The organism is Orbaceae bacterium lpD01 (assembly GCA_036251705.1).
Taxonomy (GTDB): domain Bacteria; phylum Pseudomonadota; class Gammaproteobacteria; order Enterobacterales; family Orbaceae; genus Utexia; species Utexia brackfieldae.
On record CP133959.1, the window covers coordinates 230,685 to 288,355 of the forward strand.

Consider the following 57,671-nt stretch of genomic DNA (forward strand, 5'->3'; position numbering starts at 1 on the left):
CGTGAACCGACCGTTTCCGCCACTTCTTTATAGGCTTTAAACTGTTCTTCTTCATTTGGATAAGCATCACGATCCATAAACAGGAATTCAGTGCGGTATAGACCCACACCTTCATAACCATTGCGGTCTGCGCCACTGATATCGCGCACGGTACCGATATTGGCACACACTTCAACCTGACGGCCATCAAGCGTCGTTGCCGGTAGATCTTTCAATTTACCCAACTCATCTTTATCGTCTAAATACTGCTGCTGTACTTTTTTCAATTTATCGATAGTCGCTTCATTAGGATTGATGTAAATTTTATTATTCACACCATCTAAAATAACGAAGTCACCTTGATGAATTTTGGTGGTCGCTTTACCTGTTCCAACAATCGCTGGTAGCTCTAAAGAGCGCGCCATAATTGAGGTATGAGATGTTCTGCCGCCGATATCGGTAATAAAGCCTTTCACTTTATCTAAGTTTAACTGCGCGGTTTCAGAAGGGGTTAAATCAACAGCGACTAAGATGCAGGCTTCAGTAATTGCGCTCAGATCGACAATTTCCAGACCTAAAATATTTTTAAGCAGACGCTTACCAATATCACGGATATCCGCCGCACGCTCTTTGAGGTACTCATCATCCAAGTTTTCTAACTCTTTGGCTTGTGCTTCAAACACATTATGACAAGCTGCATCGGCAGATTCATGTTTGGTTTTGATGCGATTGATGATTTCAGACTCAAGATCCTCATCTTCAAGCAGCATGATATGACCTTCAAAAATGGCCGCTTTCTCTTCACCGAGAGTCTCTTGTGCACGCGCCATAATCGCTTGCAGCTGTTCACCCGCTTTACTACGGGCAGTCTTAAATCGGTCAATCTCTGCATTCACTTTACTATCAGAGATAGCACGTGTATTGATAACAATCGGATCTTCTTTTAATAATAGTGCTTTAGCAAAAGCAATACCAGGTGAGACGAGAATACCTGAAACCATACAATCGTTCCTTATATAATCAGTAAGTTAAAAATAGTCGCGCAAGGCGTATTATTCCAATTCTGGAATCAATTTGACTAAATGCTCAACAGCTTGTTGTTCATCGTCTCCCTCTGCGGAGATCGTAATCACAGTGCCCTGTGCTAATCCTAACGTTTGCAGTTTAAATAAGCTTTTCGCACTTGCGCTCTTATCACCTGAAGTGACGGTGATTTCGGCATTAAAAGCTTTCGCGTCTTTGACAAACTGAGCAGCCGGACGCGTATGTAATCCATGAGGTGCTGTTATCGTGACGTCTTGTTTAAACATGGGCAACTCCTAAAGTTTATTATCAGTGCCGTTCATATCACTCAAACAATCTAACCGACTTATTAAAACTGTTTTTATCATATCAGCACGATGATCAATATTTCATCATTATCGAACAATGGTTGTGGCATATTATCGCTGCGAATGTGCTCGGATACAAGTTTTTGTTACACTGGTAAAGCTTAAATTGCTTAATTATCAAAAATTTGACTAGTGTGAATGACTATTTTTTATACGCATAAAATCTTGTCGCCGTAAAAACAAACAGTACACCATTAAAAATTAATCAGCAATAGCTAAATATGTCAAGCGATAATTTTTAGCGCTCATTGCGATCATCTCAGGATTAAAATCCCATTCATCACACTGATTGATGAATGAAAAGTGAGCCCAAAATCTCGTCAGCCGTTAATTTTTAAGCAAAAAACTAATAAGTTGCTGAGAATATAAGCAAAAAATCATTTTTACATAAAATATACTGGACAAAAAGGCAATTAATGCGTACTATTCTGCCCACTTTGATAAAAGATTTTTATCGATGGTGGCTATAGCTCAGTTGGTAGAGCCCTGGATTGTGATTCCAGTTGTCGTGGGTTCGAACCCCATTAGTCACCCCATTTTCGGCGAGTAGCGCAGCTTGGTAGCGCAACTGGTTTGGGACCAGTGGGTCGGAGGTTCGAATCCTCTCTCGCCGACCACTTCTCTTTTTTAGTACTTTAATCTGTTTTTCAATTCTTAATATAATCATCTCTTTTAAATTAATATCTATAAACTATTCCATTATCTTTTTTGTCCAATCAAAAAATATTAAAAACGATTTATGTATTAAATCAAACAATTTTTATCAAGTTTAAGCGTTTTTTAGACTATTGCTTCATATGATCTGGATCTAAAGGTAAAAGATACTTTAGAACCTGCTAGCATTGATTGAAGACCATATATCAGGCAAAATAAATTATTAGTTCTGTACTTCAGGTAAACTTAAATATGAATATAGATCTTTGTAAACCCTTGGAGCTTCCTGGTGAATTTGTTGCCCGGCTTAGAGCAATAGAAAGCTCATGCCTTTCTCAAGCATGCTCAGAATCATTAGTAGAACAACGAAATATTTCTACTCTGGTTAGAGACATTGATCAGTATTGTAAAAACAATCGAATTATCGGTATTCACTACACAAGGGCTTTACCTGAGAGTATTCGCTCGAAAGGGCTATTGATTCAAACTGGTAAGGAAATAAGAGAAACGTTTTTGAATGAGCACGGACGCCTATTTTCACAAGAAGAAATACTTGCTATCAAAGAGAAATGGGATAGTTATTTTGACCATTGCCAAAGCTCCGCTAGAGATGATCGTATTTCTTTCAATTTTACAGAGACTAAACTTGGAGGCAGTGGGACTAAATATTTACTGGGATTATAGGGAGGCGAGCAAGTCAGTATGTGTTTTGAACTAGACGATCCTCTTGGCGTTAAATTGGGAGCAATTGGTGAGCCAATGGTAATTCGATGTCCACTTGATCCTAACAAAGTAAAAACCTACATTGAATATCCTTGGGGAAAAATATTGGTTTCCTCTTTTCACGCATTAATCAATCCCAAGGCTAATCGAATCGATCAAGATAGACATCAGTCGGTACCGGCCAAACCTGAGCATATCGTATCGTTAAACGTTCTAAAAAGCGAAAGCTGAGCCCATTTTTGAAATGCATTGAGTTATTCACTATTGATAAGTTATCAAGTTTTATCTTTTTTAAACAGAGTAGTCTTTCTAGGTTTAAGATATTGAAAACACAATTTTAAATATATATCACATATCAAGCAGATAAAACTTGAACCCTACCACATGACACATTAGCATAGTTTTATTCATAGCGATAAGTCCGGTTTAAAGATGAAAAGATATAAACTGATGACCCGTCAAGCGTGGCAAAAAGCACAAGCCGATGAAGCGCTGCGGCAAAGTGACAGCAATCGCCAACCTTTCGCAATAAAAACCCTATTGGATAATCGTTCGATATCACAATATCAGCGTGTTAAACACTTTTATGACGATGAGTATGATGAGATAATTCACTATTGCGTTAACCACGTTGAGCAAGTGTGTCGATCTATTTATCACACTGGAAAAACTGGGTCTATATCATGGCCGTGACTTATACAACAAACATCCTGCCCATATCGCTCGGGCGCTCAAAGAGACCATCACGTCTGAACGCGCGGTTTTAGTTGAGTTACCACCAGTTTATCATAGTGTTTTTTACCGCCCTCACGTTAAAATCATCCGTCAATAGTCACCACAGAAGCGAAAAAAACTGGCTACTATGATCCACAAGACTTCATTGAGCAGCCGAGTGCCGAGGAGGAGAACTGGATTGAGCTAGAGGTTAAGAATTTACCTTACCAGCCTTTCACCCTGTTTAATAGCAGCACCGATAATCTCATTTTTATCGGAAAATTGGATGAGAATGGCTACGTTTATGTCAAGCTCCCTTATGGTGTAAAATATGTCGATGTGCTGTTTGATCATCAAAAAGAGAAACGGGCCTGGTATTACGATGTGCCTTTACAAATACTCGGAGGCGCCCGCGATGCAGTCAAATCAAATTTAGATTTAGCCTTTGAACTCTTACAAACACGTCTGCTAATCGATCGTTTCGACGATTATATCAATCCTAATCAGATTGCGCTCGGGTGGTTAACCAGTGATAAAAGCCTCGCCGAGACGATATCAGGTCAGTACCGCTTTATTTATACTAATCTGGATAAGTTTAACAATCCAATTGAATTGCCGGCTATCGCATCAGCAGAGACCAAAACCGGAGCAATGGCTCGCGGCGTTTCACAGTTTCTGACTGATTTTATTCCCGCTTTTAAGTCGCTGAAATTTCTAAAACCGCTAGGAAGATTTAGCAAATATGGACAAGGTGTAGCAGCGGACATGATTGCCGGTGCTTTAGCCGATGTACTATTAAAATCCTTAAGAGTATTTAAATACGCACACTTTAAATCTCTATATACTGAGATCAGAACAAAAAATAAATATCGGTTAGAAGCGGTAAGCCACGAAAATCATAATGCTTATAATTACCAAAAACTAAAAGAAGCACTTCACGACCAAAATACCAATAATATGGCATGAGAAAATCCAATTCTAGCCCGAGTCATTAAAGGTGATAATGGTCAATTAAATTATGGTGTTGGTCACGCAACAATCAAAGAGGCAAATGAGTTAGGTAAAATTTGGGTTGGTGATGGTTATAGTATGACTAGTGCTGGCGGTTTGATTAGTGCGGATAAAACAAGAGGGTATAGACCTCCAATACAAAAAAGTAATACACCAACAAAATTTAATCCAACAGGAATACAAGCTAATTTTGAAACGTATAAATTTGATATCTATGGACAAAAAATCAAACTAGGTAATGGTCATTTAATAATCAATGAATAATTGGAGTATTTATGCAAGCAGAACTAAAACAAATAGATTCTTTTGATGTTGATATTAACAACTATTGTCCTGATGAAGATAGTTTTAGAATTTTAGTCACGCTATTTATCGGTCCCAAAGAGAGCAATTCAATCAACTATTTTGATTTAACTATTTGTTCCACTCAGTATTTAGACAAGCAAATATATAAACCAGAAATCTTACGTCATATGCTGGTTGTGAGGAAATTTAATTTAGATGAAATAAAAAATGAAATTAATGCATGCATTGAAAAATGTAATAGTAATACTTGGGAGGAGACTGCTCAAAAGCTATCACGATATTTTGCGTGGGAATTTGAAGACTATCAACCTTGATACACAATTCGATAAGATAAAAAGAATATGGACATATGAGACGTTTTCTTAACAAAATAAAATCTAATAGCAGAATGCGCAATAATATCCTAATAATAATCCAAACCAACCAGTAATCAGTTTTATTTTGAATCAACAATCATGCGCGGGTTGTTGATAATAGACAATCTGGTTTATTCATTCTAACACTTATAGCAGCGCTATTTAAGTCTTATGTATGATGATTATTTTAATACATTTCAATAAGATATGATTAATCTCTGACCACTAAGATAAATAGCGAATCCTATCTATACCATGGCACAAAACGCGAGGCGTTACCTGTTGATATCCGTTAAGATAGCGCCCGGTAACTGATATTAAACAGCCCATCGCTCTTTATGGCGCCAGTATCCTGAATCGCCGTTACAGCCTGTACCTAATCAAAAATTATTCATGGGATGGTTTACGCCTATCCCTTAAATAGCGCGTCTTTTGATAGCGTGATGGCCAAATCTCTTCTGGCGTCACACCCAATTTATTGGCAATGATTAATTCGCCGCGCGTCCATGAGCGCAGTAACACATTACCTAATGTGCAGGCCGCGTAACCAGACTGACGTGATAAAGCGGAAAGGGAGGTGCCCTTCTTTTTGAGTCCGGCAATGATGTCGGCTGGATGCCAATCTTCTTGATTCATATTTGTTACCTCATGATGTTCGATAACCAATACTACGATAAACGTAGTATGCAAAGCAACAAAAAATTACGACTATCGTAGCATTTCTTTATGGATCCGATTTAACCGACTTATGACGTTACAGAATAAATACCAACATCTCTTTTGCCGACGTTTAAAACAGGCCAGACTGCGCAAAGACCTGTCGCAAAAACAGCTGGGTATTGCCGCTGGGATTGATGAGTTTGTGGCCAGTACTCGTATCAATCGCTATGAAAAGGGTATTCATGAAGTAAATCTTGAAACTGCCGGCAAACTGGCAGAAGTACTAGGTGTGCCACTGGCCTATTTTTATGCCGAGAGCGATGGCCTGGCGCAGCTGATTCTTGACTATGCACACAGCCAGATAGATAAGTAGATAAGTAGATAAGTAGATAAGTAGATAAGTAGATAAGTAGATAAGTAGATAAGTAGATAAGTAGATAAGTAGCAGTTTATTCTTGCTTGACGATAAGGCAAGCAGAATCATTCAAGCGCAGACGATCGCCTTACCCACTCATCGTAGAATTTGTCTCGATTGAGAAAATAGAACGCGAAACTGCCGCGTTCCATCACACTAGTTAAGCCATTGTATCAAACAGGTCTTTGATTCCATAAACGGCACTGCCAGCTATACTGATTTTTTTCAAATATCGACAGACTGCCGGTTTTCACTTTTAATGACGCGCTACCGATAAACTGCTGATAATCCGCGGCATCTAAAATATGCGGCGCAAACCGAATAATACCGTTAGAGGTGACCACTAGCACCGTTTCATTATCCGCGATCTGGTCAGCAAAATTTTGCCAGGTCGTGATAATACTGCCGACATCCACCTGCCAGCCATCGGGCACCGTGGCGTCACGATTCCAGCGTTCGATGACCGCACTACCGGCATCGATAATTGCAGTTGGCGTGGGCTGCCTATCGCCTTGTCGCGCCAGCGCATGACGACCTAATCGTTCAATCACCTGCGCCTCAGGTTTATCTTCATCAGGACCGTAATCAATTTCCAGAAAGTCCGCCAAAGGCTCAACCGGTAATGCTTGCCCAGCTTCAGCCAGAATTAACTGTGCTGTTTGCAGAGTTCTTTTTAACGGTGCTGCATAGACTTTACTCAGTATGATCTGCTGCTGACGCAAATACTGGCCAATCTGCCGGCCCAGAGCCTCTTCCACTAGCGGTAAGTCAGTATGGCAACCGACACGAGTTGGGGTCTGATCAGCAGTAAAGGTGTTGCCATGCCGGGCAATAATCAGTCGTTTCATCTTGCGTTAACACCCTTAATTAAGATCAAGCTCACCAAATTCAGCCAGAATTTGCTCAACGCGAGCCACGTCATCCGGTGAATCAACGCCACTGGTGGTCTTACGGCCACGATAGTCGACTTCAACCATCTTCACTTTTAGGCCATTTTCCAGAAAGCGCATCTGCTCAAGCCCTTCAATATAGCTTTTTTCACACAGCGATTCAGGCAGCGAAAAATAAGCCTGTAACGCCGCATAAGTATAGCCATACAGGCCAACATGCCGTTTAACCGGACTCATACTGAGCTGTTTTTTCGCTTCGCTAAGCTGACGAATCGCCGGCAAAATATTTTTTGAAAAGGCCATGGCAAAGTGATCTTTATTAACCAGCACGCTGGTGCCGGAATAAGGGGTGATTTTTTTATGCTGGACAAAGCGGTCATACTCATCCCAGCTTAATTGAATATAGGGGGTAAAAATATCGGCAGCCACCGTACGCCACTGATCAATCAGCGCTTGAATCACATGGGGTGGGCATAACGGGTTGTCACCTTGCAGATTGATCACAAACTGCGGTTTTATCGCTGACTGGCTCACCACATCCCATGCGCGTTCAGTGCCACTTTGACAAGATGCCGCGGTCATGTTAACCGGCAGATCATACTGCTGACAAAAAGCCATAATACGCTCATCATCCGTGGCCACCACATAACCACAATCGGCATTTTTCAGACAAATGCTGCGCGCAATATCGGCAACCCGTCGTAACATCTCAATGCCCGCTATCTTAACCAGCGGTTTACCCGGAAAGCGAGAAGAGCTATATCTGGCCGGGATAACAATCATAATATCTTTCATGCTATTTCTCTTGTTCTAAAATGCAGTACATTCAATTCAGTTAATCGCCGACTATTTTGAACTAACAATACCGTAATGCCTAGTAAATTTTTGCAGAGTACAAAGCCGAATCAAGAGACTCAGCCCTTGATCTATTTATCCAGCATAATCTTTAAGATCTCTTTATCGGTGGTCTGCATGCCCTGATTGGCTAATCGGCCGACCATCTGAATAGTTTTAGCCAAATCATATTTGATAATACCGTCACCGGCCGACAGCACATTATCCAGCATGGCCATCTCATGACAGGTGATTGCGGTATCCACACAGGTCGCAATTTTAGAAGCACAAGACGCTTTAGCGCCATCGCAAATCATGCCCGATAGCGTGCCGAGCGTATTGATAACGGCCGCTTCAATCTGGCTGTCCGTACCGCCTTTAAGCAAGGTGATGCCGGCCGCGCTACCACTGGCGGCGCATACTACGCCACAATAAGCGGACAGTTTACCAATATAGGATTTTTCATATAGCGCAATCAGGTTACTTAAAATTAAGGCACGATAAAGCTGCTCCTGCGAACAGTCCAGCGCACGGGCATAAGTAATAATCGGCAGTGATACAGTTAAGCCTTGATTACCACTTCCGGAATTAATCATCACCGGCAAATCGCAGCCACTCATACGCGCATCCGAGGCGGCTGCGGTCACCGCTTTGGCGCGATTTTTTAGACTATCCTCAGAAGTCATCATAATGACTTTGCCGACATTGACGCCATAAGGATTTTTTAGCCCCTCTGCGGAAATCTGCGTATTACAAGCAATCGCTTTATCCAGTAAATCCACAATTGGACTGTAATCAGCCTGACGCGCAAAGGCAATAATCTCATCAATCGCAATATTATCAAGTAAACTGGCCTCGACTAACTGCGCAGGGGCAGCGGTTTGCGTCTGCAGTACTTCACCATTTTTTATCACCTTCACCACCTGAGTATGGTTATCACGAATCTCGACACTGACGCTGTTTTCTTGTGCATAACCGGTAATGATAATATGTAAAGTTGAGGTGCTTTCTAGGAGCTTAACCTCACAAAGGTGCTTTTCCAGCAGTGATTGACAGGTTTTTGCCTGAGACGGCGAAACCGCTGAAAGCACCTCGAGTTTTTTATCTGCATCACCAAAATAGGCGCCGACTAAACAAGCTGCTTCAATCCCCTTCATGCCGCCTGAGTTAGGCACAATCACGCTTTTCACGTTTTTGATCATATTGGCACTGCATTGTGCCAATAGCCGTTCCGGTACCTGCCCTAAATGCTGGGTCACTAACGCCGCAGCATACGCAATCGCAATGGGTTCGGTGCAGCCCAAGGCTAATACCATTTCATCACGTAATAATTTGATTAATTTTAATTCGCAGGTCATATCAATACTCATATTGGGTTGGGTTCGATGCTATTCAGGTTCAAGAGATTGCAAGTTGTGTGCCAATCTACGCTTATTCAGTCAATAAAACAGTAAAACACGCTATTTAACCGCTCAATACCGGTGTAGATGAGCTAAAAACACGCGAGTAAATCGGCAACTTTTCTCAAGCTGACTACTGTAACAGATTTAATTTCTTATTTTTAAGAAATTAAAGCTAAATAAAAGATGAAAAAGGGCAATCAGCCGAGTTCAAAGGCGATTTATCGGATCATGTCAGCCGGTAAAAAGTAGGTTAGATACAGTATAAAAAGAGGGCGCAGGGAGGAATTCCGATAAACAGGAATAATTTTCTTATATTTAGGAAATTGAGTTAAGCGTCATTACATGGAAACCGCGCTCACTTAATCGAGATGATATTGTGCCATTTTACGATAAAGCGAGGAGAGCGAAATACCTAATTTTTGGGCAAGCTGGCGTTTATCTTCGGTGGTCGGCGCATCAACGAGCATCACTTTGAGTAACTGACGCTCCTGCTCAAGCATTAAATCTTTCAGGGACAAGTCTGTGCCAAGCTCAATAAAGTTTTTCGAGACTAAATGTGCCGGTAGATCGCTTAAATGAACGGCGCCCTGTTCTTTGATATTCACCAGATACTCAACCATATTTTTTAATTCACGCACATTACCCGGCCAGTCGTAAGCGATTAAAGTTTGCAGCACTTTTTCATCTTGCAGGGTGATCGATTTTTTTAAGGCCTGATTGAAATAGGCCAAAAATTGGCTAATCAGTAAGGGAATATCTGATTTTCTTTCGCGTAACGGCGGGATCGTCACCGGAATGACATTAATCCGATAGAACAGATCCATACGAAACTTTTTCTCTTCTACCAGTTTAAGTAAATTTTGATTGGTGGCACAAATCACCCGCACATCGACCGGAATATCTTTTTTACCGCCAATACGCTGAATCACTCGCTCTTGTAGTACCCGTAATAACTTGGTCTGTGCTGAGAGAGACATTTCGCCGATCTCATCAAGAAATAGCGTTCCGCCATTGGCCAGTTCAAATTTGCCCATATGACCTTGTTTACTTGCCCCGGTAAACGCTCCCGCCTCATAGCCAAAGAGCTCACTTTCAATCAAACTCTCAGCAATGGCGCCACAATTCACCGAGACCATCATATGCTTAGCACGGTGACTACGCCGATGAATGGTTTTCGCCAGCACATCTTTGCCGGTACCACTTTCACCAGTAATTAAAATCGTCGATGCCGAATCACACACCCGATTAACCAGCGACATCATGGCTTCAATACAGGGATCATGGCCAATAAACCGCGGTAGATCTTGCTGCTGACGCGTGATAGCCATCACCTCATCGAGCTGCTCACCTAATTGAATGTTCTGTTTCAGCGTCAAGAGCTTGCTCTCAAGTAGGGAGCTCATGTGCTTAAGAAAGATTTCAAAATTGGTGTTATTGGCCAGTAAATTATGTTTTGATTCTTCAGAAAAGGCAATCAAGCCAATTACGCCGGCGACCTCATTTTCATAGAAAATAGGGTAGGCAATATCGGCCAGTTCGGTACATTCCTGGCAAAAAGCACACTGAGCACATAGCACATTGTGCTGAGATTTGGTCATAATGCCGGGCTGGCCGGTTTCAATTACCTTACGATAAAAAGCGCCATGATTAATCACTTTACCAATCTGCTCGGAGTAGAGATTGGTGCCGCCAATCCGCACCAAATCCTTATCCACGACAGTCACACCAACATTTAAAATAGCCGAAATGGCATCGACATAAGATTGGATAAAATCCTGAATCTGAATCAAGGGAATGGACATGTGATATAACGCTCGTTATGCTTGCGAGGTTACTTCACTAAACCAGTGATCAAGCTTGGCTTTCAGCTGTTCGACACCCTGTTTTTTTAACGATGAAAAGGTTTCAACTGTGATATCACCCTGGAAAGGTAATATCGCCTCGCGCACCATATTCAGCTGTTTTTTCTGCGCACTACTCGATAGCTTATCGGATTTAGTCAGTAACAGTAATACCGGTAAACCCACCGATACCGCCCAATCAATCATCTGCTGATCGAGGTCTTTAAGGGGATGCCGGATATCCATCAACACCACTAAACCTTTTAAGCTTTCTCTTTTCTGCAGATATTCGCCTAATGATTTTTGCCATTTCTGTTTTACCGCTTCAGGCACTTCGGCATAACCATAACCGGGTAAATCGACAATACGACAATGGTCTTCGACTTCAAACAGGTTAATCAGCTGAGTTCGCCCTGGCATTTTACTGGTTCTGGCTAAACTTTTTTGGTGGGTTAAGGTATTTAAGGCACTGGATTTACCGGCATTTGAACGACCAGCAAAAGCAATTTCAACACCGCTATCAACCGGTAAATGTGAAATATCGGGTGCACTGGTTACAAAATGAGTTTTTGCATAATTTAAACTACGGACTGTCGCCACAAGTTGGCTCCTATGTTTGATTATTGGCTTTGTCTGATCTTATTCACTCAGGCGACACAATCTATCACCTGCCATCGGTTATTTATCCCGATAGCCATGCTGATTCACACATTGAAAGCAGCCTATTTTAAGGCTGAATACCTTGATGGATATGATGACAGCGCGAAGATCCCACTCATCATCAAAAACCAACGATATTGCGTCACTATGGGCGGTAATTTAACATAGTTGCCGACACATCGCTATCAATCGTCAGCAAAGTGATCGTAAAAACCGGCAAATCACGCTTCCTGAGCGTTCGCTCATCAGCATATAATCAGCGCATGGCTCCTGACACAACCAGCACAAGTTAGACCTGTCAAGAGGCGGGATTGGCAAACCGTGTAAACTAAGCCTGGACAATCTTGGCGACGGCTTTGGCAAAACGATTCATGCCATCTTTAATCTCTTCATCAGTAATCACTAACGAGGGAGTAAAGCGTAAAATATTCGGGCCCGCATTAAGGATGAGCACCTTAAATTCAGCCGCCACTGCTAAGAAATGGCTCGATTTATCATGATATTGAGGACTCAGTTCCGCGCCAAGCAATAGGCCTTTACCACGATACCCGGTAAATACCTTAAATTGTTGATTAATGGTCTCGAGCTGCTCAATAAAAGCATTGCGACGGGCAGCAACCCCTTTAAGCACTTCTGGCGTATTGATGACATCAAAAACCGCCAGTCCCACCGCACAGGCTAATAAATTGCCACCATAAGTGGTACCATGCACACCCGGGTGCATCACCTGGGCCACTTTATGGGTGGTTAACATGGCACTAATCGGAAAACCGCCGCCGAGTGCTTTAGCGGAGGTTAAAATGTCTGGTACCACCCCATAGTCCATATAAGCAAATAACGATCCGATTCGTCCCATCCCACACTGCACTTCATCAAACACCAGCAGGGCATTAAATTGGTCACATAGCTGCCGCAATCCTTGCAAAAATTCCGGTGTCGCTGGTGTGACGCCACCTTCACCTTGAATCGGTTCAATCACCACTGCGCAGGTATGGTCATCCATCACCGCTTTGACGGCCGCAAGATCATTAAACGGCACATGGATGATATCGGCCGGCTTAGGTCCAAAACCGTCAGAATATTTGGCTTGTCCGCCTACGGATACGGTGAATAGCGTTCGACCGTGAAAGGCTTGATAAAAGGCAATGATTTTGGTTTTATAGGGACTATAGGTCTCAATCGCATAGCGGCGCGCGAGCTTAAAAGCGGCTTCATTAGCCTCGGCACCTGAATTAGCAAAAAAGACCCGATCGGCGAACGTATTCTCCGTCAAACGCTGAGCGAGCTTTAATGCTGGTTCATTGGTAAACACATTACTGACATGCCATAGTTTATGACTCTGCGCTTTTAAAGCACTGACCAATTTGGGATGACAGTGACCAAGTGCATTGACCGCAATACCACCAGCAAAATCAATATACTCATTATGCTGCTGATCCCAAACCCGACTACCTTCACCTTTCACCGGAATAAAAGGTGCAGGTGCATAAACAGGTAAAATGACTTTATCAAACAGCGCTCGATTTACAGATTGGTCAATTGACTGAGGCATAATCTTCTTCCACTTAAAATGATTAAAGATGTGATGATCTTATTGTAGAGAGAAGGATAAAAAATACAATATATTTATTCACTATTAATGAATGAAAATTCAATTAATATTTTCAATGACGCGCTAATATTTACTTTATAACTACTCGATTATTGCTATAATTATTTTTTATTTTGGATCAATATACGATGAACAGCTCAGCAACAGGACTATCTCCATGGCTTATGATATTAATGGCATTTGCAACGGGTATCACTGTTGCTTCTAATTATTATGCTCAGCCACTGTTACACTCCATCACCAGCGATCTTAGTGTCTCAATGGAACATGCGGGTATTATTATCACCATAGCACAATTTAGTTACGCATTAGGACTCCTATTTATCACGCCATTAGGTGACAAATTTGAGCGGAAATCACTGATTCTGGCACTGATGCTATTATCTACTTTGGGATTGGCTATCAGCGCAAATGCAACTTCGATAGAGATGCTACTCGTTGGCACAGCGATTGCGGGCCTATTTTCAGCGGTTGCTCAGGTACTCATCCCGTTTGCTGCCACGATCGCCACACCCGCTTCACGAGGCCGGATTGTCGGGGTGTTGATGGCCGGACTATTATTAGGTATCTTACTGGCCAGAACCTTTGCAGGCACGGTTTCAAGCTTTGGTCAGTGGCGAACCGTCTATGCTGTTGCAGCACTCATTATGGCACTGGTCACGATCTGCCTGGCAATATCCCTGCCACGCTTTAGTCACAAAATAAATATTAATTACTGGCGATTGATTGGTTCTATTGGTTCACTATTTATTCAAGAACCGATACTACGTATTCGGGCTTTAATGGGTGGTATTGCCTTTTGTCTGTTCTCGTTACTGTGGACACCGTTAGCCTTTTTACTCAGTGCTGAGCCTTATCACTATTCTGATTTTATCATCGGTTTATTCGGTATCGCGGGCGCTGCAGGTGCACTGGCCTCACCAATTGTCGGTCGCTTATCCGATAAAGGCAGGGGTATCTTAGTGACCACCGTTGGGCTCGTTGCGCTACTCATTGCCTGGCTGCCGCTCTCATTCGCGCAATCCTCGTTATGCTTATTAATTTTAGGTATCGTGGTGATTGATTTTGCTGTACAAGTGACCCATGTCTCGTGCATGAACGCGATTTATCAAATTCGTCCGGAAGCACGCAGTCGCATGAACTCTGGTTATATGGTGAGTTATTTTATTGGGGGTATGATCGGTTCAATCAGTTCAACCTATCTATTTAGCTTGTATGGCTGGCTAGCAATTGTCTACGCCGGTTCTGGGCTAGCCATTTTAGCGCTCATGATATGGGTTGGGTATGTAAAAGCAGTCAACCGATGCCAAAAATAGTGATAAAAACAGATAACGCGCTATTTTTATTAGATATTTATCAATTATTGTGATTTTTTCTTAACGCGTTATCGCTTTTCTCAGCCGCCAGTCGATGGCCTTTTTAATTGCATGTCGAGCAAAATAGATAAGCGATAGCAACAAGCAACAAGCAACAAGCAACAAGCAACAAGCAACAAGCAACAAAATAATTCAATAAAATGAGGCTAAACGCTAGATCCTTTGAATAGAAAGGTTACAATAGATGCCGACCTTAACTGATGAATGGATAAGCCCATGGCACAATATGTTTTTACCATGAACCGCGTCGGCAAGATTGTTCCGCCGAAACGCTATATCTTGAAAGATATTTCTCTAAGTTTTTTCCCTGGGGCAAAAATTGGTGTACTTGGCCTGAATGGTTCAGGTAAATCAACCCTGTTACGCATTATGGCCGGTGTCGACACTGAAATTGAAGGTGAAGCACGCCCACAACCGGGTTTAAAAATCGGCTACTTACCACAAGAGCCAAAACTGAATCCTCAGCAAACCGTGCGAGAAGCGGTTGAAGAGGCGATGAGTGAAGCGAAAAATGCCTTAGCCAGACTTGATGAAGTTTATGCCGCTTATGCCGATCCCGATGCCGACTTTGATAAACTTGCTCAGGAACAAGCTCAGCTTGAAGCCATCATCCAAACCCATGATGCCCATAATCTCAACAATCAACTTGAGCGAGCCGCTGATGCCTTGCGCTTGCCAGATTGGGAGACCAAAATTGAATTCTTGTCCGGGGGTGAAAAACGCCGCGTTGCATTGTGTCGTTTGTTATTAGAAAAACCGGATATGCTGCTGCTCGATGAGCCAACCAACCACTTAGATGCCGAATCTGTAGCCTGGTTAGAGCGTTTCTTACATGATTATGAAGGTACTGTAGTTGCCGTCACCCATGACCGTTACTTCCTGGATAATGTCGCGGGCTGGATTTTAGAGCTCGATCGTGGTGAAGGGATTCCTTGGGAAGGAAACTACTCTTCCTGGTTAGAGCAGAAAGATCAACGTTTAGCACAAGAAGCCTCAGCTGAAGCGGCGCGTCGTAAATCGATCGAGAAAGAGCTTGAGTGGGTACGTCAAAACCCTAAAGGTCGTCAGGCAAAAAGTAAAGCTCGCTTAGCCCGCTTTGATGAACTCAATAGTACTGATTATCAAAAACGCAATGAAACCAATGAGTTATTTATTCCACCTGGGGCACGTTTAGGGGATAAAGTCATCGAGGTCTCCCATCTGACTAAATCTTATGGTGATCGGGTATTAATTGATGATCTCTCCTTTACCATTCCTAAAGGGGCTATCGTTGGGATTATTGGCCCCAATGGTGCGGGTAAATCAACCCTATTCCGTCTGCTATCCGGTAAAGAGCAAGCCGATTCAGGTTCTATTACGTTAGGGGATACGGTTCAGCTCGCCGCAGTGGATCAGTTCCGTGATAGCATGGATGATAAGAAAACCGTTTGGGAGGAGATCTCTCATGGTCAGGATATCATGCGTATCGGTAATTTCGAGCTGCCAAGCCGCGCCTACGTCGGTCGATTTAACTTTAAAGGTATCGATCAGCAAAAACGCGTCGGTGAATTATCGGGCGGTGAGCGTGGCCGCGTCCATCTGGCGAAACTGCTACAGGTTGGTGGTAACGTATTACTACTCGATGAGCCAACCAATGATCTTGATGTGGAAACATTACGGGCACTGGAAAATGCACTACTCGAATTTCCGGGCTGTGCATTAGTGATCTCACATGACCGCTGGTTCTTGGACCGTATTGCCACCCATATTCTTGATTATCAGGATGAGGGACATATTGAGTTCTTTGAAGGTAACTTTACCGAATATGAAGAGTGGAAAAAACGCACGCTAGGTGCGGAATCGGTCGAACCCAAACGTGCCAAATATAAGCGCATGGTAAAATAGTTGAATACTCAGCTAACAATTAAAAACGCTGTCCCAATAAAAAGGCCTGTAAAAACAGGCCTTTTTTATCCGAAACCGAAGTCATTATGGTTTAAAATCAAACATATTTTTACCATAATCCATTGGCGACAGACCAAAATAGTGAGCAATCGTCTGACCAATGTCGGCAAACGTATCACGCTGACCTAAATCCGTGACCGGTAAAGCCGGACTATAGACTAACACCGGAATAAACTCTCTGGTGTGATCAGTACCGTGCCAGGTTGGATCACAGCCATGATCAGCCGTAAAAATCAGCATATCATCCGCTTGGATCAGGGCGAGTAACTCAGGTAATCGGCGATCAAATAACTCCAAAGCCGCGGCGTAACCACCGATATCTCGTCGATGACCGAAATCTGAATCAAAATTGACAAAATTGGTAAAGACAATCGTATTATTCTGCGCTTTTTTAACTTCATTGAGCGTTTCGTTAAATAGGGCGTCAATACCAGTCGCTTTGATTTTATGCGTAATCCCCACATGCGCATAAATATCGGCAATCTTACCAATAGACACGACTCGGCCCTGTTTCTCCTCAACTAATTTTTGCAAGACCGTCATCGCAGGTGGCTCTACCGCATAGTCATGTCGATTACCGGTACGACTAAAATGGCCCTTTTTATCACCAATAAAAGGACGCGCAATCACACGACCAATATTATAATCGCCCTCATTGAGCGCTTGACGAACCAGTTCGCACAACGCGTATAAACGTTCCAGACCAAAGATTTCTTCGTGAGCGGCGATTTGAAATACCGAATCTGCTGAAGTGTAAAAAATAGGCTTGCCAGTGCGCATATGCTCTTCACCTAACTCATCGAGTACCACCGTACCTGATGAGTGGCAATTGCCCAAATAGCCACTCAAATTGGCTTTAGTGACAATAGTGTCTAGCAAAGGCTGTGGAAAGCTATTTTGTGTATCACTAAAATAGCCCCAGTCAAACAGTACCGGTACACCGGCGATCTCCCAGTGCCCTGAAGGCGTATCTTTACCTGATGAGATTTCGGCGGCATAGCCATAGGAACCGATCAAATTGGCCCGTTCATCCAAGCCAATCGGGAACCTACCACAGGCACCCAGAGCCGCTTTACCTAAGCCTAACTGACTTAAATTGGGTAAGGTCAGCGGAAAGGGCGTGCCATCAGGATGCTGACGATGCTGGGCACACCATTTTGCGATATGTCCCAGCGTGTTAGCGCCATGATCACCAAATTTTTCAGCATCGGGTGCATGACCAATACCAAATGAGTCGAGCACCATAATAAAAACACGTTTCATTTCACTTCCTCCGCTGAAATAAGCCATCGCCGGTTTAGATCGCGCTATTTTTGAAGATTTCATCTATGCAATGTCACATAAGCCAGTCATGTGAAAACGACGGCTAACAGGTACTATTTTTATATTACCACCGTTACATAATGATTGCGGCAATAAGTACGATAGCTATCCGGTATCGCATCCGAAATTAAGATGTCAAAATCATCAAGTTGGCCGAAATAAGCCGGTCGCTGCTCATCAAACTTACTAGAATCGGCGATTAAAATATTTTGCTGTGATCGCTCGATCGCTTTCATTTTCCAGTTCGCCTCATGAAAATTAAAACAGGTCACACCTCTGGTTGAAATACCGGCGGCTGAGATAAATGATTTGGTTGGACAAATAAGATCTAAAGGAGAGTGTGCATTAATTGGTACAAAGATCGCATTATCTGCAGAGAACTCGCCGCCACATAAAATCACTTTACAATTCTCCTTTTGCTGCAGCGCCAAAAATACATTCAGTGAATAGCAGACTGCTGTAAAAGGGAGCGTATTAGGAATACGCTCAATAATAAATGGCATAGTGGTACCGCAGTCAAAAAAGATCACATCATTCTCCGCCACTAAACTCACTGCCAGCTCACCGATGTAACGCTTCTCATCAATATGGCGCTGCTGCTGATCAGAAAGAAAATAGTTGGTCGATCGCTTTTGATCTCCCGCTAAAATGATATATCCCCCTAACAAATTGAGTGGCGAGGGATCGAGTAAACTAATGTCACGTCGAAGCGTCATCTCAGAGACCGCCAGTCGCTTAGCCGCCTCTTTTAAATGTATCTTTTCGGTCTGTTCAAGTAACTCGACGAGTTTTTGAATTCGATCTTCACGCTTTTTCACGGTATTATCTCAGCTCAATATCCTGTTAATAGTGACTATGACCAGCCTGCTGGTTTGCAACAATCGCGACGCCAGAACTCGTGCCTAAACGGGTTGCACCGGCCGCAATCATCGCCTTGGCTGTCTCTTGCGAACGAACGCCACCTGACGCTTTTACGCCCATCGTTGGCCCGACGGTTTCACGCATCAGCTTAATATCTTCAACCGTTGCGCCACCGCTACTAAAACCGGTTGAGGTTTTAACAAAGTCGACATTGAGCTGCTGACAAATTTCACATACTTGTTTGATTTGCGCTTGACTTAATAAGCACGTCTCTAAAATCACTTTCAATATCACCTCACCGGTCGCCATTTTCACCTGACGAATATCATCGATGAACGCGCTAATATCACCACTTTTTAACCAGCCAACGTTAATCACCATATCAATTTCATTGGCCCCAGCCGCGATGGCTGCTTGGGTTTCAAACACTTTAACGCTGGTTAAACTGGCCCCTAATGGAAAACCGATCACACTACAGGTTTTTACCTCAGAACCCGCTAAGGTTTTCGCCACTAACGGCACATAACCCGAGTTGACACAGACAGAATAGAAGTGATGTTCAATCGCTTCCTGACAAATCTTGATAATCTCAGCCTCAGTGGCATCCATCTTTAATAAGGTGTGATCAATATAACGCGCATAATCAATAGCTTGAACACTCATGCTGCTTCTCCTGTATCGGTATCATTGATGAATATATTATCACAAAATGATACCATCACAACAAAACTGAATGATTGTGTGACTCAAATCTCATTTAATGGAGAAAGCAGTAACATTTATAAGCTTTTCGTCCTAAAATAGCGTAATTAAATAATATTTTATTCATGAGGACGACGATGCATTACTTTATTGGCTTAATCAGTATTCTGGTTGTTTTACTGCTGGCTTGGTTAGCTTGCTTTGACAGGAAGGCTATCCGCTATCGTTATATCACCATCATGATTCTGGTTCAATTTATGCTCGCCTTTATCCTATTAAACACCTCGATTGGTAATATGATTATTGGCTCGATTAATCGCGGTTTTAATTACTTATTGGGCTATGCCAGCGAAGGGGTCAATTTTGTGTTCGGCGGGCTTGTCAATCAAGGCGAATTCAACTTCTTTATTAATGTCCTGTTACCGATTGTCTTTATATCCGCATTGATTGGTATTTTGCAATATTGTCGAATCTTGACCTTAATTATTAAAGGCTTGGGTTGGCTATTAAGTAAAGTCAATGGGATGGGCAAACTCGAGTCTTATAATGCGATTGCAGCGCTCATTTTAGGTCAGCAAGAGGTATTTATCTCGATTAAAAAACAGCTTGATCATCTGCCCGAACGCCGTTTATACACGTTATGTACTTCAGCGATGTCAACGGTATCGATGGCCATTGTGGGCGCTTATATGACTATCCTTAAACCTGAATATGTGGTGATTGCAATTATCCTTAATCTGTTTGGTGGTTTTATTATTGCTTCCATGATTAATCCTTATGTCGTTGATGAAAAAGAGGAACAGATCGAGATGCAGGATGAAGCCGGCAAACAGACATTCTTCCAAATGTTAGGCGAATATATTATTGATGGCTTTAAAGTCGCTATCGTGGTGGGTGCCATGTTAATCGGTTTTATCGCCTTAATCGCTATGATAAATGGTGTGTTTGCCGCTATCTTTAATATTACGTTTGTACAGGTGCTGGGTTATCTATTTTCACCTTTTGCTTTCTTAATCGGTGTTCCTTTACATGAATGTATTGATGCAGCAGAAATTATGGCAACGAAATTATTAGCCAATGAGTTCGCTGCGATGACCCTGTTTAAAGAACATATTGCCCTGTTTAGTGGACGTTCGCAGGCGGTTATTTCGGTATTCTTAGTCTCTTTTGCTAATTTTTCCTCGATCGGCATCATCTCCGGCGCGCTCAAAGCGCTCAATGAAAGACAAGGCCAGTCGATTGCCAAACATGGACTAAGGCTCTTATTTGGCGCTTCTTTAGTGAGTTTACTCAGCGCAACCATCGTCAGTGTCGTTTTCGATCTGCAATTTTAATCGGTAAATATCATGAAAAAAAGAGTACTGTCCTTTATCATCGGGCTATCAATGACTCAAGTGCAAGCAGTCACCGTTGATCTGCGAATCATGGAGACCTCTGACATCCATGCGAATATGATGGATTATGATTTTTATAAAGAGGCCACGACTCCCCGCTATGGTTTTACCCGAACTGCGGCATTAATTCGTCAGGCACAAACAGAAAAGCATAATTTTGTGTTAGTGGATAATGGTGATTTGATTCAAGGTAGCCCAATGGGTGATTGGGCATTTAGTCAGCCTAGCTGGGATAAGTTAACCCATCCGGCGATTAAAGCCTTAAATAGCCTGCAATATACCGTGGGTGGTTTGGGTAATCATGAATTTAATTATGGTCTGCCATTTCTCGATAGCGTGATAAAAGGCGCACAGTACCCTTACATTAATGCGAATGTTTTTGACCTAAACACTAAGCAGCCTTACTTTACGCCCTATGTGATTTTAGATAAGCCAGTGACAGACAGAGCGGGTCAGACTCATTCACTCAAAATCGGTTATATCAGCTTTGTCCCGCCGCAAATCATGCAGTGGGATAAAAATAATCTGAGTGATAAAGTGTATACGAACGATATCACCGAGACTGCCAGACAATTTGTTCCGCAGATGAAAGCGGCCGGGGCCGATATTATTATCGCGATTGCTCATTCTGGTTTATCCACCGATCCCTATAAACTGATGGCAGAAAATTCGGTTTATTATCTAAGCACGGTGAAAGATATCGATGCGATTTTATTTGGCCATACCCATAGTCTTTTTCCGGGGCCAAGCTTTGCTCATTTAACCGGCATCGATAATCAAAAAGGCCATGTTAATGGTATTCCTGCGGTGATGCCAGGTCAGTGGGGTGATCATTTAGGGATGATTGATTTAACCCTGACAAAAACAGATCAGGGGTGGCAAGTTATCGATTCGGTTGCTCAGACCAGAGCCATCTTTGATACAGTCAATAGTCGGGCGCTGGTTGATGCAGACCCGCAGGTCAGCCAAATCTTAGCGGACGACTTTAAGCAAACTCGCCAGTATATGAATACCGTGATTGGTAAAACGGCTAGCCCTTTATTTAGCGATCTGGCGCTGGTCCAAGACGATGCCACCATCAAACTCATCAATCTCGCACAAATCGATTATATTCAGTCCTTTATTCAAGGCGATCCTGATTTAGCCGATTTGCCGGTTATCTCAGCAGTCGCTCCCTTTAAAGCCGGCTCGCGTAAAAATGATCCTAGCGCTTATATCGAAATTCCCGCCGGTGAACTCACGGTCAAAAGTGCCAATGATCTTTATGTTTATGCCAATACCTTAGCGGCCATTACTCTGACTGGGCGAGATCTAAAAGCCTGGCTGGAGTGTAGTGCCGGGGTTTTTAATCAAATTGATATAGAGAATACTGCGCCACAATACTTAATTAACTGGGCGCACTTCCGGCTGTTTAATTTTGATATTATCGAGGGCGGCATTACCTATGAAATTGATGTAACCAAACCACCTCGTTATAATAGTGATTGTCAGTTAATCAATGATAAGACGCAGCGTATTGAGCAGTTAACTTATCAGGGTAAACCCCTTGATGAGGATCAAAAATTTATCATGGCAATGAATAATTATCGTGCTTTTACCGGCATTTTTCCGGGATCCGGCGAGCAGCATGTGGTGATCAACTCACCCGATCCTGTGAAAGAGATCTTAGCCCGTTACATTGCCAAACAAACCGCTGACAATGGCGCAATAAGCGTGCCACTAAATCATCATTGGCAAATCAGTGAAATTCACAGTCCATTGAAATTGGATATTCGCGTCGAGACCTCGCCAACTGAAGCTGCAAAAATCTTTATTCAGGAGCAGGCACAATATCCAATGACATTCATCAGCAATGATAGTACTGGTTATGCCGTCTATCGTTTAGATCTACAAAATAGAAAATAATCTTACAGAGGACAATCCCATGAGAATGGTTGACATTATTGCCAAAAAACGTGATGGACATGCATTAACGACACAAGAAATTGAATTCTTTGTGCAAGGGTATACCAAAGGAACGATTCCCGATTATCAGGCCAGTGCCTTTTTAATGGCCATCTATTTTCAAAATATGAATGAGCAAGAGCGAGCTGATTTAACCATGGCAATGGTCAATTCTGGTGAAACCATTGATCTTTCAGCTATCGCAGGTATCAAAGTCGATAAACACTCAACCGGTGGCGTGGGTGATACCACCACCTTAGTCTTAGCTCCGCTGGTTGCCGCATTGGATATTCCTGTAGCCAAAATGAGTGGCCGAGGCTTAGGCCATACCGGGGGCACCTTAGATAAATTTGAGACGATTCCCGGGTTTAAAATCGAAATGAGTACCAAAGATTTTATCAATCAGGTCAATCAGCATAAAGTGGCGGTCATTGGCCAGAGCGGTGACTTAGCGCCAGCAGATAAAAAGTTATACGCGCTACGCGATGTCACAGCAACAGTGAATTCAATTCCACTGATCGCCAGCTCGATTATGAGTAAAAAAATTGCCGCTGGGGCAGATGCGATTGTTTTAGATGTAAAAACCGGTGCAGGCGCCTTTATGAAAACCGATGCGCAAGCCGAAGAGCTCGCGCATGCGATGGTAAAAATCGGCAATAATGTCGGTCGCCGAACCATGGCGATTATTTCTGATATGTCACAGCCGCTGGGTTTCGCTATCGGTAATGCACTCGAAGTTAAAGAGGCAATTGAGACCTTAAAAGGACAAGGCCCAGCCGATCTACATGAGCTAGTGCTGACACTCGGTAGCCAAATGGTGGTTTTAGCCGGTAAAACCGACTCTTTAGCCGAGGCTCGTCATCAGCTCGAAGCGGTAATGAAAAACGGTCAAGCCATCGCCAAGTTTAAACAGTTAATTAGCGATCAAGGCGGCGATAGTGCCGTGATTGATCATCCAGAGCGTCTACCGGAAGCGCAATATAAAATTGAACTGCCCGCGAAAACGAGTGGCTTTATCTCGTCAATGATTGCCGATGAAATTGGCATTGCGGCGATGCAGCTTGGGGCTGGACGCGCAACCAAAGACGATAAGGTTGATTTTGCTGTTGGTATTGTCTTGCATAAGAAGGTTGGGGATGCCATTAAAGTCGGCCAATCACTGCTAACGATTCATAGCAATCGTGCGGATATTGAGGCAATTAAGCAAAAAATTTATAACAGCATAACGATTGCCGATACCGCAAAACCGCAACAATTAATCCATACCGTTATCACACATTAGTAATGATCGTTATCTGCGCTCTTATTGAGCGCAGATACATCATGACGATATCAAATAGATCTTCATCATCAATCAATTAGTGCCAGGCACCTCTGATTGGTCGAGAAAAATGGGCTAACACCGCAATCATACAGATTTCAATAGACACGGCCCAATAGATATGGCCCAGTATCTCACTCCATAATTCATAGCCATTGAGATTCCACAACCAACCTCTGGCACCTTGATCATAAACTGGAAATCGGAAACCTAATAACGGGATCAGGAAACCATGCATGACAACTGTAATAATGATACCATATAACGCACCGTACCAGAGTCTAATTCTATTGCAGTAGTAAGCAAGCGCGACATAAACAAAGGCAAAAGCAAAACTAAATAACCAGTGGTAAAGTGTGACAGCACCAGGGACAATTGCCGTTTGATAGACATAGTCTAGCGAATGTGAGTTAAATCCTAACCATCCAAACCACGCATCAATATGCGCCGCTGGCGGTGAAATCTCACCCGGAACACGTGGCGGCATATTGACTTCTGACCCCCACTTTACCAATGAACTCATAAAACCACCAATAATGGTGGTCCAGATAATAATCTGTCGATTCACTTTATTTCCAAACATCATGTTCTCCTTAGTTATCGTGTTATTGTATTGTCCTAAACTCATCATCAAAGTTATTTTTTTATGTAAATCATTGCTGATATTAACGATATTTAGCAAAAGTGCAAACCGGATTTTCACTTGCTCAGCAAGACTCATTAAACCGGCTATTAACAGTCAAGATGAGTAAAAGGCACCTAATACCCTCAGGTAGTACAATGATTATTTATATCTTTTTATCAAACTTAGTTTTTAAACGTTTCAAAATTTTTGCATGAATACCAGCAAAGCCACCATTACTCATCACTAAAATCACATCATTCGGTTTAACTGAGTTGACTATCATATCAACCAACAGATCGATATCGCCAGACCAATAGGCTGGTTGAATACAATGATCAGCAACCTCTGACACTAACCAAGGGAGCGACTCCGGCTGAAACAGATAAACCTCATCTGCACGACCTAGTGAAGGGGCTAAGTCATCTTTACTCACGCCCAGTTTCATCGTATTGGAACGAGGTTCTAATACCGCTAAAACCCGGCGATTAGCGTCTACTTTACTGCATAAGGCTTCTAATGTGGCAAAAATGGCTGTCGGATGATGCGCAAAATCATCGTAGATTTCCACACCATTGACTTCGCCATACAGTTCTAAACGCCGCTTAGCATTAATAAACTGGCCCAGTGCAGCACAAGCATCTTGTGGCTCAATACCGACATTTCTGGCAGCTGCTATCGCCATGAGCGCATTGTGCATATTGTGTTCGCCGACTAAATTATAGTTAACTTCGCCCACACTGCGCCCATTAAAAAGCACTTTAAAATGGCTCGCATCGCCACTAATTCGCTCGGCAAGCCAGCCCTCGGTCGACTCGGTATACTCAAGTTCGCTCCAACAACCTCGCGCTAACACCTGCTTGAGATTATTATCATCTTTAGGCACAATAATTTTACCTTTACTCGGTACTAAGCGAACTAAATACTGAAACTGCTTCTGGATAGCTGCCAGATCATCAAAAATATCCGCATGATCAAATTCAAGATTATTTAAGATTAGCGTTTTCGGCGAATAATGCATGAACTTTGAACGTTTATCGAAAAAAGCACTATCATATTCATCGGCTTCAATAACAAAGAAATTACTGTTACCCAAGCGCGCTGACACATCAAAATTACCCGGTACACCGCCGATTGCAAAACCAGGTTGATAGCCACACTGCTCTAAAATCCAGCTGACCATACCGGCGGTGGTCGTTTTACCATGTGTACCCGCAACGGCAATAACCCAGCGTTCACGCAGCACGTGATCATGTAGCCATTGAGGCGCGGAGATATAAGGCAAATTATTATCTAAAATATATTCAATACAAGGATTACCCCGAGACATCGCATTACCAATAATAATCAGATCGGGTTGCGGTTGTAATTGGCTGGGATCGTAGCCTTGAATAATCTCAACATGTTCGTTGGCCAGTAATTCACTCATGGGCGGATAAACATTCTGATCCGAACCGGTCACTTTATGGCCTAATGAACGGGCAATTAAAGCGATGCCACCCATAAAGGTGCCACAAATCCCCAGAATATGAATATGCATAAAATAATTCCTACAAACGATAAATAGTTATAATGGCCACAGATGTCTGATCAGCAGCTGTAATGTTTGTTTGCCGCGAAACTCATTAATATCAAGATGGTAAGCGAGTTTAACTGTTTTAACCGATTGATCAGGCCACTGCTGGATATCAATATTAAATGCAATCCCCTCAATCAGTGGGCCACCTTGTATGGGTTCAACGACCACTTTTAAATGTTTTTCACCGACAATGCGCTGTTGGTGCAATCGAAACCCACCATCAAATAAAGGTTCAGGAAAACCTTGTCCCCACGGGCCGCCATCTTGAATGAGACGGGCGGTGTCACAGGTAAACAGTTCACCTGCCAGTTCACCATCAGATAAAACAACATGATTTAATAAGTTTTCATCAATCATCTGATGAGCAATTTGCTCAAAACAGTGTTTGAAGTCACTGAATTTATCTTCAGAAATGGTTAAGCCTGCTGCCATCGCATGACCACCAAAACAGTCGATTAAACCAGGATTAAGCGAGTCAATTCGCTCTAAGGCATCACGAAGATGAAAGCCATTAATTGAACGTCCAGACCCTTTCAATACTCCATCACCGGCCTGCGCAAATGAGATGACCGGACGATAGTAACGATCTTTGATTCGAGCCGATAAAATACCAATAACGCCTTGATGCCACTCAGGATGATAAATCACAATGCCTTGGGGAATATCTGGTAAACTCTGTTCAATAAGCTCAACATACGCCACCGCTTCAGTCTGCATTGACTGTTCAACATCCCGGCGCTCGTTATTGAGTAAATCTAATTCTTGCGCCATCTGTTTGGCACGGATTGGATCGTCACATAATAGCAACTCAATCCCTAAAGACATGGTCTCCATGCGTCCAGCCGCATTTAAGCGAGGCGCTAAAATATAACTTAAGTCCATAGCAGAGAGTTTACGACAATCTTTTTTGGCGATATCGATTAACGCCTTGATGCCTACGCAGCCATAACCACTGCGAATTCGGCTAATCCCCTGATGCACTAAAATACGATTATTTTTATCCAGCGTGACCACATCAGCCACCGTACCTAATGCGACCAAATCCAGCAGATTCGCCATATTGATTTCAGCCAGACCTTGCTGGGAAAACCAATTTAACTGTCTTAAATAAGCGCGTAAAGCCAGAATAAAATAAAAGGCGACACCGACACCGGCTAATGACTTAGATGGAAATGCACAATCAGTTAAGTTGGGATTAATAATCGCATCGGCCTCGGGTAACTGGGCCGGCGGCAGATGGTGATCAGTAATAATCACTTTAATGCCTAACTGGTGCGCTAAAGCGACACCGGCATGGGATGAAACACCATTATCGACCGTGATAATCAGCGCGGCTTGTTGCGCCGCTGCGCGCCTGACCACGTTCTCGCCCAGTCCATAGCCATCCATAAAACGGTCCGGTACAATATAATTGACGTGATTAAGACCTAAACTTCGCAACGCTTTTATCATTAATGCGGTGCTGGTTGCACCGTCAGTATCAAAATCGCCAACAATGATAATGTTCGCGTCAGTGGTGATGGCTTGATATAAAATGGCGATGCCTTGCTCAATACCGGTAAGCAATTGGTAGGTGAGTAACCCTTTCGCGCTACGAACTAATTCTTCATCTGAGTCGATACCTCGCAGCAGGTAAAGGCGCTGTAATAACGGATGGGTATCATCAGAAAATTGCGGATTAACGGCTGATAATTCGCGTTGTTTTAATGTTATATTCATTAATAATATGAAGTTAGCGGCTATTTTGTTTTGTGTTGTGTTGTGTTGTGTTGTGTTTATCACAAAACAAAATAGCGTTTGTCGGCTGATTAGTGTTTTTGATCTAAAATTTCTTTTAATTTATCTGCAGAAACATAACCGGCAATCACTTGTCCATCAGGTAAAACAATTGTTGGCGTACCGCTAATACCGATCTCACGACCCACTTGATACTGTTGTTTCACATAAGGCACCACGCTGTTTGCTTCTGGCACTTTATTACCTTTATAGCCATTATCAAAAGCGGCTTTACGATCAGCTGAGCTCCAGATAGACTGCATATCTTTACCCGCTTGAGAATCTGGTCCTTGGCGCGGGAAAGCTAAATAGTGAACAGTGATACCGGCTTTATTGATGTCAGCCATCTCTTGATGAAGTTTTTTACAGTAACCACAAGTCACATCAGAGAACACATAAATATTGTATTTTTCATTATCGGCTTTATAAACGATAGCATCGTTTGCAACCGTTTTAACCAGATTTAACACAGTCGAGGCAGAAATATCTTGTGGTGTGCCGCTGCTGATATCAAAAATCGGTCCTTGCGTGATATATTTACCATCATCAGAGACATAAAAGATCCCTTGTGATGTGGTGACGATATTCATGCCTTTAATCGGAGATGGGGCAATTTTTACATCTGTTGTGGGTAATTTGATAGCGGTTAATGAGGCGAGAATCTCTTTTTCGCCCGCTTGTGAATAACCCGCTAAAAGCGTTCCAATTAATCCTAATGATACAATGACTTTTTTCATTTAAATTACCTATCCTTATATTGTCGAAAAATCTTTATTCTTATTGTCATACTTATACTAAGCGCGAGGATGATGTTGTTGATGTAGTTTTTTCAGCCGCTCAGTCGCAACATGGGTATAAATTTGCGTTGTCGATAAGCTACTGTGACCCAACAACATCTGCACCACACGAAGATCAGCACCATGATTAAGCAAATGCGTTGCAAACGCGTGTCGCAAAACATGAGGTGATAGCATCTCAATGTTAATCCCTGCTAGTATGGCATAATATTTTATTCGATGCCAGAAAGTCTGGCGAGTCATTTTCTTGCCCAATCGGCTCGGAAACAGCACATCTATCGGACCGCTTTTTAATAGATCATCGCGTCCATATTGGAAAAAATATTCGATCCAATATATCGCCTCTTCTCCTAATGGGACGAGTCGCTCTTTATTTCCTTTACCAATAATACGTACCACACCTTGCCTTAAACTAATATCATTAATCTCAAGGCTCACCAGCTCAGTGACCCGAAGTCCTGTCGCATATAAAACCTCCAGCATCGCTTTATCGCGTAATTCAATCGGATCATCATGCCGGGGGACTTGCAGCAGTTTTTCAACCTGTTTCTCGGTCAAATCTTTCGGTAAGTTTTTGGGTAACTTGGGTGAAGAGAGAATGGCAGCGGGATCATCAGTACGATATTTTTCACGATATAAATACTGGAATAAACGCCGAATCGCACTTAATAAGCGCGCAGAGCTGGTTGCCTTATAACCCGACTCAACACGCTCAAGTAATAAGTCTTGTAGATGCATCGTTTGCGCTGAAAGTAACGTCACCTCTTGCCGTGTTAATGCAAAGAGTAATATTTTCAGATCTAAGCGATACGATTCGAGGGTATTTTGCGCCAAACTACGCTCAAGCCAGAGTGAATCTAAAAACTGTTCGATGAGCTGCTCATCTTGTATCACAATTACATTCCTATCATCTATTCTCAGCCTAACATCGCCATTGACTTAAAAACATGCGGCTGCATAAATTTTATTTGCGGATAAGATACGAGTATGAATCTGATAAACCAGACCCGTCAAGACCCATATATCATTTTATTGATATAAAAAAAGCTGCCATAAGCAGCTTATTCAAATCTCATCGCATCACTATTTTACACGTGAAACATATTCACCTGAACGAGTATCGACTTTAACAACTTCACCAATCTGCACAAACAGTGGTACACGCACCACTGCGCCCGTCGTTAATGTAGCAGGTTTACCACCCGTACCGGCTGTATCACCTTTTAAGCCAGGATCAGTTTCGGTAATTTCTAATTCAACAAAATTAGGTGGTGTGACCACAATCGGCTGACCATTCCATAAAGTTAAAATACATTCGGCTTGTTCAACTAGCCATTTTGCACTATCACCAACGGCTTTCGCATCGGCGGATAACTGCTCAAATGTTTCATTATTCATAAAGTGCCAGAATTCACCATCGGTATAAAGATAAGTTAAGTTCATATCCATGACATCTGCGCTTTCGACGCTATCACCAGATTTAAACGTTTTCTCTACCATTTTGCCTGATAATAGTTTACGAATTTTAACACGGTTTATCGCTTGGCCTTTTCCCGGTTTATAAAATTCATTTTCAACAATAACGCATGGCTCACCATCTTGCATTATTTTTAGGCCAGCTTTAAACTCATTAGTACTAAAAGTTGCCATGAGAAGTCCTCAAAAAAATCACATTGATCAAAAATGAGTAATATTATACAACAAATCGAACAAGTTCCAAATAATAAAGAAGCGTGGCTTCTACAGTTAGCCGATGTGGTCACCGATCCGCAAGCGTTATTTTCATTATTAGCGCTGGATCCCAATACCATTCCGGCACCGGCTTATTTGGCTAAAAAACAGTTTCCACTTCGCGTGCCAAAAGCGTTTATACAGCGAATGCAAAAAGGGGATATTGCCGATCCGCTGTTAAGGCAAGTGATGATCGATGCAAAAGAGCTGACGTTAACTGACGGTTTTAGCCAGGATCCGCTTGCTGAGCAAGCTAATCCCATACCCGGTTTGCTGCATAAATACCAAAACCGAGCACTCTTTATTACTAAAACCAACTGTGCAATCAACTGCCGATACTGTTTTCGTCGTCACTTCCCTTATCAGCAAAATCAGGGGAATAAACAGAACTGGCAAAAAGCGCTGGCCTATATTAAGGCGCATCCAGAATTAGATGAGATCATTCTGTCTGGCGGCGATCCGCTGATGGCCAAAGATCATGAAATTCAGTGGTTGATCAAACAGCTAGAACAGATCCCTCACATTAAACGACTGCGTATTCATACCCGATTAGCGGTCGTCATACCGGCAAGAATTACCGACAGATTATGTCAACATTTGGCCGAGAGCCATTTACAAATCATTGTTGTCACCCATATCAATCATGCCAATGAGATCGATGGTGATGTTGCTGCTGCGATGGATAAATTAAAGCAACAACAAGTCACCCTGCTTAACCAGAGTGTCTTGTTAAAAGGGGTCAATGATAATGCCAAAACGCTGGCCGATTTAAGTAATCGACTGTTTGATTGCGGTATATTACCTTACTACTTACATGTGCTCGATAAGGTTCAGGGCGCAGCGCATTTTTTAGTCGAAGACGAGCAAGCATTTGCGATTATGCGCATACTGGCAACCCAAGTATCAGGCTATTTATTACCGAAACTCACGCGAGAAATCGGCGGTGAAAAAAATAAAACACAACTTAATTATTAATCAGCTGCGATAGCTGCACTCAATATGAACAGAATATCGTTCAGCCATTAAGTGAAATAAGTCACATCAATATGATCATTGATGATAATCATATTCTCTGTGATTACTTTTATGAATATGTCCCACTCAAAACAGGATTTTAGTTCATCAATAGATTCATTAAAAGCGGTAAATCAGCTTGCCGGTAAAAAAGTTAAAAATGAATAAAACATGACTAAAATAACAAAAAACTACATATTTATGCATTATTAGTAAAAAAATATTAGGATAATCTCAAAAATAAGATTATATTTAGCGTCATAATAAGAGAATTATTCTCAATAAAGACGAATATGATGACAGAGAGAATATCAATGCAAAGACCGACAATTAACGCAGTGAGTGTATTAAGTGATAAAGAGTTAGATCAATATCTTGAAAAAATCTCCGTTTTAGTCATTATGGAGCAAACCTTCACAGCCCTCAGTCAAGGTCAAGTTGCCCAGCCGGCGCAAAGTTTGACGCTCTTTCCTCAAAATCGTGGCGATGTTATCACTTATCAGGGGGTATTAAGTCATGTTGATGTGTTCGGCGCCAAATTATCACCTTATATTGCCACTGATAGTGCACCCATTATAACGGCCTGGACCATATTAATGTCGATGAAAACAGGTCAGCCGCTATTAATTTGTGATTCAGGCCGGCTAACACGCGAAAGAACCGCCGCAACGACGGCGTTGGCGATAGATAAACTGGCACGAAAAGAGAGTAAAATTCTCGCGCTCATCGGCACAGGTGCGATTGGCCTTGCCCATTTAAAACATGTTTTAGCCTTAAGAGACTGGCAAGAAATCCGTATTTACTCACCGGATCTGGCACTCAATCAGTCCAAACAAACTCAATTTAAAGCGCTCGATGATCGCATCAGCCTTTGTGACAGTAATCAGGCCTGCATTGATGATGCTGATGTCATCATGCTATGCACCTCATCAGGCAAACCGGTTATCGACGTTAAGCAGTTACGCAAACCCGCACTCATTACCTCAATTAGTACCAATATTGCGCAGGCACATGAAATAGATCCGGCCCTCTTATCAACACTCGATGTGTATTGCGACGATAAAAAAACTACCCCACACAGTGCCGGAGAAATGGTCTTAGCTGCGCAGCAGCATCAATGGTCAGCGGATAAGATTGTCGGGGATTTAGCGGATTTATGTTGTCATCAATGTCCTGAGCCAAGCTATCAAAAATCGGTTTTCTTCCGTTCGATTGGTTTAGGGATTGAAGATATCGCGATTGCTTATGCTATCTATCAGCAAATATAAACTCAATAACTAGGTTAAGATCGCTCTAATTAAGCAATAAAATAGCGAGATAAAAAATGGCCTTAAGCCATTTATTTTTGGGCATAAAGAACAAGAGAATAAGATTATGAAAATTGATGTATTTGGTGTTGAACGTTGGATGGATATCTATGAGAACCACTGTCAGTACAACTTGGCAGAAACCTGTGTCGAATCCTTAACCATCACACAATTAATGGCCTTAACCAACAAAACCGAGCAGCAGCTCTTAGCCGATTTAATGCCACTAAAACTCACTTACGGCGCGATTACTGGTTCGGTGCGCTTAAGAACCAATGTCGCTAAATTATATGAGAAACAAGATAAAGACAATGTGCTCATTACACATGGTGCGATTGGTGCTAATGCACTGATCTATGAAACACTGGTTGAACCGGGCGATCATGTTATCGCCGTGCTACCGACTTATCAACAGCATCAGTCGATACCCAAAAGCTATGGCGCCAAAGTTGATTTGTTGAGACTTCGTCCAGAGAATCAATTTTTACCTGATCTCAACGAGCTCAAACAACTGATCACACCAAAAACGAAATTGATCGCACTAAACAATCCCAATAATCCCTCCGGATCATTGATGGATAAAGCCTTTCTCAACCAAATTATTGAGATTGCCAAAAGTATTGACGCCTACATTTTATGCGATGAAGTCTATCGTGGCTTAGATGAAGAAGGTAATGGTTTTACCGCTTCAATCGTTGACTTATATGAAAAAGGTATCAGCACGGGTAGTATGTCAAAAGCCTACTCACTAGCGGGACTACGCTTAGGTTGGATTGTCTCTAATATTCCCTCACTGATCGAGGCCGTGATTACCCATCGTGACTATAATACGATTAGTGTCGGTATGCTCGATGACTATTTTGCCGCCTTAGCACTGGAAGCCATCGATAAGCTGCTCGAACGTAATCACCACATTACCCGTAGTAATCGCCAAATCTTAGATGAATGGGTTAACAATGAACCGGCGATCTCTTATGTTAAACCCAAATCCGGCACAACAGCTTTACTAAAATACGCCTTCGATATGCCATCATGGGATTTTTGTGTCCAGCTATTAGAACAAACCGGCGTCATGTTATGCCCGGGCAGTGTACTTGAGATGGAAGGATTTGTTCGTATCGGTTATGCTAATAATCCACAAGTTCTCAAACAGGGTTTGCGTAAAATGTCTGAATTTTTAAGAACATTAAGTGAGAAGCAGCTTTAATACGCTCACATGATTGAATAAAAGAGGTTAAGTTTGGAAAATCGACAAAACAATATCGTGTTGACGGCAACCGATATCCATAAAAAATTTGGTGACCAGGAAGTCCTTAAAGGTATCAACATGGTTGCCCATAGTCATGATGTCGTCAGTATTATTGGTTCGAGTGGTTCGGGTAAAAGTACCTTTTTACGTTGTTTGAATTTATTAGAAACTCCAGATCAAGGCCGCCTTAAAATCTATGATCAAGAGGTGGTGTTTAATGGCCAGAAATCGGTTCAGCATAGTAAACAGCTAATTGATATTCGCAAACAAGTCAGCATGGTGTTTCAAAGTTTTAACCTTTGGAATCATATGTCCATTTTAGATAATGTGATAATTGCACCAATGAAGGTATTGGGTATCTCGAAAAAAGAAGCGATTGACCGCGCTGAGTTATATCTCAATAAAGTCGGCATCTATCACAAGCGCGATGCTTATCCTGCCATGTTATCTGGCGGCCAACAGCAGCGCTGCGCGATTGCCAGAGCGCTGGCGATGGAGCCACAGATATTACTCTTTGATGAACCCACCTCGGCACTGGATCCAGAGCTGGTTGGTGAAGTATTAAAAATTATTCAGTTACTGGCTGAAGAGGGACGCACAATGGTGCTTGTCACGCATGAAATCGCCTTTGCGCGTGAAATATCTAGTCAGGTGATGTTTATCCACCAAGGGCTCGTGGAAGAACGCGGCACCTCAGAACAGGTCTTTGGCAATCCACAATCAGCGCGTTGCCAACAATTTTTACACAGCGTTTTATAACTTATAATTATTAAAAGGGAAATGGATGAAAAAGTTATTTTATTGTTACTGCGCAGTGCTCATTTCAACATTATCATTTAATGTTCTGGCGGTGAATAAACCCTTACGTATCGGCACGGAGTGTACCTATCAACCCTTTACTTATCGTGATGCGCAAGGCAATATACAAGGCTTTGATGTCGATATCGCCAAAGAAGTGGCCAACCGGATTGGTCGTACGCCGGAATTTATCTGTAACCCATTCGCCAGTTCGATTCCCGCATTACAAGCGAGAAAATTTGATGTGTTATTTACCGCATTATCAGTCACTGATGAGCGCTTAAAAACCGTTAATTTTAGTGTACCTTATCGCTCCTCCACCGCCCGTTTTGTTGGCCCGACATCACTAAAAATTGCGCTATTTGATAAAGAGGGTCAACCCAATCCTACTGCCTTAAAAGGGAAAGTGGTCGGTTTACAGCGCTCTTCAACCTATGATCGCTATGTAAAAGAGAATTTCCCTGGTGTTGAAGTGCGTCGTTACGATACCGTGAATAATATGATTTTAGATCTCAAAGCCGAGCGGGTTGATCTTGTCATTGGTGGGCCGGTTAATTTATGGTCGACGCTATTAGAAAATGATAAAGATAAAGCGTATCAATTTATGGGACCTGAGATCGATAAACCTGAGTATTTCGGCATTGGTATTGCCGCTGCAATGCGTAAAAATGATACCGAGCTCCTCGATCAGGTTAATACAGCTTTAAATTCGATGTATCAAGATGGCACCTTTAAAGCCATTAATCAAAAATATTGGTCATTCACCGTATTACCCTCAGTTTGGCAATAATTATTTAGCCCTTATTGCCAGTCAGCCTTAAGGGATTAAACTCGATTTGCGGAGTATCACATGTCATTATTTTTGGGATGGGAAAGCCAGCTTGCTAAAGGTGTTGTCATGACACTGACAGCTGCCCTTATTTCACTATTTTTTGGGTTATTTATTGGTGTTGGCGTGGCCAGTGCCAAACAATCAAAATCTACCCTGCTTAAATTTATAGGTAACAGTTACACCACCATTATTCGTGGTACACCAGAACTGCTGATTATCTTTTTTATCTATTTCGGTAGTACACAGCTGATCAGTTTACTGGCCAGCGAAAATGACTATATCGAAATTCCAACGCTCGTGACCTGTGTATTTGCCCTCAGTATTATTTTTGGTGGTTATGCGGCAGAATCGATTCGTGGTGCAATGCTGGCTTTACCGAAAGGGCAAATTGAAGCGGCGTACGCCTTTGGTTTTTCACGGCTAAACTGTTTCTTATTTATCAAATTACCCCTTATTTGGCGATATGCATTGCCGGCACTGGGTAATAACTGGCTCTCACTCATCAAATCGACCTCATTAATTTCCCTGGTCGGATTAGAAGAGCTGATGCGCGTCAGCTATATTGCCGCCAGCGATACTGGCCACTATTTCCGATTTTATATTATTGCAGCAGCCACTTATTTGATTTTAACGCTCATTAATGTGTTGATTCTGGAACATTTAGAACGCCGTACGCGTCGTAGTGAAAAGGTGGCTTTATAATGGATTTTCAACTTATTTTAGACAGTTTTCCCGATTTACTTAAAGGGCTGGTCGTCACCTTAGAGTTACTACTTTGCTCACTAATTATCGGACTGATGATTGCGATCCCCGTGGCGATTGCCTGGGTCGAAGGTAATAAACCGGTTAGATTTTTTGCCCATTTTTATGTGACTTTTTTTCGAGGAACACCATTACTGGTGCAAATATTTCTGATCTATTACGGACTCGGGCAATTAGAGAGTATTCGTGAAAGTTTTTTATGGCCGCTCTTTAAAGAGCCGTTTTTTTGCGCAGTATTAGCTTTAAGTTTAAATACTTCATCTTATACGGCGAATATTATCCGGGGTGCGATAAAAGCGGTACCTCACGGCGAGATTGAGGCCGGTTATGCTTTTGGTATGACAAAGTTCCAGCGTTATCAAACGATTATCTTGCCACAGGCTTTTAAGTTAGTGCTGCCGGCTTATAGTAATGAGATCATTATTATTCTCAAAGCCACCTCACTGGCCAGTACGATTACCATTATGGATCTTACTGGTGTCGCCAGTGATATTGTTTCCAATACCTATCGTCCCTACGAGATATTTATTTCTGCCGCTATTCTCTATATCGCGATGACGTTTATTTTAACGCGCCTGTTTCGCATTCTAGAAATAAAAATGAACAAACAAATAATTGAATGGTAATTTCAGACATCATCATGAGGTGTAAATTGAGCTCACTTTTTTTATCCAATGATCAGAAAAATCAGCTGCTGGCTTTTGCCAATCAGCTAGCCGATCACAGCCGTAAAATCATTCTGGACGCACTCGCCAATCCGATTAATTTTGAAACAAAAACTGACCTAAGCCCGGTCACGATTATCGATCAAAATGTTGAATATGCCCTGCGTGAACTGATCCATGCCCATTATCCTGAACACGGCATTTTAGGTGAGGAGTATGCCAGTGAAAAACTCGATGCTGATTATGTATGGGTTATCGATCCTATCGATGGCACAAAAGCCTTTATCACCGGTATGCCAATCTACGGCACTTTAATTTCACTGACCTATCAAGGCACCCCTTTCTTAGGAATTATTGATCATCCGGTGACCAATGAACGTTGGGTTGGTTTTGAAGGTCAGCAAACCACCTATAACGGTAAACCGATTCAGGTGCGTCAATGCTTAGCACTGGCGCAAGCGATTGTGTCGATCGGTAATCCAGAGTCTCTGAGTGAAGGGGAATCAGCTGCTTTTAAACAACTGCGCAAAGAGACCAAATGGGGAATTTATGGCGGTAACTGTTATATCTATGGTCGCTTAGCGATGGGACAAGCAGATATTAGTGTTGATAGTGGTCTTGATCCCTTTGATTACTGCGCATTAGATGTGGTTGTCCGCAACGCCGGTGGGTTTATGAGTGACTGGGAGGGTCAGCGCCTGACGATTCATTCTGGCCATCGTGTGGTTGCTTGTGGTGATAAAGCCATACATGCCCAAGCCGTCAAAATACTGACTAATGCTTAATCAGAAAAAATAAAAAAGCAGTGATAATTCACTGCTTTTTTTATCTTTTTATGTCGAAACTAATGCCGTATTATGCGTGGCACTTTTGCTTAAGCATCGCAATGATTTCATCAATATTAATCAAGGTTTTTTCGCTATCGCTACGGTATTTATATTCCACCATATTATTATCTAAGTTACGATCACCAATGACAATTGTATGTGGAATACCAATCAATTCCGCGTCAGCAAACATCACGCCTGGACGCTCTTTACGATCATCAAATAAGACATCAATCCCGGCAGCTTGCAGTGCGGCATAAATTTTTTCAGCCGTATCTTGCACGCGATAAGATTTATGCATATTCATCGGTACAATCACCACGCTAAACGGCGCAATCGCTTCTGGCCAGATAATGCCGTACTCATCGTAATTCTGCTCAATTGACGCAGCGACAATACGACTCACACCAATACCGTAACAGCCCATCTGCATCACGTGATTTTGACCATCTTCACCTTGTACGGTCGCTTTCATCGCTTCTGAGTATTTAGAACCTAGCTGGAAGATATGGCCAACTTCAATACCGCGTTTAATCTGTAAAGTACCTTTTCCGTCTGGACTGATATCACCTTCAACGACATTACGAATGTCCGCAATCGCCGGTAATGCTACGTCACGTTCCCAGTTAATATTAAAATAGTGCTTACCGTCGATATTGGCGCCAGCGCCAAAATCACTCATCACAGAGACGGCGCGATCAATCACAAGTGGTAATGATAAATTAACCGGACCTAATGAACCCGGACCCGCACCAATTGCAGCCCGGATATCCTCTTCTGAAGCAAACTCAAATGGCGAAGCAACGATATCAATTTTTTCCGCTTTCACTTCATTCAACGTGTGATCACCACGAATTAACAGCGCAACCAGTTTATGACCACTCCCTTCCGCCGCTTTCACTATCAGTGTTTTAACGGTTTTTTCAATCGGTAGCTGAAACTGCTCAACCAGTTCATGAATTGTTTTGGCTTGTGGTGTATCGATTAAAACCATCTCTTTAGTAGCTGCAGGGCGAATCATCGATGGCATTACGGCTTCAGCTAATTCGATATTAGCCGCATAATCGGTATCTGTTGAAAAAACGATATCATCTTCACCACTTTCTGCTAAAACCTGAAATTCGTGTGAAGAGCTGCCGCCAATCGATCCGGTATCCGCTTGCACCGCACGGAAATTTAAACCAATACGCGTGAAGATATTACTGTAAGCTTGAAACATATCATCATAGGTTTTTTGCAGTGATTCACGTGTTGAATGGAAAGAGTAGGCATCTTTCATAATGAATTCACGCGCGCGCATCACACCGAAACGCGGTCTGACTTCATCACGGAATTTGGTTTGAATTTGATATAAATTAAGCGGTAGCTGCTTATATGAGCTCACTTCATTACGCACTAAATCAGTTATCACTTCCTCGTGCGTCGGTCCTAAAACAAAAGCGCGATCGCCACGATCTTTAATCCGCAGTAATTCTGGGCCATACTGTTCCCAACGACCACTTTCCAGCCAGATATCAGCAGGTTGAACAACCGGCATCAATACTTCTAAAGCACCGGCTTTATTCATCTCATCGCGCACAATATGTTCGACTTTTTTCAGTACGCGTAATCCCGTCGGTAACCAGGTATATAAACCTGAAGCAAGTTTGCGAATTAATCCCGCTCTAAGCATGAGTTTATGGCTAATGACTTCAGCGTCGGCTGGTGTCTCTTTTAAGGTTGAGAGAAGATATTGACTTGTACGCATAATCTATTCCAATGTTATATTTTTGAATTCAAAAAATAGTCATTAGTTTAGCAGGCAAAAGGCTAACTCAAAAGGGATTTTAATCAAGAATTTTCATCGGTATCACCGGGCTTGTTTATAATAGCTCACCGATAAAATTCATCGTGATCAATAAATTTTCATGATAAAACAAGCTATTTTACCGCTATTGAAAATAGCTGCATTCGTCCTCATTTACTAAAATAAGTGTTTCAACCAGAGATAAATAGTGACATGGAACAATCTGCTGAGCAAACCCGATTAGATAAATGGCTATGGGCGGCGCGTTTTTATAAAACCCGATCGCTAGCCAGACAAATGATCGAAGGCGGTAAAGTACATTATAATGGCCAACGCAGTAAACCCAGTAAAATAGTCGAGGTTGGCGCATTAATTAAATTACATCAGGGAAGTGATGAAAAAGAGCTGGTGGTACTGGGTCTGTTATCACAAAGAAGAGGTGCCGATGAAGCACAAAATCTCTACCAAGAGACACCTGAGAGTATGGCTAAACGAGAAAAAATTGCTGAATCTCGAAAACTCGGTGCACTGACGATGCCACATCCGGATCGTCGCCCTGATAAAAAAGAACGCAGACATTTAATTAAATTTAAATATGGTGAGTAATCGATTCGCCAGGAGAATATATGAATACCCAATTAGTCTCTCAACACGATAAATTAAGCCGTTTCTTATTTGAAGAGGTTTCAGTGCGGGGTGAGTTAGTGAGTTTGAATAAAACCTATCAAGCTATTTTAGACAATCATGACTACCCACAACCGATTAAAATGTTGCTGGGTGAATTATTAGTGGCAACCAGCTTATTAACCGCCACCCTGAAATTTGAAGGTGATATCACTATCCAGTTACAGGGTGATGGCCCCTTAAATCTAGCGGTTATCAATGGCAATAACCATCAGCAGATGCGCGGAGTCGCTCGCGTTAACGGAGAAATCGCTGAAAATAGCAGTCTGAAAGAGATGATCGGTAATGGCTATATAGTGATTACCATCTCGCCGAAACAGGGTGAACGTTATCAAGGTATTGTTGGCCTAGAGAGCGAGACGCTAACCGGTTGTATCGAAAATTATTTCATGCAATCAGAGCAGCTACCGACAAAATTATTTATTCATGTGGGAGAGCAGCAAGGCAGTATGATGGCAGCAGGTATGCTATTACAAGTTCTGCCAGCTGAAGATAGGCAAGAAGACGCTTTTGAGCATCTCATCACCTTAACTGAAACGGTTAAGTCTGAAGAACTGTTTACGCTATCGGCAGAAGAGGTGCTTTACCGACTCTATCATCAAGAACACGTCCGACTCTTTGATGATCAACCTGTCGAATTTAAATGTAGCTGTTCACGTGAACGCTGTGAAGCGTCATTAATGACACTGCCCGCGGCGGAAATTGATCAGATCTTAGCTGAAGATGGCAACATTGATATGCATTGTGACTACTGTAACAATCACTATATCTTTGATCAGATGGATATTGCAGAGCTGCGCCAGACAAGTCATTCAGAGACAGTACATTAATCACAATAGGATGGCGTTATTATCCATATCGCCATCCTGTTTGTTTTAACAAAAAACAGATTAAACAAAATAGCCTATCGCGACAATCACGATAACCGAAAAAATACCGGCGATAATATCATCAAGCATGATACCAACCCCGCCTTTAATTTTTTGGTCAAACCAACCAATCGGCCACGGCTTTAAAATATCAAAAAATCGGAAGATCACAAATACCGCTAAGACCCATAGCCAGGAAACGACGGGCATAAAAAATAGCGCAATCCACATACCGACAAATTCATCCCAAACCACACTACCCGGATCTGCTTTACCGATATGATCGGCGGTTTTTTGGCAAATCCAGCATCCAAAGATAGTGGCAACAATCACAATCAACCAATAATAAAGTGGTGCGATATCATGAAAAAGCCACCAAATAGGGATTGCGGCAATCGACCCCATAGTACCCGGCATCACCGGTGATAACCCGCTACCAAAACCCACTGCTAATAAGTGGACTGGATTGGTTAATTTAACTTTTTTATATTCTTGAGTTTTCATAACAATTTACAATAAAATTGAGACAGTGTTGATAGGAGTTGCTAATCAAATAGACTCGCAATAGTTTTGATTAGCATAATCGATCTAAGCAAGAAAAGCACGTAGAATAAATAGACTGCTTAAGCTCAAACGCTCATAATAAAACAGAGATATAACAACAAAAATAAACCACGCAGAGTCAACCAAATAGTAGCTATTTATGCTTACTATACAATTAGGCCTTAGGTAATTTTAGTATAACATCAGTTAGCACCCGCAACGGCTTCTTTGGCTAGCGCTGTGATACCAGCGAAATCTTTTTTCTTGATTAAATCAGTTGGCACAAACCAGGACCCCCCCACACAAAGGACATTGTTTAAGGCTAAGTAATCACGATAATTGTTAAGATTAATACCGCCAGTTGGGCAGAATTTGGCATCAGGAATCGGTCCAGCAAAAACTTTCAGTGCTGCAACACCACCATTGACTTCGGCCGGAAAAAATTTAAACGCGCTTAATCCCGCCTCTCTGGCTGTCATCAGTTCGCTGATAGTGGCTATACCGGGGATCACAGGGATAGATCCGGCAACAGCTGCGGTTAATATTGCCGGCGTCAATCCTGGGGTTATAATGAATTCAACCCCCGCCTCAGTCACCGCTTTAAGCTGATCGACCGACGTCACCGTTCCGGCGCCGACTACCGCATCAGGCACTTCAGCAATGATTTTTTTAATGGCTTCAAGGGCGCAGGCTGTGCGTAAAGTCACTTCCAAAACCCTGACGCCACCAGCAATTAATGCTTTGGCTAACGGCACTGCATCGTCAATATTTTCAATTACAATCACCGGAATGACTGGGCCAAGAGAGAGAATCTCTTCTGCTGATTTTTTCCAATTTTTCATACCATATCACCTTTATAATCAATAAAAATATTTTATCTCATTTACCTATGATACGTAGAGAAACCGATCCTCAGAACAATCCTTTGAATGATTAACGCACGCACCATCAACAACATGTTTCATTACATTTAAATCAACATACAGATAACTTTTTATTTCATCGGCTTATTTAAGCGATAAAAGGAGTACTTAAATTAAATTGGCTCTTTTTAACCCTTTCGCAATACCATCATTATTATTATCATCAGTAATAAATGTCGCCAATGCTTTAATCGGATCAACACTATTTTTCATCGCAATAGGATGATCGACCACTTTAAACATCTCAATATCGTTCAAACCATCACCAAAAGCATAAGTGGGTATGCCTTGGAAACCTTGAGTCTGGATTAATTGCGTAATACCATATCCTTTAGAGCCACCCTGATTAAACACATCCACGCAATAAGGTGTGTTACGAATAAAATTTAACTCAGGAAAAGCGGCTCGATAAATATCTTCACCCTGTTGGCAAAAAAGCAATAACATCTGAATCGCCGAGGTTTGATGAATATAATTATCAATAGCCGGTATTGGCTGTTTTAAATAATCATATAAATGCTGTGTAGATAAACTATGATCGGAAACCCGCATAACCGCTTCATTATAATAAGCTAAAGGAATATTCTGCTGAGCAGAAAATAGCTTTACGCGTTCAATCAAGGCGCTATCGATATCATTGGAGAAAATCTTTTCACCCTGATAGACGACATACTGACCATTCATTGCAATAATAGAATCTATGCCTGTTTGCTGCATAATTGATTCAACTTCGCACACAGTTCTGCCAGTCGATAGCATCGGGATAATGTTATTTTTATGTAATTGATTAATGGCATCAATCGAGCTTTTTAAAACTTCTACCTGGCTATTGAGTAAGGTTCCATCTAAATCAAAAAAAACAATTGCCTCAGGTTTTTGCATGTGATTACCTAAATTAGTATTATTATCAATGAGCTTATCTGAAAAATATCATTATAAACTCAGTACTTCTTTTACAAATGGAATCGTCAATTTTCTTTTTTCAGTGATCGTGGCAATATCTAATTTTTCTAAGGCCATACAGAGCGATCGCATGTCACGATTGAGGCGTTTTAACAGAAAAATGGCCACTTCATCTGACATTTCAAAGCCCCTTAATCGTGCTCTAAGCTGTAAAGCTAATAGTTTATCTTCATCACTTAATTCAATTACTTGATAAACTTGTCCCCAAGCTAATCGAGAAACGAGATCGGCCAGAGAAAATCCTATTTGCATCGGTGCAGAGTGACTGGTGATTAATAGACAAGTCTGCTGCTTTTCATATAATCGGTTAAAGAGATCAAAAATGGCTTCTTCCCATAATTGATTACCTTCAATGGCATCAATGTTATCTAAACAGACGAGATCATAGTACTCTAAACCATCTAATACTTCATGAGAAAAACTCTCATACTGTTCAAGTGGAATATAACAGACGGTTTTAGACTGATTAGCCAGCTCACTACAGGAAGCATGTAACAGATGGGTTTTTCCGGCAAAAGGGTTAGACCAAAAATAGATCAATTGAAAACCCTCGCCACTCAAAGCAATATTTAAAGCTTCTACCAATAATTGATTTTTACCAGTATAGAAACTAGCAAAGGTCTCATCATCAGGTAAAGAAACAGGCAGTGGAAGTTGCCGAGAATAATTCAGAATAGCCTCATTATTTTTGTCAGATAAATATTTATAACTCAGTATAAATTCTGTTTGTTAAAAATCAACAAGTATAGTTATTCTATCGATAGATTATTGAGACAAAAAAAGCGTTAATCCGCTCATTTTTAGCAGGATAGCGATGGTTATTTAATGAGTTTATAACGATTAAAGATGAAAAGAAGACGATGATATACTTTTTCATCGTCTTCATCTTCAGATGATAATCACTGTTTAAATGATTTTATGCCTGTGCTTTCGGTTGTGGTAGGATCAGATTTAAGATAATCGCCAGTATGCCGCATAAACTGATGCCTTCAAGAACATAAGAGCCAAAATTAAATACCATGCCGCCAATACCAAATACCAGTACTAATGACACAATACACATATTACGTGAAACCGATAAATCAACTTTATGTTTGATTAAAATATTAATACCCACAGAGGCGATTGAGCCAAATAGTAATACCATAATACCGCCCATAACCACTGATGGAATAGAGGCTAAAAAGGCCCCAACTTTACCGATAAATGACATTAAGATAGCCCACACTGCGGCCCAAGTCATCACGCGAGTTTTAAAGTTACGCGTTAAAGTTACCGCACCAATCACTTCCGCATAAGTAATACACGGTGGTCCACCTAAAAACCCTGCCGCTGAAGTGGCAAGACCATCACCCAGCAACGTTCTTTGTAAACCCGGGTTTTTAGTATAGTCCTTACCGGTTACAGAACTGATCGCCATAATATCACCAACATGTTCAATAGTTGGCGCAATAACAATCGGAATCATATAGAGTACAGCTTGCCACTTAAATTCAGGGAAAGTAAAATCAGGCACGGTAAACCAAGGTGCATTAATCACGGATTGAAAATCAACAATACCGAACAGGCAAGATAAAATATAACCCACGGCAATACCGGCAATAATAGGAATCAGTTTAAAAAACCCCTTCGCCCAAATCGCAAAGATTAAAGTTGTGACTAACGATGACATTGAAATAATCAATAATTTATAGTTCACGATGGGTAACTGAAGATCACTACCCATGGCCATTCCTACTGCAACAGGGGCTAATGATAAGCCAATAACCATAATGATTGGACCTGTTACTACTGGCGGTAAAATTCGTGCAATGACATGATTGCCATTGATTTTGACCAGTAAAGCAAACAACATAAACACAAAACCAGCAGCCACAATGCCACCTAATGTGGCGGGTATTCCCCATTGAGCAACACCATAAGAAATGGGTGCGATAAAGGCAAATGAAGAGGCTAAGAAAACGGGTACTTTACCTTTAGTGGTTAATTGAAAAATAAGTGTGCCTAAACCAGCGGTAAACAGAGCAACATTAGGATTAAGACCGGTTAATAAGGGGACTAATACTAAAGCGCCAAAGGCCACAAATAACATTTGTGCCCCTGTGAAAATATCTTGCCAGGCATGATGATTAGTTGGAACTGCAATATGACCATTAGAACTCATCGCTATACTCTCTTCTTTATTCTATTATTAATAATGTAAACATCAAGCATAAAAAAACCGGCTTATTTGCCGGTCTAAAAATTGAGATTATTTGGTACCGAAAATCTTATCCCCGGCATCGCCTAAACCGGGTATTATATACCCTTGCGCATTGAGCCGCTCATCTATTGAGGCAGTATATAACTCAACGTCTGGATGTGCTTTTTCTAAAGCAGCAATCCCTTCTGGCGCAGCAACTAAAACCAGTAATTTAATGTGCTTACAGCCCGCATTTTTAAGTAAATCGATCGTTGCTATCATCGATCCGCCAGTTGCCAGCATAGGATCAACCACTAAAGCCATACGATCTTCAATATCTGAAGTCAGTTTTTGAAAATATGGAACCGGTTCAAGCGTTTCTTCGTCACGATAGAAACCAACAACGCTGATGCGTGCACTTGGAATATGTTCTAAAACACCATCCATCATGCCTAGTCCAGCGCGTAATATAGGGACTACCGTAATTTTTTTACCTTTGATTCTTTCTACTTCAACTTCACCGCACCAGCCATTAATCATGACTTTTTCGGTAGGTAAATCAGCCGTAGCTTCATAGGTCAGGAGGCTGCCAACTTCGCTAGCCAGTACGCGGAAATCTTTAGTACTAATATCATTCTCACGCATTAAGCCAATTTTATGGCGTACAAGGGGATGTTTGACTTCAACAATTTTCATTAAAAGGCCTCAGCGTTTTTTTAATCCATCTAGGGTTAGCTTAAAAATAACCACTGAGGAAAAATTTTAGCATGGTTTTAATTAATCAAAAAATAGATTATTGATTATTTTACAGTTGATTAAGTAGCGATAGCACGAATACAGAAAGCATCGCTTAACTTTACAGCTAAACCAACTCAGATACTTAATTTGAAAGCGGTTTTATAATGATCAAATGACGCTCTGCTGATATTTCTGGAATATCAAAACGAACAGTTTCTTGCACGGTAAAATGCTTCGGTAATAGTGTAATTTCATCTTGTGGATAAACCCCTTTTAAGGCATAAAACAGTCCGGTTTGATTAGGTAAATGTTCACACCAATTCAGCATATCTTGTAATGAAGCGAAAGCACGACTGATAATACCATCATATTTTTTATCGGTAAGGGCTTCAATTCGACTCTGAATGGCTTCCACATTGGTTAAATTAAGCTCAAAGATCACTTGTTTTAAAAATCGAATTCGTTTGCCTAAGCTATCCACTAATGTGAAGTGTTTATCTGGATTAATAATGGCCAGCGGAATTCCCGGCAGTCCAGGGCCAGTCCCGACATCAATAAAATCATCGCCGACCAAATGAGGTGATATCACCAAACTGTCGATAATATGTTTAACCAGCATCTCTTCTGGATTACGTACAGAAGTTAAATTATAGGCTTTATTCCATTTATCCAGTAACTTCACATAACTGATCAACAAACTGATTTGTTGATCAGTTATTGATATATGGTTTTGTTTAAGCAGGGTGACTAATTTATTTTTTAACATATTCATTTCATTATTTAATTATTTATCTTTTTTCAGATAGTTTTTCTTCTTCAGATAGACTAACAACATAGAAATAGCCGCTGGCGTAATACCAGAAATGCGTGTAGCTTGACCAATAGTCATCGGTTTGTGCTCATTGAGTTTAGCTACAACTTCATTGGATAAACCAGAAATATCGCTATAGTTAATATCACCAGGAATTAAGGTCTCTTCATTACGATTTTGACGGGCAATTTCCTCTTTTTGTCTATCGATATAACCATCATATTTAATCTGAATCTCAACTTGTTCAGCAGCCTGAGGTTCGGTTAAGCCCGGTTTAAAGATAGACAGAGAAGCCAATGTCGCATAATTCATTTCTGGTCTTTTCAGTAAATCTTCACCATTTGCCTCTTTGGTTAACGGTGATTTAAGTACTGCATTGACTTCATCAATACTTTCAATATGCGGATGCACCCAGATTTCACGTAATCTTTGTCGCTCTAACTCAACAGACTCCATCTTTTGATTAAAAATCTGCCAACGATGATCATCAACTAAACCCAGTTTACGGCCTATCTCGGTTAATCTCGCATCGGCGTTATCTTCACGCAACATTAATCGATATTCAGCACGCGATGTAAACATGCGGTAAGGTTCTTTGGTACCTAAAGTACATAAATCGTCAACCAGAACTCCTAAATAGGCCTGATCACGTGTTGGATACCATGAATCTTCTTCATAAGCAAACAGCGCGGCATTCAAGCCAGCAAGTAAACCTTGAGCGGCGGCTTCTTCATAACCCGTGGTACCATTAACTTGACCCGCGAAGAATAGACCTTTTACCAATTTACTCTCCAGCGTCTGTTTAAGATCGCGTGGATCAAAATAGTCATACTCAATCGCATAGCCAGGTCTGACAATGCGGACATTCTCAAGCCCCTTCATGGTGCGAACAAAGTTAAGCTGCGTATCAAAAGGTAAACTGGTTGAAATACCATTTGGATAGATCTCGTTATTATCCAGACCTTCTGGCTCTAAATAAATTTGGTGTGAATTACGATCAGCAAAACGCATGATCTTATCTTCGATCGAAGGACAATAACGAGGGCCGATCCCTTCGATTACACCGGTATACATTGGGCTACGATCTAAATTGCCGCGAATGATCTCATGGGTTTTTTCATTGGTGCTGGTGATAAAACACGGGATCTGTCTTGGATGATCCTCAGCGCGACCCAAGAAAGAGAAAACCGGTACCGGGGTATCACCATGCTGCGTATCTAATATAGAAAAATCGATCGTTCTTGCATCAAGACGAGGTGGTGTACCTGTTTTAAGTCGACCAATTCTAAATGGATAACGATGAAAAGCTTTAGACAAACCAATTGAAGCTGAGTCGCCGGTTCGTCCACCGCTATAATTGTTTAAACCAATGTGAATTTTACCATCTAAAAAAGTACCAGCCGTTATAACTACCGCTTTCCCTTTAAAGATCATTCCCATGGCTGTGATCACACCAGTAATTTGATCATTTTCGATGATCACATCTTCAACGGCTTGTTGAAATAACATCAGATTATCTTGATTTTCTAATGCTGTTCTGACAACGTGGCTATACAGTGCTCTATCTGCTTGTGCTCTGGTTGCTCTTACGGCAGGCCCTTTGCTGGCGTTGAGAATCCTAAATTGGATCCCCGCTTTATCTGCCGCATGTGCCATTAATCCGCCTAGTGCATCGATCTCTTTGACCAAATGTCCTTTACCAATCCCGCCAATAGCAGGATTACATGACATTTGTCCAAGCGTATTGATATTATGGGTCAGTAAAAGTGTTTTTCGCCCCATTCTTGCTGATGCCAGGGCTGCTTCTGTTCCTGCATGTCCACCACCAACAACGATAACGTCAAAAAGATCTGGGTACAGCATAAAAAAACCTCTATAACTTAAAATGGGTTAGATGATCATATCATTTTGAGAGTGAGATTCTACTCGTCTTTTTAAGATCGTCAAATGATCTTATCAGTGGATCTTTTAAAATAAAAAGATCTATTTAAATGATCTTTCTATTATTCTTATTATAAGATCTGATTGGTTTTGTGTATAAGGATTATTTTTCTTTAAAAATCAGATCATTAATTGATCTTTAAAGCTGTGAATTTAAAGAAGGATCGCTGTTTATTAGTTGTTGGTAAATATCTATTTTATCCACAGGACTTTTCATTTGTATAGTTATTATGTGTGTATTAACAGCTTTTATAGCCAAGTAATCACAAAGTTATACACAAAAATAAATTTTGATTGCGGTATTTTAATACAAAAAAAGCTGATAATTTAAGATATTTTTAGCTTATGAGTAAGATCTTCATTAAAAAAATGACGTGATTGTTGGTAGAAAAGCGTGATCATTTATAGCGTATAGCGATATAGTTTTGTTTAGATGACCAGAAAAGGATCGTTATTAAACAGAGAAAAAAGACGCAATCATCAAAAATAAAGGATCTTTGTTTAAGGGTCATGGTGATCTTTATGAGACTTTTTTTGATAGATCCTTTTAATGATCTGATCATCATAGTGCTCGTTATAAACAGATCCCAATATCTGCTTATAACGAGCTACTCATTGAATGAAAATGATCGGATCAACGTGATTAGATGAATAGATCAACTTGCGTTATTAACTCTATAAATACATGCTTAATGGGCTTCATCCCAGTTATTGCCGACACCAATATCGACCTTTAAAGGTACCGATAATTGATAACAGTTCTCCATGATCTGCTTAATTTGCTGTTTAATCGCGTCAACTTTATCTTCTTTAACTTCAAACACCAATTCATCGTGTACTTGCATGAGCATTCTGATCTCATCATTTTGTGTGGAATCAATCCATTTGGCAATCTTGATCATCGCTGTTTTAATGATATCTGCTGCCGTACCTTGCATCGGTGCATTGATTGCCGCGCGTTCTGCTCCTTTACGTTCTAAAGCTCTGCTTGATTTGATACTCGGTAGATAGAGACGGCGGCCTGAGACGGTTTCAACATAACCTTTTTCAATAGCTTGCTGCCGGGTCTCTTCCATATAGATACCTACGCCAGGGTAGCGTTTAAAGTAGCGATCAATATAGTTTTGCGCATTTTGTCTTGGTATGGCTAACTGTTTTGCTAAACCAAAAGCACTCATGCCATAAATCAGTCCGAAGTTAACTGCTTTGGCATTTCTTCGTTGTTCTGAGGTTACGCTATCTTCACTAATATCAAGGGTTTCGGCAGCGGTAAAACGGTGAATATCTTTATCTTGGGAAAAAGCGTCGAGTAAGGCTTTATCTCTGGATAAATGCGCCATAATACGCAATTCTATTTGAGAATAGTCAGCCGATATTATTTTATAACCTTTGGGTGCAATAAAAGCCTGGCGAATTTTACGGCCCTCTTCATTACGTACTGGGATATTCTGTAGATTAGGATCATTAGATGATAGTCTACCGGTCACGGTACCTGTTTGGTTATAATTAGTGTGAATGCGTTGATCTTTTGGGTCAACCATTAAAGGGAGTTTATCGGTATAGGTATTTTTTAATTTGGCCAGACCCCGATATTCGAGGATTAACTGTGGTAATTCAAACTCATGGGCAAGTTCAATTAAGACTTCTTCACTGGTTGAGGCATCCCCTTTTGGTGTTTTCTTCAAAACGGGTAAATTATTTTCTTCAAACAATATTTTTTGTAACTGCTTGGGTGAATTAGGGTTAAACTCTTTCCCGGCTGAAATAAACATCGCTTGCTCGAGTTTTTGTAGCGCAATAGCTAATTCATTCGAGTGGTTGTTTAACAGCGGCACATCAATTAAAACACCGGTTCTTTCCATCTTGACTAATACTGGCACCAGTGGCATTTCAATTTTGGTAAAAACTTGTTGTAGTCGTTTGTCCTGTTCTATTTTAGGCCATAGTGTTTGGTGTAGTTGTAGTGTGACATCGGCATCTTCTGCCGCATACTGGGTTGTGGATTCCACATCAATTTGACTGATCGGTAACTTTTTTGTGCCCAATTTGGTTAATTGATCATAAGTAATGGTTTTATGATTGAGATGTTTTTCTGCCATAATATCCATATTATGGCGACCATTACTATCAAGGATATAAGATTCAAGCATGGTATCAAACGCAATAGCTTTAACGTCTATACCATAGTTAGCCATGACGCTACAGTCATATTTAAGATTCTGACCAATTTTTAAGATATTTTCATTTTCTAATAATGGTTTTAGCTTACTAATAACCTCATTCAGGGGTAATTGATCCGGAACATCAATATAATCGTGTCCAACCGGGATATAAGCTGCTTTACCTGGTTCAATACAAAATGACAAGCCAACTAGCTGGGCATTATTATGATCAAGACTGGTTGTTTCAGTATCAAAAGCAAACTGTTGGCAACGTGATAATTGCGTTAACCACTCATCTAATGCTGACTCAGTTAAAATTGTTTGATAACCATTTGCTATTTTGGTTAATCCGGTTGCAACTTGCTTAACTTCTATTTGTTGCTGAACTGAACTATTTTCATTATCTGTTTGGCTTGGGATAAATTTTTTATGTTCAAGTTCTATTAGCCAGCGTTTAAAGCCATTATATTCAAACAACCGGTTAATTTCGGCCATGTCTATGGGTTGAATATCAAGTTTATCTGCTTTGATATCAAGATTAAGATCAGTTTTAATGGTGGCTAGTTGGTAAGATAACTCCGCATCCGCTCTATTATTAAATAGCTTCTCTTTTAACGATTTTGCGCCGCGAATCGAAAGTTCAGCCACTTCATCGATGCGCGCATAAATATCACTAATGCCACTAAAATGATTGAGTAAGGCGACGGCTGTTTTTTCACCCACACCAGGTACACCAGGAATATTATCCGATTTATCTCCCATTAAGGCTAAATAATCTATAATTTGTGCGGGTGGAATACCAAACTTTTCAATGACAGCATTCGGATCAAGAATCTGATTATTCATGGTATTAATTAAGGTAATATGCTCATTAACTAATTGAGCCATATCTTTATCACCTGTACTGATTAATACCGACTCACCCTTGCTAGCTGCTTCAATAGCCAGTGTACCGATAACATCATCTGCTTCTACGCCTTCCACACAAAGCAACGGTAATCCCATCGCTTTAATGATGGTATGGATGGGTTCTATCTGTTTGACGAGATCATCAGGCATCGCTTCACGGGTGGCTTTATATTCACTATAAAGTTGATGACGAAAAGAGCCTCCTTTGGCATCAAAGACCACCGCAATATGACTGGGATTGTATTGATTAAGCAAACTTTTTAGCATGTTAATGACACCAAATGTTGCGCCAGTCGGTTCATTAGCTGCGTTAGTTAATGGTGGGCAGGCGAAGAAGGCTCGGTAAAGATAGGATGAACCGTCAACAAGAATAATCGGAGCGTTACTTTTCATAATATTGTTCACTGAAAATTAAGGTTTAGTCTGGATAAAAAAAACGCGCATTTCGCGCGTTTACTATAATGATTTTACTGATTGAGATTAAGCAGATAGTTGGCCACTCTAGCGTAATCTTTAATAATGGCTTGTTCTGATGATTGATCTAAATGAGTACCATCAATTTGATATTTTCCATTCACATAGAATGAGGGCACTGAATTTGGTTTTAACAGATTAAATGCAGCCGTTTGCTGGGCTAAAAAAGCCTGAACCTGGAAATTGGTTTTCATCGCATCATACTCTTCAGATGAAACCCCTAAATTGGCGAAGACTTTTTTAATATCGTCTGGCGTTTTGATATTTCTATCTTTGTGAATACCATTGAAAAGTGCTTCTGAAACTTGTGTATTGATACCTAGCACATTGGCGATAGCCCATGCTTCTGATAACTCTTTAGATAAACCACCAAAACTGTTGACATGATATTTTTTAAACACAGCACCTGCAGGTAAATCTTTTACAATCGCATCTGAAATATGGTATTTGGTTTCGACTAAAAAGCACGCACCACAATAAAAAGAGAAAAACTCAATCACCTCTTTTTCTGGTGCGGCTGGTTTACCTAAATTAATATACTGTTTACCCTCTTCTATTTTTGCGGCTGGCACACCGCTGCTGTCCGCTGCAATACTAGCAAAACTGATTAACATTGCGGTAATTAACAATATAATTTTTTTCATTTATAGTCCTTATTTTATCCATATAGAAAATATTTATCGGTTTATTTTAATTAATCTTTTATGATTCCGCGAGCTTTTAATAACGCTGTTTTGAAATCATCTTCATAATCTTTAAGTAAGCCTGGAATCGCTTTTGTTTTTTCACTATCACGCATTTTTAAGTGATAAATCAGCACTTCATCTGATAGCTGCTCAAGTTCACCAGTAAAACCGGCCTCTTCACCCAATTGTTTTAAAAATGCTAATAAATTGAGATCAGATTCTTTCTGCCAGGCCGGTAGTAATAGCTCAATTAGTTCGTTAACGCGATGACACTTCATGATAATAATTTCCTTGTATTCTAATAAATAGCCATATCATTTGATTACTTTAAGCTATTTTTAAAACAGCACAAACTAATTTATGCTTCATTTAAGTAAAATAGCGATTTATTTATAGGTATGTTAAATAATTTAGGTATAGTAAATTGATTTCTATTTTAATCAATCTGTATGGATATATTTCAATGATAAAAAAACCAATTACTGCAATTATTATGGCAGGTGGTCAAAGTCTTAGAATGGCAGGGAAAGACAAAGGTTTATTAATGTTAAAAGATAAACCCATGTTTAGATATCTGATTGAACGTTTAATCTCACAAGTTGATGAATTAATGCTCAATGCTAATCGTCATCAGGATGATTATGCACAAGCGGGCTATCGTGTTTTTACTGATCTTATTGCTGGTTATCAAGGACCTTTGGCTGGTATTTATAGTGGATTATTTTATGCTAAATATGATTGGGTTATTTTTGTTAGTTGTGATACCCCTTTTATTCCAAATGATTTAGTCCAGAAGCTAATGCAAGGATTAGGTAACCATAAAGCGGCTTATGTTAATGATGGTCAAAGAGATCATCCAACGTTATTATTAATCAATAAACAGTTACAACCAGTATTAAAGCAGTATTTAGATGAGGGTAATCGTAAATTACAGTTTTTTTTAGATACTGTTGATGCGGTCGCGGTAGATTTTAGCGATGATAATGACTGTTTCATTAATATTAACACGCCAGAAGAACTTATTTATTGGAATCAGCGATGAAAGTCTTAGCAGTATGTGGCTATAGTGGTTCAGGCAAAACAACATTATTAACAAGATTGCTACCACAGCTAAAAGCACACCAAATACGGATCGGGGTTATTAAGCATGCCCATCATGAAATAGAGATCGATAAACCTGGTAAAGATAGTTATCAGTTACGTCAAGCTGGTGCAGAACAAACCATTTTAGCTAGCGATAAGCGCTGGGCATTGATGGTTGAGACGCCGAATCAATCTTCTATCGATATTAAGCAGTTAATCGCGCAATTTACCGATATTGATTTAGTTTTTATTGAGGGGTTTAAAGATGAATCTATTGATAAACTGATTGTTCATCGCCAAGCTAATCAAAAACCCTTATTTATGGATGATCATACTTTAGCGGTTATTGCTGATTGTGCCATTAACACTGAATTACCGGTTTTTGCTCTGAATGATATCGTGTCTATTAAACAGTTTATTCTTAGCTGGCTGACAAACAGTTAACTATTTTAAGTAGTTATGTTATACAATGCGGTAACAGAGATTAAATCGTTACGCTGCTATTTTATCTTTAATGTCATGGCGAATGCTGTTTTTCAATTTAATATTTAACCTAAATCACCTATTATGAAAACGATCTCAACTCAAGTTCCTGCTGTCGATAAAGCAGTGCGCATTTTACATTTTTTAGCCCAGCATGATGGTGCGACATATAGTCAAATTTATCAGGGGCTCAGCTTACCGCAAAGTTCAACCTCTACGCTCTTGGCCAGTTTAGTTGCCAATGGATTATTGCGTCAGCATGAAGGGAAATACTTTTTGGGATTAATGTTATATGAGTTTGGTAGTAAATCAGTTGAGCAGTTTAATCTTCGTGAACTGGCTGCTGAATCGTTAATTTATTTACGCGATAAAACTCACTTAGCTTGTCATTTGGGTGTTTTAGATGGTAATTCAGCTATCTATTTAGCTAAATTAGAAAGTCCTAATGCTATCATGGTTAAAAGCTGGTTAGGAAAGCGTTTATCATTACACTGTTCTGGACTCGGTAAAGTGTTATTAGCCTGGCTCCCTGAAGATAAAATCGATGAACTGCTGCCCGATGAACAGTTACCTCGCCATACCAATCATACGATTACAACTAAAACCGCGTTTAAAAAAGCTTTAGCCGAAGTGAGAAAAAATGGCTGGGCATTTGATGATGGCGAAGATTTAGAAGGCATTACCTGTATTGCGGTACCTGTTTTTGATCACAGTGGCAACGTTGTTGCAGCGATTAGTTCTTCAGGTGTGGCTTTTCAAATGCCGGCCGATAAGGTCAAAAGCTTCGCTCAATACGCTATTGAAGCGGCTACCCTGTTAACGCAAAAAATAAAATAGTTACTTCCATTTAGTCCCTTTTTGTGACTGATAGCAAAATCGGATTCAATCGATCCCTTATTTTCTGATTATAAAGACTGATCAATAGATTATTTTAACTTATTGATTTTTTTATATGATCAATCTCACAGATTTAAGTTTTATCTACTTTCCTTGATTGTTTAATTTTTTTTATCTCCTAGAATGATATCTATATATGGAAATTAATATCAGTATATTGGTGTTATTTTGCGAGATTTGTTTTATAAAATTAAAAATGATTAATTTAAAAAGGGGAAGTGTTATGTCTGTTAAAGATTGTTTTGCCGATCCAGTATTAAATTCAGCAATCAAAAAGACTTGGCGAAGGCTCATGCCATTTATGTTTATTATGTACTTTGTCGCTTTTATCGATCGCGTCAATATCGGTTTTGCTAAACAAGCATTTGCAGCCGATATTAATCTTAGTGATAGCGCCTATGCACTTGGCGCTGGCATTTTCTTCGCCTCATATGCAATATGTGGAGTGCCTGCCAATTTAATGATGAATAAATTAGGTGCAAAACGTTGGCTTGGTGCAACGACTATTGTTTGGGGGGCACTTTCGGCATTAACTGGCTTTGTCAGTAATGAAATCGAATTTATTATCTTACGCTTTTTACTGGGTATGGCAGAAGCCTGTTTCTATCCTGGTATCTTATTATTGGCGGCTATTTTCTTTCCAAATAAAATTCGTGGCGCGGCGATCGGTATTTTTGTATTAGGGGTACCACTGGCTCTCACATTGGGTTCACCTCTTTCTGGCGCATTATTAGAGTTACATGGTTTATTCGGAAAACCTGGTTGGTTTTGGATGTTTGTCATTGAAGGAATACCGGCGGTTATTTTAGGCTTAATCTGTTTCTTTTATTTAGATGATACGCCGGCTCAAGCGCGTTTTCTCACACAACAAGAAAGAGCGGCATTAGTCAATCAACTGGTCTCTGAGCAAAAAAAAGTAGAGACCAGCAGTGTTTCTAGCGCACTAAAAAATCTTAAAGTTTGGCATCTTGCTTTAATCTATGGCACGATTCAAATCGGTGTTTATGGTCTTATTTTTTTCTTACCCTCACAAGTTGCCGGCATTATGGGTACCACCGTTGGATTTAAAGCTTCTTTAGTTTCTGCTATTCCTTGGGCTATTTCTGCCTTGGGTGTCTATTTTATTCCTCGTTATACGGATAAGCATACCAATAAAAGAGTCAGTATCTCTATTTTATGTATGGTTGCTGCCGCTTTCGGTTTAGCGCTCTCAGCTTATGCTAGCCCAGTGATTGCCATCATTGCTTTATGTCTTTGCGCAACG

General features: G+C 41.0%; 56 protein-coding genes and 2 tRNA genes (2 of these 58 cut by a window edge). 28 read left to right on the top strand and 30 right to left on the bottom strand.

Going from position 1 to position 57,671, the window contains the following annotated elements; genetic code table 11:
* Together ptsI and ptsH are read right to left on the bottom strand one after the other, a co-directional pair.
* On the bottom strand, positions 1-980 hold the 5' portion of the coding sequence (gene ptsI / locus RHO15_00965) for a phosphoenolpyruvate-protein phosphotransferase PtsI (GenBank protein ID WVD64116.1). 748 nt of this gene lie to the left of the window's left edge; the window shows 980 of its 1,728 coding nt (coding positions 1-980); its start codon is at positions 978-980; its stop codon lies beyond the left edge, outside the window.
* A 51-nt stretch (positions 981-1,031) separates the two neighbouring features.
* Positions 1,032-1,289, bottom strand: a complete 258-nt coding sequence (ptsH, locus tag RHO15_00970) for a phosphocarrier protein Hpr (protein WVD64117.1) — start codon at positions 1,287-1,289, stop codon at positions 1,032-1,034.
* 541 nt (positions 1,290-1,830) lie between these two features.
* Here ptsH and RHO15_00975 point away from each other — a divergent pair.
* From RHO15_00975 to RHO15_01010, 8 genes are all read left to right on the top strand, one after another.
* Positions 1,831-1,906 (top strand) — tRNA-His (locus RHO15_00975).
* Positions 1,907-1,910: 4 nt separating this feature from the next.
* Positions 1,911-1,987, top strand: a tRNA-Pro gene (locus RHO15_00980).
* A 289-nt stretch (positions 1,988-2,276) separates the two neighbouring features.
* Complete coding sequence (locus RHO15_00985; protein ID WVD64118.1) at positions 2,277-2,708, top strand: hypothetical protein; 432 nt, start codon at positions 2,277-2,279, stop codon at positions 2,706-2,708.
* Positions 2,709-2,726: 18 nt separating this feature from the next.
* Positions 2,727-2,978: a hypothetical protein gene (locus RHO15_00990; protein ID WVD64119.1), complete on the top strand. Its 252-nt coding sequence runs from the start codon at positions 2,727-2,729 to the stop codon at positions 2,976-2,978.
* A gap of 201 nt (positions 2,979-3,179) precedes the next feature.
* Positions 3,180-3,440 carry a hypothetical protein gene (locus RHO15_00995; GenBank protein ID WVD64120.1) on the top strand — a complete coding sequence of 87 codons (261 nt, stop codon included), beginning with the start codon at positions 3,180-3,182 and terminating at the stop codon, positions 3,438-3,440.
* Positions 3,441-3,743: 303 nt separating this feature from the next.
* Positions 3,744-4,427: a hypothetical protein gene (locus RHO15_01000; GenBank protein ID WVD64121.1), complete on the top strand. Its 684-nt coding sequence runs from the start codon at positions 3,744-3,746 to the stop codon at positions 4,425-4,427.
* Positions 4,428-4,550: 123 nt separating this feature from the next.
* Positions 4,551-4,736 carry a hypothetical protein gene (locus tag RHO15_01005; protein WVD64122.1) on the top strand — a complete coding sequence of 62 codons (186 nt, stop codon included), beginning with the start codon at positions 4,551-4,553 and terminating at the stop codon, positions 4,734-4,736.
* 11 nt (positions 4,737-4,747) lie between these two features.
* A complete protein-coding gene (locus RHO15_01010; protein ID WVD64123.1) occupies positions 4,748-5,092 on the top strand; it encodes an immunity 8 family protein in 345 nt (114 codons plus the stop codon).
* Between the two features lie 429 nt (positions 5,093-5,521).
* On the opposite strand, the gene RHO15_01015 is transcribed toward RHO15_01010, so the two are convergent.
* Positions 5,522-5,770: a helix-turn-helix transcriptional regulator gene (locus RHO15_01015; GenBank protein ID WVD64124.1), complete on the bottom strand. Its 249-nt coding sequence runs from the start codon at positions 5,768-5,770 to the stop codon at positions 5,522-5,524.
* Positions 5,771-5,882: 112 nt separating this feature from the next.
* On the opposite strand from RHO15_01015, the gene RHO15_01020 reads away from it, so the two are divergent.
* A complete protein-coding gene (locus RHO15_01020; GenBank protein WVD64125.1) occupies positions 5,883-6,167 on the top strand; it encodes a helix-turn-helix transcriptional regulator in 285 nt (94 codons plus the stop codon).
* 215 nt (positions 6,168-6,382) lie between these two features.
* Here RHO15_01020 and RHO15_01025 read toward each other — a convergent pair whose 3' ends face one another.
* From RHO15_01025 to RHO15_01050, 6 genes are all read right to left on the bottom strand, one after another.
* Positions 6,383-7,057, bottom strand: coding sequence for a histidine phosphatase family protein (locus tag RHO15_01025; protein WVD64126.1), 675 nt, complete (start codon positions 7,055-7,057; stop codon positions 6,383-6,385).
* A 15-nt stretch (positions 7,058-7,072) separates the two neighbouring features.
* Positions 7,073-7,894 (bottom strand): manno-octulosonate cytidylyltransferase, encoded by an 822-nt coding sequence (locus RHO15_01030; protein ID WVD64127.1) that lies wholly within the window; start codon positions 7,892-7,894, stop codon positions 7,073-7,075.
* 131 nt (positions 7,895-8,025) lie between these two features.
* Positions 8,026-9,291, bottom strand: coding sequence for an L-serine ammonia-lyase, iron-sulfur-dependent, subunit alpha (locus RHO15_01035; GenBank protein WVD64128.1), 1,266 nt, complete (start codon positions 9,289-9,291; stop codon positions 8,026-8,028).
* A gap of 404 nt (positions 9,292-9,695) precedes the next feature.
* Entirely contained in the window at positions 9,696-11,138 is a 1,443-nt protein-coding gene (locus tag RHO15_01040; protein WVD64129.1) for a sigma 54-interacting transcriptional regulator, read from the bottom strand.
* Between the two features lie 15 nt (positions 11,139-11,153).
* Entirely contained in the window at positions 11,154-11,777 is a 624-nt protein-coding gene (gene yihA / locus RHO15_01045) for a ribosome biogenesis GTP-binding protein YihA/YsxC (GenBank protein ID WVD64130.1), read from the bottom strand.
* Positions 11,778-12,165: 388 nt separating this feature from the next.
* Positions 12,166-13,389 carry an aspartate aminotransferase family protein gene (locus RHO15_01050; GenBank protein ID WVD64131.1) on the bottom strand — a complete coding sequence of 408 codons (1,224 nt, stop codon included), beginning with the start codon at positions 13,387-13,389 and terminating at the stop codon, positions 12,166-12,168.
* A gap of 233 nt (positions 13,390-13,622) precedes the next feature.
* Between RHO15_01050 and RHO15_01055 the strand changes: the two genes are divergently transcribed.
* Positions 13,623-14,765, top strand: a complete 1,143-nt coding sequence (locus tag RHO15_01055; GenBank protein WVD64132.1) for an MFS transporter — start codon at positions 13,623-13,625, stop codon at positions 14,763-14,765.
* 276 nt (positions 14,766-15,041) lie between these two features.
* Positions 15,042-16,709: an energy-dependent translational throttle protein EttA gene (gene ettA / locus RHO15_01060; protein WVD64133.1), complete on the top strand. Its 1,668-nt coding sequence runs from the start codon at positions 15,042-15,044 to the stop codon at positions 16,707-16,709.
* Between the two features lie 84 nt (positions 16,710-16,793).
* Here the strand turns inward: ettA and RHO15_01065 are convergent, their stop codons facing one another.
* From RHO15_01065 to deoC, 3 genes are all read right to left on the bottom strand, one after another.
* On the bottom strand, positions 16,794-18,032 hold the full coding sequence (locus tag RHO15_01065; GenBank protein ID WVD64134.1) for a phosphopentomutase: 1,239 nt from the start codon (positions 18,030-18,032) through the stop codon (positions 16,794-16,796).
* A 119-nt stretch (positions 18,033-18,151) separates the two neighbouring features.
* Positions 18,152-18,910 (bottom strand): DNA-binding transcriptional repressor DeoR, encoded by a 759-nt coding sequence (deoR, locus tag RHO15_01070; GenBank protein WVD64135.1) that lies wholly within the window; start codon positions 18,908-18,910, stop codon positions 18,152-18,154.
* Positions 18,911-18,935: 25 nt separating this feature from the next.
* A complete protein-coding gene (gene deoC, locus RHO15_01075; GenBank protein WVD64136.1) occupies positions 18,936-19,616 on the bottom strand; it encodes a deoxyribose-phosphate aldolase in 681 nt (226 codons plus the stop codon).
* Between the two features lie 176 nt (positions 19,617-19,792).
* Between deoC and RHO15_01080 the strand changes: the two genes are divergently transcribed.
* The 3 genes from RHO15_01080 to RHO15_01090 are packed head-to-tail and all read left to right on the top strand — an operon-like array spanning position 19,793 to position 24,275.
* Positions 19,793-20,989 carry a nucleoside transporter C-terminal domain-containing protein gene (locus RHO15_01080; GenBank protein ID WVD64137.1) on the top strand — a complete coding sequence of 399 codons (1,197 nt, stop codon included), beginning with the start codon at positions 19,793-19,795 and terminating at the stop codon, positions 20,987-20,989.
* 12 nt (positions 20,990-21,001) lie between these two features.
* Positions 21,002-22,954: a bifunctional 2',3'-cyclic-nucleotide 2'-phosphodiesterase/3'-nucleotidase gene (locus RHO15_01085; GenBank protein ID WVD64138.1), complete on the top strand. Its 1,953-nt coding sequence runs from the start codon at positions 21,002-21,004 to the stop codon at positions 22,952-22,954.
* Positions 22,955-22,973: 19 nt separating this feature from the next.
* Positions 22,974-24,275, top strand: a complete 1,302-nt coding sequence (locus tag RHO15_01090; GenBank protein WVD64139.1) for a pyrimidine-nucleoside phosphorylase — start codon at positions 22,974-22,976, stop codon at positions 24,273-24,275.
* 76 nt (positions 24,276-24,351) lie between these two features.
* On the opposite strand, the gene RHO15_01095 is transcribed toward RHO15_01090, so the two are convergent.
* The 6 genes from RHO15_01095 to efp all read right to left on the bottom strand — a co-directional run bounded on the left by RHO15_01095 (position 24,352) and on the right by efp (position 30,738).
* On the bottom strand, positions 24,352-24,897 hold the full coding sequence (locus RHO15_01095; GenBank protein ID WVD64140.1) for a DUF1440 domain-containing protein: 546 nt from the start codon (positions 24,895-24,897) through the stop codon (positions 24,352-24,354).
* A gap of 205 nt (positions 24,898-25,102) precedes the next feature.
* Positions 25,103-26,476 carry a UDP-N-acetylmuramate:L-alanyl-gamma-D-glutamyl-meso-diaminopimelate ligase gene (gene mpl / locus RHO15_01100; protein ID WVD64141.1) on the bottom strand — a complete coding sequence of 458 codons (1,374 nt, stop codon included), beginning with the start codon at positions 26,474-26,476 and terminating at the stop codon, positions 25,103-25,105.
* Between the two features lie 27 nt (positions 26,477-26,503).
* Positions 26,504-28,234, bottom strand: coding sequence for a single-stranded-DNA-specific exonuclease RecJ (gene recJ, locus RHO15_01105; protein WVD64142.1), 1,731 nt, complete (start codon positions 28,232-28,234; stop codon positions 26,504-26,506).
* Positions 28,235-28,323: 89 nt separating this feature from the next.
* On the bottom strand, positions 28,324-29,028 hold the full coding sequence (gene dsbC, locus RHO15_01110; protein ID WVD64143.1) for a bifunctional protein-disulfide isomerase/oxidoreductase DsbC: 705 nt from the start codon (positions 29,026-29,028) through the stop codon (positions 28,324-28,326).
* A 57-nt stretch (positions 29,029-29,085) separates the two neighbouring features.
* Positions 29,086-29,982: a site-specific tyrosine recombinase XerD gene (xerD, locus tag RHO15_01115; protein WVD64144.1), complete on the bottom strand. Its 897-nt coding sequence runs from the start codon at positions 29,980-29,982 to the stop codon at positions 29,086-29,088.
* Between the two features lie 189 nt (positions 29,983-30,171).
* On the bottom strand, positions 30,172-30,738 hold the full coding sequence (gene efp / locus RHO15_01120) for an elongation factor P (protein WVD64145.1): 567 nt from the start codon (positions 30,736-30,738) through the stop codon (positions 30,172-30,174).
* A gap of 33 nt (positions 30,739-30,771) precedes the next feature.
* Between efp and epmB the strand changes: the two genes are divergently transcribed.
* The 8 genes from epmB (at position 30,772) to hisN (ending at position 38,231) form a co-directional block, all read left to right on the top strand.
* Complete coding sequence (gene epmB, locus RHO15_01125; GenBank protein ID WVD64146.1) at positions 30,772-31,794, top strand: EF-P beta-lysylation protein EpmB; 1,023 nt, start codon at positions 30,772-30,774, stop codon at positions 31,792-31,794.
* A 353-nt stretch (positions 31,795-32,147) separates the two neighbouring features.
* Complete coding sequence (locus RHO15_01130) at positions 32,148-33,101, top strand: ornithine cyclodeaminase family protein (protein WVD64147.1); 954 nt, start codon at positions 32,148-32,150, stop codon at positions 33,099-33,101.
* Positions 33,102-33,207: 106 nt separating this feature from the next.
* Positions 33,208-34,347, top strand: coding sequence for an aminotransferase (locus RHO15_01135; GenBank protein WVD64148.1), 1,140 nt, complete (start codon positions 33,208-33,210; stop codon positions 34,345-34,347).
* Between the two features lie 54 nt (positions 34,348-34,401).
* On the top strand, positions 34,402-35,148 hold the full coding sequence (locus tag RHO15_01140; protein WVD64953.1) for an ATP-binding cassette domain-containing protein: 747 nt from the start codon (positions 34,402-34,404) through the stop codon (positions 35,146-35,148).
* Positions 35,149-35,173: 25 nt separating this feature from the next.
* Positions 35,174-35,977, top strand: a complete 804-nt coding sequence (locus RHO15_01145; protein ID WVD64149.1) for a transporter substrate-binding domain-containing protein — start codon at positions 35,174-35,176, stop codon at positions 35,975-35,977.
* A 60-nt stretch (positions 35,978-36,037) separates the two neighbouring features.
* Positions 36,038-36,721, top strand: coding sequence for an ABC transporter permease subunit (locus RHO15_01150; protein ID WVD64150.1), 684 nt, complete (start codon positions 36,038-36,040; stop codon positions 36,719-36,721).
* Positions 36,721-37,407: an ABC transporter permease gene (locus RHO15_01155; protein ID WVD64151.1), complete on the top strand. Its 687-nt coding sequence runs from the start codon at positions 36,721-36,723 to the stop codon at positions 37,405-37,407. Before RHO15_01150 ends, RHO15_01155 begins: the two co-directional genes overlap by 1 nt.
* Before the next feature lie 26 nt (positions 37,408-37,433).
* Positions 37,434-38,231, top strand: coding sequence for a histidinol-phosphatase (gene hisN / locus RHO15_01160; GenBank protein WVD64152.1), 798 nt, complete (start codon positions 37,434-37,436; stop codon positions 38,229-38,231).
* A 70-nt stretch (positions 38,232-38,301) separates the two neighbouring features.
* On the opposite strand, the gene proS is transcribed toward hisN, so the two are convergent.
* Positions 38,302-40,020, bottom strand: coding sequence for a proline--tRNA ligase (proS, locus tag RHO15_01165; protein WVD64153.1), 1,719 nt, complete (start codon positions 40,018-40,020; stop codon positions 38,302-38,304).
* A gap of 252 nt (positions 40,021-40,272) precedes the next feature.
* Here proS and hslR point away from each other — a divergent pair, with 252 nt between their 5' ends.
* Together hslR and hslO are read left to right on the top strand one after the other, a co-directional pair.
* The gene (gene hslR / locus RHO15_01170; GenBank protein WVD64154.1) at positions 40,273-40,665 is read left to right on the top strand and encodes a ribosome-associated heat shock protein Hsp15; all 393 of its coding nucleotides are present in this window, start codon (positions 40,273-40,275) and stop codon (positions 40,663-40,665) included.
* A gap of 20 nt (positions 40,666-40,685) precedes the next feature.
* A complete protein-coding gene (gene hslO, locus RHO15_01175) occupies positions 40,686-41,573 on the top strand; it encodes an Hsp33 family molecular chaperone HslO (GenBank protein ID WVD64155.1) in 888 nt (295 codons plus the stop codon).
* A gap of 60 nt (positions 41,574-41,633) precedes the next feature.
* Here hslO and RHO15_01180 read toward each other — a convergent pair whose 3' ends face one another.
* The 11 genes from RHO15_01180 to RHO15_01230 form a co-directional block, all read right to left on the bottom strand.
* Complete coding sequence (locus RHO15_01180; protein ID WVD64156.1) at positions 41,634-42,116, bottom strand: phosphatidylglycerophosphatase A; 483 nt, start codon at positions 42,114-42,116, stop codon at positions 41,634-41,636.
* Positions 42,117-42,358: 242 nt separating this feature from the next.
* The gene (locus tag RHO15_01185) at positions 42,359-42,997 is read right to left on the bottom strand and encodes a bifunctional 4-hydroxy-2-oxoglutarate aldolase/2-dehydro-3-deoxy-phosphogluconate aldolase (protein WVD64157.1); all 639 of its coding nucleotides are present in this window, start codon (positions 42,995-42,997) and stop codon (positions 42,359-42,361) included.
* A 189-nt stretch (positions 42,998-43,186) separates the two neighbouring features.
* A complete protein-coding gene (locus tag RHO15_01190; protein ID WVD64158.1) occupies positions 43,187-43,960 on the bottom strand; it encodes a Cof-type HAD-IIB family hydrolase in 774 nt (257 codons plus the stop codon).
* Between the two features lie 51 nt (positions 43,961-44,011).
* Positions 44,012-44,758, bottom strand: coding sequence for a DnaA inactivator Hda (gene hda / locus RHO15_01195; protein ID WVD64954.1), 747 nt, complete (start codon positions 44,756-44,758; stop codon positions 44,012-44,014).
* Positions 44,759-44,957: 199 nt separating this feature from the next.
* Positions 44,958-46,205: a uracil-xanthine permease family protein gene (locus RHO15_01200; GenBank protein ID WVD64159.1), complete on the bottom strand. Its 1,248-nt coding sequence runs from the start codon at positions 46,203-46,205 to the stop codon at positions 44,958-44,960.
* Positions 46,206-46,292: 87 nt separating this feature from the next.
* A complete protein-coding gene (upp, locus tag RHO15_01205) occupies positions 46,293-46,919 on the bottom strand; it encodes a uracil phosphoribosyltransferase (protein WVD64160.1) in 627 nt (208 codons plus the stop codon).
* A 184-nt stretch (positions 46,920-47,103) separates the two neighbouring features.
* Positions 47,104-47,727 (bottom strand): 16S rRNA (guanine(527)-N(7))-methyltransferase RsmG, encoded by a 624-nt coding sequence (rsmG, locus tag RHO15_01210; protein ID WVD64161.1) that lies wholly within the window; start codon positions 47,725-47,727, stop codon positions 47,104-47,106.
* An 18-nt stretch (positions 47,728-47,745) separates the two neighbouring features.
* Positions 47,746-49,635 (bottom strand): tRNA uridine-5-carboxymethylaminomethyl(34) synthesis enzyme MnmG, encoded by a 1,890-nt coding sequence (gene mnmG / locus RHO15_01215; GenBank protein WVD64162.1) that lies wholly within the window; start codon positions 49,633-49,635, stop codon positions 47,746-47,748.
* A gap of 767 nt (positions 49,636-50,402) precedes the next feature.
* On the bottom strand, positions 50,403-53,177 hold the full coding sequence (gene polA, locus RHO15_01220; protein WVD64163.1) for a DNA polymerase I: 2,775 nt from the start codon (positions 53,175-53,177) through the stop codon (positions 50,403-50,405).
* 74 nt (positions 53,178-53,251) lie between these two features.
* Entirely contained in the window at positions 53,252-53,902 is a 651-nt protein-coding gene (locus tag RHO15_01225; GenBank protein ID WVD64164.1) for a DsbA family protein, read from the bottom strand.
* Positions 53,903-53,952: 50 nt separating this feature from the next.
* On the bottom strand, positions 53,953-54,222 hold the full coding sequence (locus RHO15_01230) for a YihD family protein (GenBank protein WVD64165.1): 270 nt from the start codon (positions 54,220-54,222) through the stop codon (positions 53,953-53,955).
* Positions 54,223-54,407: 185 nt separating this feature from the next.
* Here RHO15_01230 and mobA point away from each other — a divergent pair, with 185 nt between their 5' ends.
* The 4 genes from mobA to RHO15_01250 form a co-directional block, all read left to right on the top strand.
* A complete protein-coding gene (gene mobA / locus RHO15_01235; GenBank protein ID WVD64166.1) occupies positions 54,408-54,986 on the top strand; it encodes a molybdenum cofactor guanylyltransferase MobA in 579 nt (192 codons plus the stop codon).
* Positions 54,983-55,471: a molybdopterin-guanine dinucleotide biosynthesis protein B gene (mobB, locus tag RHO15_01240; GenBank protein ID WVD64167.1), complete on the top strand. Its 489-nt coding sequence runs from the start codon at positions 54,983-54,985 to the stop codon at positions 55,469-55,471. Before mobA ends, mobB begins: the two co-directional genes overlap by 4 nt.
* 123 nt (positions 55,472-55,594) lie before the next feature.
* A complete protein-coding gene (locus RHO15_01245; GenBank protein ID WVD64168.1) occupies positions 55,595-56,347 on the top strand; it encodes an IclR family transcriptional regulator in 753 nt (250 codons plus the stop codon).
* Between the two features lie 283 nt (positions 56,348-56,630).
* A protein-coding gene (locus RHO15_01250) for an MFS transporter (protein WVD64169.1) crosses the window boundary here: on the top strand, positions 56,631-57,671 show its 5' portion. Its footprint extends 261 nt past the window's final position; the window shows 1,041 of its 1,302 coding nt (coding positions 1-1,041); it begins with the start codon at positions 56,631-56,633; its stop codon lies beyond the right edge, outside the window.

Coding starts and splice junctions, on each gene's coding strand:
- RHO15_00985 (WVD64118.1), top strand. CDS start 2,277: ATGAATATAGATCTTTGTAAACCCTTGGAGCTTCCTGGTGAATTTGTT.
- proS (WVD64153.1), bottom strand. CDS start 40,020: ATGCGTACAAGTCAATATCTTCTCTCAACCTTAAAAGAGACACCAGCC.
- RHO15_01155 (WVD64151.1), top strand. CDS start 36,721: ATGGATTTTCAACTTATTTTAGACAGTTTTCCCGATTTACTTAAAGGG.
- RHO15_01090 (WVD64139.1), top strand. CDS start 22,974: ATGAGAATGGTTGACATTATTGCCAAAAAACGTGATGGACATGCATTA.
- hslO (WVD64155.1), top strand. CDS start 40,686: ATGAATACCCAATTAGTCTCTCAACACGATAAATTAAGCCGTTTCTTA.
- recJ (WVD64142.1), bottom strand. CDS start 28,234: ATGAATATAACATTAAAACAACGCGAATTATCAGCCGTTAATCCGCAA.
- RHO15_01020 (WVD64125.1), top strand. CDS start 5,883: ATGACGTTACAGAATAAATACCAACATCTCTTTTGCCGACGTTTAAAA.
- efp (WVD64145.1), bottom strand. CDS start 30,738: ATGGCAACTTTTAGTACTAATGAGTTTAAAGCTGGCCTAAAAATAATG.
- RHO15_01130 (WVD64147.1), top strand. CDS start 32,148: ATGCAAAGACCGACAATTAACGCAGTGAGTGTATTAAGTGATAAAGAG.
- RHO15_01040 (WVD64129.1), bottom strand. CDS start 11,138: ATGTCCATTCCCTTGATTCAGATTCAGGATTTTATCCAATCTTATGTC.
- RHO15_00990 (WVD64119.1), top strand. CDS start 2,727: ATGTGTTTTGAACTAGACGATCCTCTTGGCGTTAAATTGGGAGCAATT.
- RHO15_00995 (WVD64120.1), top strand. CDS start 3,180: ATGAAAAGATATAAACTGATGACCCGTCAAGCGTGGCAAAAAGCACAA.
- RHO15_01150 (WVD64150.1), top strand. CDS start 36,038: ATGTCATTATTTTTGGGATGGGAAAGCCAGCTTGCTAAAGGTGTTGTC.
- RHO15_01085 (WVD64138.1), top strand. CDS start 21,002: ATGAAAAAAAGAGTACTGTCCTTTATCATCGGGCTATCAATGACTCAA.
- RHO15_01010 (WVD64123.1), top strand. CDS start 4,748: ATGCAAGCAGAACTAAAACAAATAGATTCTTTTGATGTTGATATTAAC.
- hslR (WVD64154.1), top strand. CDS start 40,273: ATGGAACAATCTGCTGAGCAAACCCGATTAGATAAATGGCTATGGGCG.
- RHO15_01080 (WVD64137.1), top strand. CDS start 19,793: ATGCATTACTTTATTGGCTTAATCAGTATTCTGGTTGTTTTACTGCTG.
- mnmG (WVD64162.1), bottom strand. CDS start 49,635: ATGCTGTACCCAGATCTTTTTGACGTTATCGTTGTTGGTGGTGGACAT.
- RHO15_01245 (WVD64168.1), top strand. CDS start 55,595: ATGAAAACGATCTCAACTCAAGTTCCTGCTGTCGATAAAGCAGTGCGC.
- rsmG (WVD64161.1), bottom strand. CDS start 47,727: ATGTTAAAAAATAAATTAGTCACCCTGCTTAAACAAAACCATATATCA.
- RHO15_01050 (WVD64131.1), bottom strand. CDS start 13,389: ATGCCTCAGTCAATTGACCAATCTGTAAATCGAGCGCTGTTTGATAAA.
- RHO15_01030 (WVD64127.1), bottom strand. CDS start 7,894: ATGAAAGATATTATGATTGTTATCCCGGCCAGATATAGCTCTTCTCGC.
- upp (WVD64160.1), bottom strand. CDS start 46,919: ATGAAAATTGTTGAAGTCAAACATCCCCTTGTACGCCATAAAATTGGC.
- RHO15_01180 (WVD64156.1), bottom strand. CDS start 42,116: ATGAAAACTCAAGAATATAAAAAAGTTAAATTAACCAATCCAGTCCAC.
- deoC (WVD64136.1), bottom strand. CDS start 19,616: ATGAGTGTTCAAGCTATTGATTATGCGCGTTATATTGATCACACCTTA.
- mpl (WVD64141.1), bottom strand. CDS start 26,476: ATGCATATTCATATTCTGGGGATTTGTGGCACCTTTATGGGTGGCATC.
- ptsH (WVD64117.1), bottom strand. CDS start 1,289: ATGTTTAAACAAGACGTCACGATAACAGCACCTCATGGATTACATACG.
- RHO15_01135 (WVD64148.1), top strand. CDS start 33,208: ATGAAAATTGATGTATTTGGTGTTGAACGTTGGATGGATATCTATGAG.
- mobB (WVD64167.1), top strand. CDS start 54,983: ATGAAAGTCTTAGCAGTATGTGGCTATAGTGGTTCAGGCAAAACAACA.
- RHO15_01065 (WVD64134.1), bottom strand. CDS start 18,032: ATGAAACGTGTTTTTATTATGGTGCTCGACTCATTTGGTATTGGTCAT.
- RHO15_01055 (WVD64132.1), top strand. CDS start 13,623: ATGGCATTTGCAACGGGTATCACTGTTGCTTCTAATTATTATGCTCAG.
- RHO15_01185 (WVD64157.1), bottom strand. CDS start 42,997: ATGAAAAATTGGAAAAAATCAGCAGAAGAGATTCTCTCTCTTGGCCCA.
- dsbC (WVD64143.1), bottom strand. CDS start 29,028: ATGAAAAAAGTCATTGTATCATTAGGATTAATTGGAACGCTTTTAGCG.
- RHO15_01230 (WVD64165.1), bottom strand. CDS start 54,222: ATGAAGTGTCATCGCGTTAACGAACTAATTGAGCTATTACTACCGGCC.
- ettA (WVD64133.1), top strand. CDS start 15,042: ATGGCACAATATGTTTTTACCATGAACCGCGTCGGCAAGATTGTTCCG.
- RHO15_01035 (WVD64128.1), bottom strand. CDS start 9,291: ATGACCTGCGAATTAAAATTAATCAAATTATTACGTGATGAAATGGTA.
- RHO15_01005 (WVD64122.1), top strand. CDS start 4,551: ATGACTAGTGCTGGCGGTTTGATTAGTGCGGATAAAACAAGAGGGTAT.
- mobA (WVD64166.1), top strand. CDS start 54,408: ATGATAAAAAAACCAATTACTGCAATTATTATGGCAGGTGGTCAAAGT.
- RHO15_01190 (WVD64158.1), bottom strand. CDS start 43,960: ATGCAAAAACCTGAGGCAATTGTTTTTTTTGATTTAGATGGAACCTTA.
- RHO15_01015 (WVD64124.1), bottom strand. CDS start 5,770: ATGAATCAAGAAGATTGGCATCCAGCCGACATCATTGCCGGACTCAAA.
- polA (WVD64163.1), bottom strand. CDS start 53,177: ATGAAAAGTAACGCTCCGATTATTCTTGTTGACGGTTCATCCTATCTT.
- RHO15_01145 (WVD64149.1), top strand. CDS start 35,174: ATGAAAAAGTTATTTTATTGTTACTGCGCAGTGCTCATTTCAACATTA.
- RHO15_01095 (WVD64140.1), bottom strand. CDS start 24,897: ATGTTTGGAAATAAAGTGAATCGACAGATTATTATCTGGACCACCATT.
- RHO15_01025 (WVD64126.1), bottom strand. CDS start 7,057: ATGAAACGACTGATTATTGCCCGGCATGGCAACACCTTTACTGCTGAT.
- epmB (WVD64146.1), top strand. CDS start 30,772: ATGAGTAATATTATACAACAAATCGAACAAGTTCCAAATAATAAAGAA.
- RHO15_01200 (WVD64159.1), bottom strand. CDS start 46,205: ATGAGTTCTAATGGTCATATTGCAGTTCCAACTAATCATCATGCCTGG.
- RHO15_01225 (WVD64164.1), bottom strand. CDS start 53,902: ATGAAAAAAATTATATTGTTAATTACCGCAATGTTAATCAGTTTTGCT.